We start from the raw sequence: 56,695 nt of genomic DNA, 5'->3' as shown, positions 1-56,695 counted from the left end.
GGGTCGAACGCGATCACGTTCATGTCGAAGGCGGCGAGGCGCTGGGCGACCAGCACGCCGATGCGGCCGAGGCCGAGCACGCCGACGGTCTTGCCCTGCAGCTCCACGCCGGTGTACTTGGACCGCTTCCACTCGCCCTGCTTGAGCGCGGTGTGGCCCTGCGGAACGTTCCGCGCGGTCGCGAGCAGCAGCGCGATGGCGTGCTCGGCGGCGGTGACGATGTTGGACGTCGGCGCGTTGACGACCATGACGCCGGCCTTGGTGGCGGCCTCGACGTCGACGTTGTCGAGGCCGACGCCGGCGCGGGCGACGACGCGCAGCGCCTTGGCGTGCTGGAACACCTCGGCGGTGACCTTGGTGGCGCTCCGCACGATCAGTGCGTCGACGTCGGCGACGGCGGGCAGCAGCTGTTCTTTGTCGCTGCCGTCGACGTGACGGACCTCGTAGTCGGCCTCCAGCACGGCGATCCCGGCCGGGGAGAGTTCTTCTGCGACGAGGACGACGGGCTTGCTCAAGGAAACAGTCCTTCGAAAGTGGATGTTCGTGTGGTGTGTGCAGGTGAAGTCGCGAGTCACCTCGTCGTGCCCTCGCCCCCACGCGAGTGTATCCCTCGCCGGCGAGCGCGATCGGCGGCAGGCGGACACCCACCGGTAACCCCGCTCCGCCCGGACCCGCCCTGCCCGCGTCCGTCCCGTCCTGCCCGCGTCCGTCCCGTCCGTGTGCGGTCAGGCCGCGTTGGGTTCGGGCATCGCGGCCAGGACGGACGCGACCCGCTCGGCGTCGGCGACGTGGACGTGCGGGACGTCCACGAACACCCGCAGCGGCCCCGCCGGCAGCCCCAGCTCGTCGGCGACCTGCACCTGCACCTCGCGGAGCGGGATGTAGGTGAGGTAGCCGCGGTGGACGTTCTGCGACCGGAACATCCCCGTCATGATCAGCCGGTAGCCGCGGATGCGGAACGACAGCGCCGTCAGGCACGGCAGCCCCTCCGCCGGCTCGCCCGGGATCGTCAGCGAGATCCACGCGCTCGTCGTCCACGGCCTGGCCCGCAGGAGATCCACCACCCAGCGGATCTGGTCGTTTCCCTGAAGGTCGTGCAGCCTCGGCCAGTACCGCCCGCGGATGTTGCGGCGCGTGCGCTCCTGCGCGCGCCGAATCAGGCGGGCCCGGTCGCCGTGCTCGAGGAGGATCGGGTCCTCCCAGCTCAGCGAGGCGACCTCGAACAGCACCGGCGGGCCCTCGATGATGGGCCCGGTGTCCTCCATGCCGGCCTCGCCGGCGGTCCAGACGTGCCGCAGGACGCCGATCCACGCCTGCCCGCAGGTCTCCCAGCGCCGGACGTCCTTGTCCTCTCCCGCCGGCATGTCACGACTCCCCGCCATAATCCGCTCCATGACGGACGACGCGGATCCGGGAATTACCTGCCGGCGGCATTGACACGCGGGAGATGAATTCCGCCTGCGCTCCAGCCCGTGGGCTTCGGTCGTTCTTGAACAGCATCACACCACTCATGCACTCCGCCCCAACACCACTCCGGCGGCGGTCACATGAGCGTTCGCGCAGGTTCCCCCGCGCCGGCCGCGGCCGTCACGGCTTTCCTCAAGTATCAGGCAAAGTGCGCCGAAAGGATAGGGTAATTTATCCGATCGGGACCTTCACCGTCATTCTGACGTGTGCCACGGCCGCCGGTCACTTTGGACTCTTGTCCAAAGGATCGTGATTATCCTTCACCTTGGGCGGGACGTCCCGGTGCAGCACGATGTACCCCTCTCGCCGGAAGACCGCGCGGTACCCCTCGGCCTCCAGTTCCGCCACCCGCCGCTTCTGGCCCGCCACGTCCGGGAACGGGAACTCCAGCCGCCCGACGTACGCGATGACCCAGGGCGCGCCGCGCGACCGCTCGTCCCACAGCAGGACGCGGGCGCGGGTCGTCAGTGCGGGGCCGACGCCGTTGGCCGCCTCGACGAGCGCCCCGTCGGGGATCCTCGCGGCCGCCGCGGCCGCCGCGCGGGCCCGGTCGTTCTGCCGCCACAGCGCGGGATCGGCCAGATGCCGGTACGCGAAGAACGGCACGCAGACGAGCACGGCGGCCAGGACCGCCGCCATCGGCAGGACGGGCGGGAGCCGTTCCGCCGCCCGGATCCTGCCGCGCAGCCGCGCCGCGCCGTCCACCGCCGCCAGGACGAGCACGGCGATGATGAAGGCGTTGTAGTGGTAGTCGGGTTCCCACCAGTTGGCGAAACGGCTGTTGAGCATCCGTTCGGCCAGCATCGGCAGCGCGATCAGCGTCAACGGCGACGCCAGCGGCAGCAGAAGCAGCGGCAGGACGAGCAGCGCCATCGTCGCGACCTTCTGCGGCGGGGTACCGAGAACGGCCACGACGTCCCACGGATGGGTCAGCGCGTGCACGGCCGCGTGCGGCAGATCGGGGCCGAGCGACCCGTACGCCCAGTAGTAGTCGTTGTCCCCGCCGAACGCCGCGATGACGACCTGGGAGGAGATCCACGTCGCGACCAGCCCGACCACGATGTGGGCGAGCCCCGCCCGGCGGTCACCGTGCTCGGCGCGGCGGGTGAGCAGGAACAGGCCGAATCCCGCGACCAGGAGGCCCATGTCCTCCTTGACCAGCAGCAGGACGAACGCCGCGACCGCCGCCTGCCCTCGCCGTCCCGCGTCGTGCCGCTCGATCATCAGCGCCGACAGCAGCGGCACGAACGCGACCTCGTGGAAGTCGAACGCGAGCGCCTCGGCGATCGGCCACGACAGCGCGTAGGCGCCCCCGGCGCAGTACGCGGCGCCGGCGCCGAACCGCCGCTCGGTGAACCGCCAGATCGGCAGGATGCCGAGCGCGAGCAGGACGGCCTGCGCGAGCAGCAGGGTCACCGGCCCGTCGTGAATCCAGTAGAGCGGCGCCAGCAGGACGAGGATCGGTGAGAAGTGGTCGCCGAGGACGGAGAAGTCCGGCCCGAAGCCGTTGTGGACGCCCTTCACCATGGCGACGGGCAACTCGAACCGGCTGTACGAGCGGATCGCCTGGTCGAAGATGACGAGGTCGTAGCTGCCCGTCCGGAACGCCCGCAGCCGCATCAGCGAGTACGCCGCGTACAGCACCGCACTCGCCGTGACCATCGCCGCGAGCGCCGCCCGCCGGCGTGCGGACGATCCCCGGCGGCCTGCCGGGACCTCGTCGACGGGGCCCTCGACCGCAACCGCCTCAGCCACTCGCCGGACGCTACCAGCCGCCCCCGGCGCGCAGAGCCCCGCATCGTGCGGGAGGCAGGTCGCCGTAGCCGGACGGCCACACCGAGCAGGCGCCGGAGGAGACACGCCATCGGAATTTCACTGTGAGCGACGACTCTGAGCCTTAACGTGACCGATGTCCCCGGCCGATCAGGAGAGAACGTGAGCTCGGACTGCACCATCAGCGTCCTGCGCGATGTCCTGCGCGTGTACGACCACCGCTATCTGAGCCTCGACCGGCTCCAGCGCGAGCGGCTCGTGGACGGCACCCGCCACGTCATAGGCGAGGAGGGGCTGAGCGAGGCGGCGCGCGCCGCCATGCCCGCCTCGGTCCGGCTCAGGGCGTTCTGCATCCAGCACGGCCTGAGCGAGGAACTGGAGCGGCTGATCCGCGACGAGATCGAGGGCGCCCCGGCGGGCGCCGTCGTCGTCGGCGGCCGGATCTACGCCATGTACCCCTACCTGCGCGGCGTCCCCCGGCAGGACGCCGACATCACCACCGAGGTCGGCGTCGACCACCGGCTGGACGCGGTCGCCTGGCAGGGCAAGAGGATCCGGATCCGCGGCGTCGCGGCGCTCCAGCGCGTCGAGACGAACCGGACGGTCGTGGACGTGATCCTGCGGGAGCGAACGTCCGGCAAGGAGCACGGTTTCCCCGCCGAGCCCCGGCCGGACCGGCCCGGCGGGTTCGAGGCCGTCGCCGACCCGGCCGTCGTGGAACCGGGACGCTGGGACGTGCACGTCGCGGCGACGGCGCTCGGGGTGACACGCGAGGCCCGCTTCGGCTCCGTGCGCGCCGAGGGGCTGAAGACCGCCCCCCAGGGCCGCACAACCCAAGGCCGCACCCCCCAGGGGCCCACGACGGGCACGAGGAACGCCACGGTCTACTTCACCAGGGGCGGCCACCTGGCGCTGACCGTGACCGACGACCCGGTGGAGACCTCATGGCGCACCAGGCTCCGCCACCGCCTCAAACGCTGACCTGCGGGCGTGCCGCCCTCAAGTCTCCCCGAGGGCGACACGCCCGCAGTCCGGCCGAGCGGCCGGTCGCGGCTAGTCGTTGAGCCAGCTCATCATCGGGCGCAGCTCCGCGCCCGTCTTCTCCACGGGGTGCTCGGCGAGCTCCTCGCGGTACCGGCCGAACTGCTTCTGGCCGCCCTCGAACTCGTCCACCAGCTCCTTGGCGTACTGGCCGGACTGGATCTCGCCGAGGATCTTCTTCATCGCGGCCTTGGTCTCCGGCGTGATCACGCGCGGGCCGCGGCTGTAGCCGCCGTACTCGGCGTTGTCGGACACCGACCAGTACATCTTCGAGATGCCGCCCTCGTAGATCAGGTCGATGATCAGCTTCAGCTCGTGCAGGACCTCGAAGTAGGCGACCTCCGGCTGGTAGCCGGCCTCGGTCAGCACCTCGAACCCGGTCTTGATCAGCTCGGAGACGCCGCCGCACAGCACCGTCTGCTCGCCGAACAGGTCGGTCTCGGTCTCCTCGGTGAACGTGGTCTTGATGCCGCCCGCGCGCAGGCCGCCGATCGCCTTGGCGTAGGACAGGACCAGCGGCCAGGCGTTGCCGGTCGGGTCCTTCTCCACCGCCACGATCACCGGGACGCCGCGGCCGGCGACGAACTGGCGGCGGACCAGGTGGCCCGGGCCCTTCGGCGCGACCATCGCCACGTCCACGCCCTCCGGCGGCTGGACGAGGTCGTAGCGGATGCTGAAGCCGTGCCCGAAGAACAGCGCGTCGCCTTCGACGAGCGCGGGCTTGATGTCCTTCTCGAAGATCTCCCGGTGGTGGTGGTCGGGGGCCAGCAGCATGATGAGGTCGGCCTCCTCGGCCGCCTCCGCCGGGGTGACGACGCGCAGGCCCTCGGCCTCCGCCTTCTCCCGGCTGGCCGACCCCTCGCGGAGCCCGACCCGCACGTCGACGCCGGAGTCGCGCAGGGAGAGCGCGTGCGCATGCCCCTGGCTGCCGTAACCGATGATCGCGACGTGCCGGCCCTGGATCACGCCCAGGTCGGCGGCGTCGTCGTAGAACATCTCAGCCACAGTGCTATTGCCTTTCGTTGATGTGGTTGTGTCACGTGCTCTGGCGTGTGCTTCAGGTGCCGCACGCGGGTCAGGCGCTGCGCTCGATCGCCCGCAGCGAGCGGTCGGTGATGGAGCGGGCGCCGCGGCCGATGGCCACCATGCCCGACTGCACCAGTTCCTTGATGCCGAAGGGCTCCAGGACCTTGATGAACGCGTCCAGCTTGTCGCGGTTCCCGGTGGCCTCGATGGTGACGGCGTCCGGCGCGACGTCCACCACCTTGGCACGGAACAGCTGGACGGTCTCCAGGACCTGCGAGCGCGTCTCGGCGTCGGCGCGCACCTTGACCAGCACGAGTTCACGCTGGACGGACGCCGAGGAGTCCAGCTCGACGATCTTCAGGACGTTGATCAGCTTGTTGAGCTGCTTGGTGACCTGTTCGAGGGGCAGGTCGGCGACGTTGACCACGATCGTCATCCGGGAGATCTCCGGGTGCTCGGTGACGCCGACCGCGAGGGACTCGATGTTGAAGCCGCGCCGGGAGAACAGCGCCGCGACCCGGGCCAGGATGCCGGGCTTGTTCTCCACCAGCACCGACAGGGTGTGCAGGCTCATCGGGGTCAGTCTCCGTTCTCCCACTCGGGAGCCATGTCCCGCGCGATCTTGATGTCGTCGTTGGTGGTGCCGGCCGCGACCATCGGCCAGACCATGGCGTCCTTGTGCACGATGAAGTCGATCACGACGGGGGCGTCGTTGATCTCCATGGCCTTGGCGATGACGTCGTCGACGTCCTCGGCCGTCTCGCAGCGCAGGCCGACACAACCGTACGCCTCGGCGAGCTTGACGAAGTCGGGGATGCGCTTGGCCGCGTGCAGATTCGTGTTGGAGTACCGCTCGTTGTAGAACAGGGTCTGCCACTGCCGGACCATGCCGAGGTTCCCGTTGTTGATCACGGCGATCTTGACGGGGATGCCTTCGATCGCGCAGGTCGCGAGCTCCTGGTTGGTCATCTGGAAGCAGCCGTCGCCGTCGATCGCCCAGACCGCCGTGTCGGGCGCGCCGACCTTGGCGCCCATCGCCGCCGGGACGGCGTAGCCCATCGTCCCGGCTCCGCCGGAGTTCAGGAAAGCGCCGGGCCGCTCGTACTTGATGAACTGCGCGGTCCACATCTGGTGCTGGCCGACGCCCGCGACGTAGTACGCCTCCGGCCCGGCGAGCTTCCCGATGCGCTCGATGACGTACTGCGGGGACAGCGACCCGTCGTCCGGGACGTCGTAGCCCAGCGGGTACGTGTCGCGCCACGCGTCGAGCTGCCGCCACCAGTCGGTGTAGTCGCCCTTGTGCCCCGCCTCGTGCTCGTTCTGCACCGCGACGATGAGGTCGGCGATGACCTCGCGGGCGTCCCCGACGATCGGGACGTCGGCGTGCCGGTTCTTGGAGATCTCCGCCGGGTCGATGTCGGCGTGCACGATCTTGGCGTCCGGCGCGAACCCGTCCAGCTTCCCGGTGACGCGGTCGTCGAACCGGGCGCCGAGGGTGATCAGCAGGTCGGACCGCTGCAGTGCGCCGACGGCGCCGACGCCGCCGTGCATGCCCGGCATGCCCATGTGCAGCGGGTGGCTGTCGGGCAGCGCGCCCTTGGCCATCAGCGTGGCGACGACGGGCGCGCCGGTCAGCTCGGCGAGCACCTTCAGCTCGGCGGACGCGTTCGCCTTGAGGACGCCGCCGCCGACGTACAGCACCGGGCGCTTGGCCTGGACGATCAGCCGTGCCGCCTCGCGGACCTGCTTGGAGTGCGGCCGGGTGACGGGCCGGTAGCCGGGCAGCTGCAGCGCGACGGGCCACTCGAAGTCGACGGTGGCCTGCAGGGCGTCCTTGGCGATGTCGACGAGGACCGGTCCAGGACGGCCGGTGCCGGCGATGTGGAACGCCTCGGCGATCGTCCGGCCGATGTCGGCGGCCTTGGTCACCAGGAAGTTGTGCTTGGTGATCGGCATCGTGATGCCGGCGATGTCGGCCTCCTGGAAGCCGTCCGTCCCGATGAGGGAGGACGCCACCTGGCCGGTGATGGCCACGATCGGCACCGAGTCCATGTAGGCGTCGGAGATCGCGGTGACGAGATTGGTCGCACCCGGCCCGCTGGTGGCCATGCACACGCCCACCTTGCCGGTCACCATCGCGTAGCCCTGGGCCGCGTGGCCGGCGCCCTGCTCGTGCCGGACGAGGATGTGGCGCAGCTTCGCGGAGTCGAAGAGCGGGTCGTAGGCCGGGAGGATCGCGCCGCCCGGGATGCCGAACACCGTGTCAACGCCGACGTTCTCCAAGGCGCGGACCAGCGCCTGGGCTCCCGTCATCTGTTCGGTCGTCATGATCTGCGTTTCCTTGGGGAGTGGGGTGAAGGGTCTCCGGGCAACAAAAAACCCCCGCCGCCGTGAGGCGATCGAGGGGAGGCGCGCAGGACGAGAAGCTTGGTCAGCCTGCGCGCCGACCAAGTACTACGAGAATGGTGATGGTGCTCTGCACAGGCCCACTTTCGCCGATGTCCGGCTCCCGGTCAAATCCGTGGACGCTTTGTCTCAAATGTCGAGACTGCCGTGTCGCAGGTGCGTGGCCCGCACCGCGCGGCCCGAGCGGGGCGGCTCAGCCCGGGAGGGGCAGCGGGACGTCCCCGGACTGGGCGTGCGCCTCCAGGTTCGTCCGCACCAGCGACTCGACCCGCCCGGCCGCCATCGGACGCGCCACCAGGAACCCCTGGCCGCGCGGGCAGCCCATCTCGCGCAGCAGTTCCAGCTGCTCGGGCCGCTCGATGCCCTCCGCCACCACGGTCAGCCCCAGGTCGCTGCCGAGCCGCACGATCGTCCGGGTGAGCAGCGTCAGCGTCTCGTCCGACCCGAGCCCCGCCACGAACGACGGATCGATCTTGATGATGTCGACCGGGAGCTGCCCGAGGTAGGCGAGCGAGGCGTACCCGGTGCCGAAGTCGTCGATCGCGAGCCGCACCCCGAGGTCGCGCAGCTCCGACAGGCGTTCCACGTTCTGGCCCGCGTCCTCGACGAGGACCTCCTCGCGCACCTCCAGCGTGAGGGCCTGCGGCGGCAGCCCGGTCTCCGCCAGCGCGGCCGCGACCGACTCCACGAACCGGGGCGCGGCGATCTGCCGGGCGGTGAAGTTCACCGACAGGCCCACGTCCCACGAGTCCCCGCGCCACCGGGCGACCTCGCGGCACGCCTCCCGCAGCACCCAGTCTCCGAGCGGGACCATCAGGCCCGACTCCTCCGCCGTGCCGATGAACTCCTCCGGCGGCACCGCCTCGCTGCCCCGCCACCAGCGCAGCAGCGCCTCCACGCCGGTCACCCGGGACGTCGCGAGGTCCACCACCGGCTGGAACTCGATCGCGAACTCCTCCTCGGCCAGCGCCTGCTGGAGGTCGCTGGCCAGTTCCAGCCGCCGGACGACGTCGGCGTGCATGTGCGGCGCGTACACCTCGACGCGCCCGCCGCCGAGCTCCTTCGCGCGGGCCATCGCCAGGTCGCCGTTGCGCAGCAGGTCCGCGGCGGTGCGGCGGAGCCGGCGTCCCGCCTCGGAGCCGTTGCCGGCGGGGGCCGCGGGCTGCTCCTCGTCCCCGGCGAACGCTATGCCGACACTCGCCGTCAACACGATGTGCTTGTTGCCGACCTGATAAGGGTCCGCCGAAAGAGCCCGCAGGAGCCGTCCGGCGAGCTCGACTGTGGCGCGCGTCTCACCGTCGTCCGGCGGAAGCTGGACCAGGACGGCGAACTCGTCGCCTCCCCAGCGGGCCACCGTGTCGTCCGACTGGACGTTGGCGCGCAGTCTCCGGGCGGCCTGCGCCAGCACCTGGTCGCCGGCCGCGTGCCCGTCGGAGTCGTTCACCGCGGTGAAACCGTCCAGGTCGACGAACACGACCGCGACCTCGCCGCCGGACGGCTGCCGCGACAGGACCTCCCGGGTCCGCTCCTCGAAGTAGGACCGGTTGGGCAGGCCCGTCAGGCCGTCGTGGAACGTCAGGTGCGCGACCTGCCGCTGCAGCGCCGCCTGCTCGCTGAGATCCCGCGTCGTGACCAGCAGCCGCGCGGGGGCGCCGTCGGAGCCGCTGTAGCGCGAGATCGTCGACTCGGTCGGCAGCCACGTCCCGTCCGCCGCCCGGATCCGGCACGACACGCGCAGCGCCTCGTCGACCGCCTCGTCGTCCAGGACCTCGAGGAACACCCCCTGGACGCGCGGCAGGTCCTCCGGGTGGACGATCTCGTGCAGCGGGCGCCCGAGCAGTTCCTCCGGCTCGTAGTGGTACGTCCGCAGGGCCCCGGCGCTGGCATACTGGACGATGGCGTCCAGGTCGCAGATGAGGACCGCGTCGTTGATGCTCTCCGACAGGGCCCGGAAGTGCTCCTCGCCGGTGTCCACGGCCCGGCGCAGCTCGTCGTTCTCCCGCAGCAGGCCCGCCAGCCGCGCGATCAGCACCAGCGCCGCCGAGCCCGCCGCGATCGAGATGCCGGGTTCGAGGCCGTTGCGCCCGGTGAGCGAGTGACCCGCGATGAACAGGGCGGCCGCGGCGGCGACCGCGGCGGGCGCGATGCCCGGCCCGATCATCCGGCCGCACTCCTCGCCGGACCGGCCGGTCCCGTCCGGCTCGTCCACGTCCTCGGGGATGTCGTCGACGGGCGGTTCCGGCTCGGCCGCGGGGCCCGTCCACGGAACCAGCAGCAGGAGCAGCAGCCCGGCGAGGCGCAGGATGTCGGACGGGTCGTCGGCCGGGCCGCCGCCGTCCAGCCGGACGAACGTCGTCACGATGTCGGCGACCGCGATGGCCGTCAGCGCGCCGTACCCCATCAGGGCGAGGCGGCGGTGCCCGCGCGCGGCGCCGAGGACGAACGGCAGCGCGCCGCAGACGAACACGACGTCGATCAGCGGGTACAGCAGCTCCAGCAGGAACTCCGGCGGCGACTCCCCCGACCTGTGGTAGAGCGTGCCGAACAGCGCGACCCAGCCGAGCACGAACAGCGCGCTGGCGCAGACATAGGTGTCGGCCGCGTACCGCAGCCACGTCCCCGCGTCGCGGGGCAGCCTGATCGGCGCGACCAGCCCCACCACCAGCGCGACCAGGGCGAAAAGGTAGAAGAGATCCGGTACCGACAGCGACAGGGCGCTGCGGCCCCGCCCGTCGGACAGGGCGCCGCCCAAGGCGCCGAGGAACCAGGACGCGGCGGCGATCCCGTACCACCGCCAGGACGCGCGCCAGATCCCGCCCGGGGCCGTGTCCGCCGGCACGCCGTCCGGCCGCCGGGCCAGCAGCAGCAGGGAGATCGCGGCGGCGCCCGCGGCGCCCGCCTCGGCCCAGGCGATGAAGGCGTTCCCGCCCCAGCCGAGCAGCGAGCCGATGGCGTACAGGACCCCGGCGACCGCGGCCATGGCGATCGGCAGCGCACGCGGCGGAACCCGCCTGGCGTATTCGCCGCTCATCGCGCCGTGTCCCTTCCTGCCCCGGTGGAGCGTTCGGTCCCTGCCGACGCCGCACCGCGCCAGGGGGAGAATTCGGGTTCACGACCTTCACCGCACGGATAACGGTCACAAGGTCCTGAATCGTGCCCCGCGCAGGGGTCGGCGCGGGCCGGTGGCGAACACGCCGGCTCGCCTGCCGGAGATCAGCGACGTCGCTGCACTACGGGATCACCGTGTCGCTCAATGTACGTTCGGTAGGTCACGGAGCGATTGAGGCTGAGCGTCCTCCCGGCGACAAACGACCTCGTCGAAGAACGGTTTGGGACGTCCGAAAGCCGATCGTCCCCGATGCGGTGGCATGCCCGGGAACACGTTGAGTGACCGCGTTCGAGTGCAGGTATCGCCCCGTGACGGGAATGATCCCGTCCCGGCTGGAACGGCGGGCCACTCGGATCCGTACTACCTACGGGAGGCGCTCATGCGAAGGCACACGATCGTCCTGGCCTCGGCCGCGGTGCTCTTGGCGGCCTGCTCGTCCTCGCCCTCCGGCGGGGACGGGGACGGCGGCGCGCACACGCCGCCGCCGCTGACGGCGAGCGGCCCGTCCGAGACGGGCGGCGGATCCCCAGGCGAACCACGCGCCGTGGCCACGGGCCTGCAGGTCCCCTGGGCGGTGGCGTTCCTTCCCGGCGGGGACGCACTCGTGACCGAACGCGACACAGCCGACCTGGTGCGCGTCACGTCGTCCGGCCAGTGGGAGCGGGTCGGCAAGGTGCCCGGCGTGGAACCCGGCGGGGAGGGCGGCCTGCTGGGCGTCGCGGTCTCCCCGGACTACTCCAGCGACAAGGCCATCTACCTGTACTACACGGCCGCGTCCGACAACCGCGTCGTCCGCGCCGCCTTCGACGGCCGTCTCGGCGCCACGGAACCCATCGTCACCGGGATCCCGAAGGGCGGCAATCACAACGGGGGCCGCATCGAGTTCGGCCCCGACAAGATGCTCTACGTCACCACCGGCGAGACCGGCGACACCGGCCTGTCCCAGGACAAGAACTCCCTCGGCGGCAAGATCCTCCGCGTCACCGCCGACGGGAAGCCCGCCCCCGGAAACCCGTTCGGCAACCGCGTCTGGACGTACGGGCACCGCAACGTCCAGGGACTCGCCTGGGACGACGAGGGCCGCCTCTACGCCACCGAGTTCGGGCAGAACCGCTTCGACGAGATCAACCGCATCGAGAAGGGCAAGAACTACGGCTGGCCCGAGGTCGAGGGCACGGGCGGCCGCGAAGGCTTCACCGACCCCCTCCTCACCTGGACGACCGAGGAGGCGTCCCCGTCCGGCCTCGCCTATGCGAACGGCTCCCTGTGGGCCGCCGCCCTGCGCGGCGAGCGCCTCTGGCAGGTCCCCCTCGACGACGGCGAGGCGGGACGGCCCACGGCCCACTTCGACTCCGGCTACGGCCGTCTCCGCGCCGTCGTCCAGGCACCCGGCGGCTCCCTCTGGCTCGCCACCAGCAACGAGGACGGCCGGGGCGACCCCGCCCCCGACGACGACCGGATCCTCAACGTCCCCCTCCGCTGAGGACCGGCACTCCGACTCCGCCCATCGGGGCGCGGAGTCGCGGCCGCTGTCGCCGCCGTCCCGTGGGTGCGCCACGGGACGGCGGGCGGATGTCAGGAGGCGGCGAGCTTCTCCAGGATCAGTTCGCGGGCGCGGCCCGCGTCGGCCTGACCCCGGGTGGCCTTCATGACGGCGCCGACGAGGGCGCCGGCGGCGGCGGCCTTCCCTGCGCGGATCTTGTCGGCCACGTCGGCGTTGTCGGCGATGACCTGGTCGATCACGGAGGACAGCTCGCCCTCGTCGCTGACGACCTTGAGGCCCCGGGCGGCGACGACCTCGTCCGGGGTGCCCTCGCCGGCGACGACGCCCTCGAACACCTTGCGGGCCAGCTTGTCGTTCAGCTCCCCCGCCGAGATCATCGCCTGGACGCGGGCGACCTGCTCGGGCGTGATGGGCAGGTCGGCCAGCTCGACGCCCTGCTCGGTGGCGCGCCGGGACAGCTCGTTCATCCACCACTTGCGGGCGGCCGCGGCGTCGGAGCCGTGCGCGATCGTGGCCTCGATGAGGTCGACGGCGCCGGCGTTGACGACGTCCCGCAGCTCCAGGTCGGACAGGCTCCACTCCCGCTGGATGCGGCGGCGCCGCGCGGCCGGAAGCTCGGGCAGCGACGCGCGCACCTCCTCGACCCATTCGCGGGACGGCGCCATCGGCACCAGGTCGGGCTCGGGGAAGTACCGGTAGTCCTGGGCCTCTTCCTTGCTGCGGCCGCTGGTGGTGCGGCCTGTGTCCTCGTGGAAGTGGCGGGTCTCCTGGACGACGCGCCCGCCGCCGGCCAGCACGCCCGCCTGCCGCTCGATCTCCGATCGGACGGCCCGCTCCACCGAACGCAGCGAGTTGACGTTCTTGGTCTCCGAGCGGGTGCCCCACTCGGACGCGCCGCGCGGCATGAGCGAGACGTTGACGTCGCAGCGCATCGATCCCTGCTCCATGCGCACGTCCGACACGTCCAGCGACCGGACCAGCTCGCGCAGCTCCGTCGCGTACGCGCGGGCCACGAGCGGCGCCTTGTCGCCGGTCGCGACGATCGGCCTGGTGACGATCTCGACCAGCGGGATCCCGGCCCGGTTGTAGTCGACCAGTGAGAACTCGGCGCCGTGGATCCGGCCGGTCGTGCCGCCGACGTGCAGGGACTTGCCGGTGTCCTCCTCCATGTGGACGCGCTCGATCTCGACCCGGTACGTCTCGCCCTCGACCTCGACGTCCAGGTACCCGTCGACGCACAGCGGCTCGTCGTACTGGGAGATCTGGAAGTTCTTCGGCATGTCCGGATAGAAGTAGTTCTTCCGGGCGAACCGGCACCATTCGACGATGTCGCAGTTCAGCGCCAAGCCGATCTTGATGATGCCCTCGATCGCGGCGCGGTTGGTGACCGGCAGCGAACCGGGCAGCCCCAGGCACACCGGGCACACCTGCGTGTTCGGCTCGGCGCCGAACCCGGTCGGGCAGCCGCAGAACATCTTGGACGCGGTGCCCAGCTCGATGTGGGTCTCGATGCCGAGCACCGGCTCGAACCTGGCGAGCGCCTCGTCGTAGTCCATCAGCGTCGCAGTGGTCACTTCGCCTCCACCAGTTCCGGGGCCTGGGCCAGGAGGGGGCCGCCCCAGCGGTCTTCGAGGGCCCGCTCGACGGCGGCGCCGACGCGGTAGACGCGGTCGTCGCCGAGGACGGGGGCCATGATCTGCAGGCCGACCGGCAGGCCGTCCGCCAGCCCGCACGGCACCGAGATCGCGGCGTTGCCGGTGAGGTTCGCCGGGATCGTGCACAGGTCGGCCAGGTACATCGCGACCGGGTCGTCGGCGCGCTCGCCGATCGGGAACGCGGTCGTCGGGGTGGTCGGCGACACCAGCACGTCCACCTGCTCGAACGCGGCCTCGAAGTCGCGCTTGATCAGCGTGCGGACCTGCTGCGCCTTGCCGTAGTAGGCGTCGTAGTAACCCGACGACAACGCGTAGGTGCCGAGCATGATGCGCCGCTTGACCTCCGGGCCGAAGCCCTCGGCGCGGGTCAGCGCCATGACCTCCTCGGCGCTGCGGCTGCCGTCGTCGCCGACCCGGAGCCCGTACCGCATCGCGTCGAAGCGGGCCAGGTTGGACGAGCACTCCGACGGCGCGATCAGGTAGTAGGCGGGCAGCGCGTAGGTGAAGTGCGGGCAGGAGACCTCGACGACCTTCGCGCCGAGCGACTCCAGCAGCTCGACCGTCTCGTTGAAGCGCGCCGAGACGCCCGGCTGGTAGCCCTCCCCCGCGAACTCCTTGACGACGCCGACGCGCAGCCCGTTGACGTCGGCGCGGCGTGCGGCCTCCACGACCGGCGGGACGGCCTCGGACACCGATGTCGAGTCCATCGGGTCATGTCCGCTGAACGCCTCGTGCAGCAGCGCCGCGTCGAGCACGTTGCGGGCGAACGGCCCCGGCGTGTCCAGCGACGACGCGAACGCGATCACGCCGTACCGGGAGGAACCCCCGTACGTGGGCTTCATGCCGACGATGCCGGTGACGGCCGCGGGCTGCCTGATCGACCCGCCCGTGTCGGTCCCCGTCGAGAGCGGCGCCTCGTACGCGGCCACCGCCGCGGACGAACCACCCGACGAACCGCCGGGGATCCGCTCCAGATCCCACGGGTTGCGCGAGGTGACGTAGGCGCTGTTCTCCGTGGACGAGCCCATCGCGAACTCGTCCATGTTCGTCTTGCCGAGGATCACCAGCCCGGCCTCACGCAGCCGCGCCGTCACCGTCGCGTCGTACGGCGGCCGCCACCCCTCAAGGATCTTGGACCCGGCCGTGGTGGGCATGTCCCTCGTGGTGAACACGTCCTTGTGCGCGATGGGGACACCGGCCAGCGGGCCGAGATCCTCCCCCGCCGCACGCCGCTCGTCCACCTTCCGGGCCTGCGCCAGCGTCGCCTCACGGTCGACGTGCAGGAACGCCTTCACCTGACCGTCCACGGCGGCGATGCGGTCCAGGTGCGCCTCGGCGACCTCGACCGCGGAGGCCTCACCGGCGGCGAGCAGCTCCCCGAGCTCCGCCGCCCCCTTCCCGACCAGCTCCATCACGCCTCCTCGTCCAGGATCCGGGGGACGCGGAAGCGCTGTTCCTCGGCGGCCGGCGCGCCGGCCAGGGCCTGTTCGGGCGTGAGGCACGGGCGTACCTCGTCGGCCCGGTAGACGTTGGTCAGCGGCAGCGCGTGCGAGGTGGGCGGGATGTCCTCCGCGGCGACCTCCTGCACCCGCGCGACCGCGGAGATGATCTGGTCGAGCTGGGCGGCGAGATGGTCGAGCTCGTCATCGCCGAGCGCCAGCCGGGACAGCCGGGCGAGATGCGAAACCTCGTCACGGGTGATGGCGGACATGTGAGAAACCGTTCCTGCGGATCGATGGGATTCGCCGCCCATCCTATGGGCCGCACCCCGACCGCCCGACCCCATCGCCACTACGGCAAGCCGCTATTGCTGCCCGGGGTGCGCCTGGCCCGGCTGGGGCTGGTAGCCGGGCTGCGGCTGACCCGCGTACGGCGCGTAGCCCGGGGCCCCCGGGGGAAGCGGCTGCGGCCGGTACGGCAGAGGCTGGGACGGCGCGGCCCCACTCAGCAGGCTCCCCGCGAAGTTTGCGAGCGCGAGCACGCCGAACCCTCCGAGGATGGCCACCTGGATCGCGTTCTGCCGGTTGCTGTCGGCGGTGACGGACACCATGGCGAGGATGAAGAGGCCGATCGCACCCGCCATCGACAGGATGGCGATCGCGGTACGGGAACCGTTGCTCATGGCGGAACCGTAGCGAAGGGGGCGGGACGGGGAGCAGTGGATCACCGATCTGCGGAGTGAAACTTCCCGAAATATGCATAGATTGTTTAGTTTCACCTGAAGGGGAACGCTCTCGTCGTCCACTCAGGGACGACGAGAGGAGACCGCCGTGACCATCGGCGGCAGCATCGCGCTGATCATCATCGGCGCGATCCTGGCCTACGCGGTCAGTTATGAGTTCAGCGGCATCGACATCCGGCTGGTCGGCGTGATCCTGATGATCGGCGGCCTGATCGGCCTGGTCATCGGCATCGTCCGGATCGTCTCGGCCCGCCGCAGCGTCGAGCGCCGGCCCCCGCCCGCGGTTCGCGAAGAGCACTACTACGAGGACGACTACCGCCGCCCGTACTGAGCGCCCTCATCTCCTGCCGCGGCCGCTGCCCGTACTGCCGCGGCAGGAACGTGCCGCAGCGGCGGGACGACCTCCTTCGAGTCTCAAGGCCCGGAGGTCGAAGGAACCGCCAGGAAGGCACTCCGGAGCCAGTCGGTGGCGGCTTCGGCGTCCATGGGGCGGCCGAAGTGCCAGCCTTGGGCGGCGTCGCAGCCCATTTCGCGAAGTGTCTGGGCGGTGGCGGGGTCCTCGACGCCTTCGGCGACCGAGCGCAGGCCGAGGGTGCGGACGAGGTCGACGATGGAGCGGACGATGACGGCGTCGTCGGTGGACTCGGAGAGGCGCCCCACGAACGAGGCGTCGATCTTGATCTCTTCGACCGGGAGGCGTTTGAGGCGGACGAGGGAGGAGTAGCCGGTGCCGAAGTCGTCGAGGCTGAGCGGGATCCCGAGGTCGGCGAGGGCGCTGACGGTGTCGGAGGCGTAGGCGGGCTCGTTCATCAGGATCCGCTCGGTGATCTCGAGCTGGAGCGCGGCGGCGGGCAGGCCGCGGGCGAGCAGCCCCTCCTCGATCGTCTCGGTGAGGCCCGTGTCGAGGAGGTCGCGTCCGGAGGCGTTGACGGCGACCTGGACGGTGAGGTCTTCGCGCCACCAGGCGGCGGCCTGCGTGAGCGCGGCGTCGACGACGTGGTGGGTGATGGAGCGCATGAGGTAGGTCTGCTCGGCGATCGACAGGAACGCGTCGGGTTCGAGGATGCCCTTGTCGGGATGGCGCCAGCGCAGGAGGGCCTCCATGCCGACGAGCTGGCCGTCCCGCAGGGAGACCTTCGGCTGGTAGAACAGCTCCAGTTCGGAGCGGTCGATGGCGCGGCGCAGCTCGCCGAGCATGCTGAGGCGTGCCGGTGAGTTGCGGTCCTTGGCGGGCGAGTAGATCTCGACGCCGGTGCGGGCCTCCTTGGCGTTGTACATGGCGACGTCGGCGCGCTGGAGGAGCAGTTCGAAGTCGGGCGCGTGGTCGGGGAACAGGGCGATGCCGACGCTGCCCTCAAGGTCGAAGGACATGCCGTCGAGGCGGACGGGTTCGCTGAGGGCGGCGCGGAGCCGGGCGGCGACCTCGCGGGCGGCGGCCTCGTCGCGGACGGACGGCAGCAGCACCGCGAACTCGTCGCCGCCGAGCCGCGCGACGAGGTCGCCGGGGCGGACGCTGTGCGTGAGGCGGTGCGCGACGAGCTGGAGGAGGCGGTCGCCGGTGGGGTGCCCGAGGGTGTCGTTGACCTCCTTGAAGCGGTCGAGGTCGAGCAGGAACAGCCCGGCGCGGTGGCTCGGCGGGTCGTTTCTGCGGCGGCGGGACCTGCCGCCGATCCCGGGGGCGCGGGCACCGCGCTTGCCGGCGCCGCGGGCTTCGGTGAGGGCCTCTTCGGTCCGGACGATGAGGAGTTTGCGGTTGGGGAGGCCGGTGAGCCCGTCGTGGAGGGCCTGGTGTTCGCGCCGGACGGAGACGGAGGCGTTCAGGTACACGGCGATGAACGGCAGGACGATGAGGGGCACGAACACCGCGGACCTGTCCATCGCGACGACCATCAGCGGGGCGAGGCCGAGCAGCGCCAGGTGGACGAGGATCTGGTAGCCGAGGTCGAAGCGGAGCGCCTTGACGAGCGAGACCCGTTCGTGGAGGGCGACGGCCGCCCCGACGAGCGTGTCGTTGCAGATGAAGTAGACGGTGCCGGCGAGCGCTATCGCGGGCAGGTCGCCTCCGTCGGGGACCCACAGGTCGGTGGGGGTGGCGAGGTCGCCGAACATGGCGAGGACGAGCTGGGCGGCGGCGAGGCTGAGGGTGTACTGCGCGGCGTTGAAGGCGATGCGGTGGGGGCTTCGGCCGCGGAAGATCCCGCAGGTGATGACGGCGATGGCCTGGAGGGCGGCGGCGATCGGGAGGCCGGCGTACAGCAGGGCGGCGAACGCGAACGTGGTGGAGGTGGTGGCGCCGTTGTTCTCGGTGGAGCCGGGGGTGATGATCGGCCGCAGTTCACCGAAGATGATGAAGCAGCCGAGGATCCAGAACACCGGCGCGCCGGCGAGCGCGTCCAGGTCGGCGCCGCTCAGACCGGAGAACGCGGTGACGCAGGCGGTGACGCCGAGCAGGATCACGACGACGAAGTAGATCCACAACGGGGACCCACGGCGCGGTGCCGTGTTCCGCGTGTTGTTCGGGTCCTTCATCACATCCTCGGGGGGGTTCGGGGGGCCGTCCCCCGGCACCGGACGTCCCCGACCTCGGGGGACGCCCCCCGGGTGTTACGTCCGGAGATTCAGGTGTAGGTCGTGATGAGAGGGAGGGTACGGCCTTCGCTCAACTTCGCGAAACCGATCGCGTACGTTGCGTTATGCCCGTATCGCACCCGGCCACTCACCGTTGGGTAGTTGAAGTGTACCCCTGAGTAACGCAAACCTGGTGAGAGCCCCGCGAATACACCGGGTTATTCTTCGGCGCTCACCGTCACGTTCGTGGCCGCATCCGGCCCTTCGGCCAGCAGGACGCGGAATCCTTCCTCCTGCAAGACCGGTACGCCCAGCTTGACGGCTTTGTCGTACTTGGACCCCGGACTGTCGCCCGCGACCACGAAGCCCGTCTTCTTCGACACCGAGCCGGACACCTTGCCGCCGAGCCGCTGCACCGCCTCGGTCGCCGAGTCGCGGCTGAACCCCTCCAGCGACCCGGTGATCACCACGGTGACCCCCTCCAGCGGACGCGGGCCCGCCGCGCCCTCGTCCTCCATCCGGACGCCCGCGGCACGCCACTTCTCGACGATCTCGCGGTGCCAATCGATCTCGAACCACTTCCTGATCGACACCGCGATCGTCGGGCCGACGCCGTCGACGGCCGCCAAGTCCTCCTCAGAGGCGTTCGCGATCGCGTCCATCGAGCGCATCTCGCGGGCCAGGTCGCGGGCCGCCGACGGTCCCACATGCCGGATCGACAGCGCCACCAGGACCCGCCACAGCGGCTGCTTCTTGGCCTTCTCCAGCTCGTCGAAGAGGATCTCGACGGTCTTCTTCGGCTCGCCCTCCTTGTTGGCGAAGAACGACACGACCTTGGGCTCACCGGTCTTCGGATCCGTCTTGGACGTGCCCGTCCGCTGGTCGAGCACGAGGCTCCGGATCGGAAGGAGCCGGTCGACGGTCAGGTGGAACAGGTCGCCCTCGTTCTTCACCGGCGGCTCGGACGGCTCCAGCGGCTGGGTGAGCGCCGTCGCCCCCACGTAGCCGAGCGCCTCGATGTCGAGCGCGTTGCGGCTCGCCACGAAGTACAGCCGCTCGCGCAGCTGACCGGGGCAGTACCGCGCGTTGGGACACCGGATGTCGGCGTCGCCCTCCTTCTCGTACGCCAGTTCGGTGCCGCACTCGGGGCAGTGCGCGGGCATCTGGAACTCGCGCTCCGACCCGTCCCGCAGGGCGGTGACCGGCGCGACGATCTCGGGGATCACGTCGCCGGCCTTGCGCAGGACGACCGTGTCGCCGATCAGCACGCCCTTGCGCTTCACCTCGCCCGCGTTGTGCAGCGTGGCCCGCTCGACCGTCGACCCGGCGACCTTGACCGGCTCCATCACGCCGTAGGGGGTGACGCGCCCCGTCCGGCCCACGCCGACCTTGATGTCGAGGAGCCGGGTGTTGACCTCCTCCGGCGGGTACTTCCACGCGATGGCCCAGCGAGGCGCCCGGCTCGTGGACCCGAGCCGCCGCTGCAGCGAGAACTGGTCGACCTTGACGACCACCCCGTCGATCTCGTACGCGGTGCCGTGCCGGTCCTCGCCGTACTCGGCGATGTACGCGCGGACGGCGTCCATCCCGCCGAGGACCTTGTAGCGGTCGCTGACCGGCAGCCCCCAGCCGCGCATCAGCTCGTAGGCCCCGGACTGGCTCTCCGGCTGCGTCCCGCCGCGCCACGCGCCGTACCCGTGGACGAGCATGCCGAGCGGGCGCTGCGCCGTGACCCGCGGGTCCTTCTGCCGCAGCGACCCGGCCGCCGCGTTGCGCGGGTTGGCGAACGGGTCCTTGCCGGCCTCCACCTGGGCGGCGTTGACCTGCTCGAAACCCTCGACGGGGAGGAAGACCTCGCCGCGGACCTCCAGCAGCTCCGGCCAGCCCTCGCCCTCCAGCCGGTGCGGGATGTCGGCGATGGTGCGGACGTTGTTGGTGACGTCCTCGCCGGTGCGCCCGTCGCCGCGGGTGACCCCGCGCACGAGCCGCCCGTCCTCGTAGGTCAGCGCGATGGCCAGCCCGTCGATCTTCAGTTCGCACAGGTATCCGGCGATCTTGCCGGCCTCCTTGACGACGCGCTCGTCCCACGCCACCAGTTCGTCGGCGCTCATCGCGTTGTCGAGGCTCTGCATCCGCTCCAGATGCTCGACGGTCGCGAAATCGGTGACGATCGGCGCACCGACCCGCTGCGTCGGCGAATCGGGCGTGACCAGCTCCGGATGCCGCTCCTCCAGCTCGTGCAGCTCCCGCATCCGCGCGTCGTACCCGGCGTCGGTGAGGGTCGGCTGGTCGAGGACGTAGTAGCGGTAGTTGGCTTCGTCGATCTCCCGGCTCAGCTCCAGATGCCGCTGCCGCGCCTCGCCGGGAACGCCGTCGCTCATGGTCATGCCCCCATTGTCGCCATCAGGTCCGACAATACGAGCCCCGCCGCGCCCGGGGTCAGTCCGCCGCCTCGTACAGCATGCGGGCCGTTGCCCGGCAGCGCTGGAGGGCCGCGCGGACGTGCCGCGGGGACGCGCCTGCCAGCCCGCACGCCGGAGTGATCACGACCTGCTCCGCCAGTCGCGCGGGCGGGAATCCGAGGCGCCGCCACAGGTCCCGCACCGGCCCGGCGGTCGCCCGGAGGGCGGGGAGGACGGTGTCGGTGGCGGGCACCGCGCCGAGGAACAGCCCCGTCCCGGCGTCGATCGTCTCGCCGACCGCGTCGTCGTCGCGTTTCGGCATGAGGTTCAGATCGACCGAGATCGCCTTCGCGCCCGCCCCTCGGAGCAGGGCATAGGGGACGTTGCGGGCGCAGCAGTGGACGACGGGGTAGGCCGCGTCCCCCGCGCAGGCGGTTTCGATCACCTTCCTGAGCGTGTCCTCGGCGACGGGCTCCTCGACGGCCCGCAGCCGCGAGAACCCGCTGGCGGTCGGGACCGTCCCGGCGAGCGCACCGGGCAGGGCCGGCTCGTCCAGCTGAAGCAGGATCTCCGCGGCGGGCAGGCGCCGCCGGACGTCCGCGACGTGCGCGGCGACGCCCTCGGCGAGCGAGGCGGCCAGGTCGCGGACGGCGCCCGGGTCCTTGAGCGCCCGGTCGCCGTGCCGCAGCTCGATCGTGGCGGCCAGCGTCCACGGCCCGCACACCTGGATCTTGAACGGGCCGTCGTGACCGCCCGCGACCTCCTCCAGCACGTCCAGGTCGCGGGCCAGGTGGTCGCGGGAGCGGAGGGTGTCGCGTCCCGGACGGTCGGAGAACCGCCAGCCGGACGGCTCCACGTGCACCGGCATCTCGACCAGCAGCCCGGCGGTCCGGCCGATCATGTCGGCGCCGGGACCGCGCGCGGGCAGCTCGGGCAGATGCGGCAGCTCGGGCAGCTCACCGAGGACGATCCGCAGCGCCTCCGCCGGGTCGCCCCCCGGATACGACCCGACCCCGGTCGCCGTCCCGGCCTGCCAGGGATAGCTCGTCGTCACACCCGGAACCCTATCGGCGCGTTGATCACAGGAGTTCCGCGAGCCGGTCCAGGTACCGGAGCGTGTCGTCCTCGGGCAGGGTCTTCAGGTTGAACAGGACCTCGTCCACGCCGGCGGCCTCCAGCCCGGCCACCGCCTCGGCGCTGCGCGGCACCCCGAACACCACCACGGGGAGGCGGCGTCCGGCCCGCTCACGCAGTTCGGCGATCTGCGCCGCGAGCTCGTCGGTGCCGCGCCCGTAGATCGGCATCCAGCCGTCGCCGAACTCCACGACCCGGTCGAACGTGGTCGGGCCGGAGCCGCCGATCATGATGGGCGGATGCGGGTCCTGGACGGGCTTCGGGTAGGAGAACACCGGGTCGAAGTCGACGAACTCGCCGTGGAACTCCGCCTCGTCCTTCGTCCACAGCTCCTTGACGGCCAGCACCCGCTCGCGCAGCAGCCGCACCCGGGTCTTCGGATCGGTGCCGTGGTTGCGCATCTCCTCGCGGTTCCAGCCCGCGCCGACGCCGAACACGGCCCGCCCGCCGGAGATCAGGTCGAGCGAGGCGACCTCCTTGGCCAGGACGATCGGGTCCCGCTGGATGACCAGCGCGATGCCCGTGCCGACGCGCAGCCGCTCGGTCGCGGTCGCCGCGGCGGTCAGCGCGACGAGCGGGTCGAGCGTCCGGTAGTACCAACGGGGCAGCTCGGCCCCGCCCGGCCACGGCGTCTCCCGCTTCACCGGGATGTGCGTGTGCTCGGCCAGGAACAGCGACGCGAAGCCGCGCTCCTCCAGCGCCCGCCCCAGCGCCGCAGGAGCGATCCCGTCATCGGTCACGAACGTCGAAACACCGAACTCCACAGCACGCCTCCAAAGCATCGCCTACGTGACCATAAGCCACCCAAGCTCAGCCTGATTCCCCGGGCCTGTGCGTCAGGCGGGAACGCGGGAGGTGTCGGAGATCGTGGAGGAGGCGAGCACGCGGTCGCCGTCGTACAGGACGGCGGCCTGGCCCGGTGCCACACCGCGTGCGGGGCCGGCCAGGCGGATGCGCAGTTCGCCGCCGTCCTGCTCGACCGTGCAGCCGTACACCTCACCGTGCGCGCGGAGCTGCACCTGGCAGTCGAACGGGCCGCTGCGGGGCTCGCTCAGCCACACCGGACGCTCGCCGGTGATCTCGTGGACGTCCAGCGACTCGCGCGGCCCCACCGTCACCGTGTTCGTCACCGGGGAGATGTCCAGGACGTAGCGGGGACGCCCGTCGGGCGCCGGCGTGCCGATGCGCAGGCCCTTGCGCTGCCCGATCGTGTAGGCGTAGGCGCCCTCGTGCTCGCCGACCTCGTTGCCGTCGGCGTCGACGATCGGGCCGGGCGCCGAGCCGAGCCGCTCGGCCAGGAAGCCCCGCGTGTCGCCGTCCGCGATGAAGCAGATGTCGTGGCTGTCGGGCTTGTCGGCCACCTGGAGGCCGCGCCGCTCCGCCTCCCGCCGGATGTCGGCCTTGGACGTGTCGCCCAGCGGGAACAGGGCGTGCGCGAGCTGCTCGGGCGTGCACACGGCCAGCACGTACGACTGGTCCTTGCCCTCGTCGACGCCTCGCCGCAGGACGCCGCCGTCGAGCCGCGCGTAGTGGCCGGTGCAGACGGCGTCGAAGCCGAGCGCCATCGCCCGGTCCAGCAGCGCCGCGAACTTGATCTTCTCGTTGCAGCGCAGGCACGGGTTCGGGGTGCGCCCGGCCGCGTACTCGCTGACGAAGTCCTCCACGACGTCCTTGTGGAAGCGTTCGGCGAGATCCCACACGTAGAACGGGATGCCGATCACATCGGCGGCGCGGCGGGCGTCCCTGGAGTCCTCCAGGGTGCAGCAGCCGCGTGCCCCCGTCCGGTACGACCGGGGGTTGCTGGACAGGGCCATGTGGACGCCGGTGACGTCGTGCCCGGCCTCTGCGGCGCGGGCGGCGGCCACGGCGGAGTCGACGCCGCCGGACATGGCGGCGAGTACGCGCAAAGTCATAGTCCCTCGAGGGTACGCGGCGTGGCCCGGTCCGCCATCGTCATTTCCGCGGACGACGCCGGGCCGCCGGGCTTCGTGCCTGCCGCGGGGCGTGCCTGCCGTACGGTAGGACGCGACAGGAACTTGAACGACCTGCGCATTCCACCTCCCGCACCGGTCGCCCTTCGTCATGAGACGCTACCGACCGCCACCGACAGCATGAGAGGAGAAGCAAGGGGACGCGCCGCACCCGCTGATCGCCGATGGCGTTCCTCTTGTATCTGCCCGATGGGAATCTTCCGTCGTCCGCGCGACGCGTCACCGGTGACGCCTCCCGCGATCAGCGAGTTCTGGGAGTGGTGGGCGCAGGCCCGCCCGACGATCGAGGCCTCGCTGGCCGCCGGGCCCGAGCAGCCCGAGCCCGACGCACCCGGCGAGGGCCTGTCGGCCGAGGCGATCGAGGAGCTGTCCCGCCGCGTCCACAAGATCCACGCGGGGCTCCAGTGGGAGATCGGCGGCGCCGACGACCGCTCCCCGTCCCTCACCGTGTCCGGCGGCGGCGACCCCGAGCTGCGGGGGCTGACCGAACGCTGGGCGCGTTCCGCGCCGTCCCGGTCGGCGGCCGGCGGATGGAGCTTTCATCCCGCGCGCCAGCCCGACCCGGAGATGCTCGCGCAGGATCTCATCCTCGGCGACCACGAGTTCGATCTGGAGTACGTCCGGCTCGGCATGCGCGCCGACGCCGACCGGGCCCGGGTGCACATCGCCGCCTACCACCCCGACTTCCTGTTCGTCGCCGAGGAGCAGCAGCTCCAGGTGGCGCTGAACGTCCTGCACTGGGCCCTCGGCGAGGACGACGTCGCCCGCTGGATCGGCGAGGTCACCATCGCCACGGAGGCGCCGATCGACTCGCTGCCGCCGTCGATGCTGTCCGCGGTCGTCGAGCAGATCGCCGAGCCGTTCTCCGAGCCCGCCTGGCTGACCGGCGAGGGCCGGACTCCCCGCGGCCACCCCGCCCGCCTCGGCGCCAGGTTCCCGCTGCACCGGCAGGACTACCCCCTCTGCGACCTGCACGTGGCGATCACCGTCCCGTACGCCAACAGCAACCCCGACCGCCTCCCCGTCGAACCGTCGTCGGGCGCGCTGCGCGCCTTCGAGAAGAAGCTCACCAAGCTCGGCGACCGCGCCGTCCTCGCCGTCCGCGAGACCGGTGACGGCCTCCGCGTCTTCCACCTGTACGCCGACCCCGACTCCGGGGTCATCTCCGAACTCGACCAGCTCGCCGCCGGCTGGCCGGAGGGCAAGGCCAAGGTCGCCTCCACCAACGACCCCGGCTGGCGGGCCCTGGCGCCCTACCAGCCCTGACGTCCTGCGTGCCCTGACGTCCTTCCTGCGGGCCCTGACGCCCTACAGGCCCGGACGGGACGCGTCGACCTTGCGCCACCGCGCCTCGCAGAAGGAGTAGAGGCCGAAGGTCACGACGCCCGCGGCGACGGCGACGAGGCCCCAGGCTCCGGCGGGGGTGCCGGCGAACTCGCGGAGGGTGCCGTCCAGCCCCTTGGCCTTCTCCGGCTGGAAGGTGATGGCGGCGTAGGCGAGGAACGCACCGGCTCCGGTGCCGATGAGGCCGCGGGCGGCGTTGCCGGCGATCCCGAAGGGCTGGACGAAGCGGCGCGCCGCCCGGCCCATCCGGCCGGTGTCCAGTTCTTCCATGAACTCCCGGCGGACGGCGTTGACGACCGTCACCGCGCCCCACACCAGGAAGCCCGCCGCGACGGCCAGGATGAGCCAGCGTCCGCCGGGCTCGGCCATGGCCCGCGCGGTGAAGGCCTTGGACTGCTGGTCGCTCGACGTGCCCTGGTGTCCGAGCAGGAACCCCAGGGTCGCCGCGGTGCCGCTCGCGTAGACGAGGCTGCGGGCGGCCGACCCCAGCCGCTCGGTGGGCTTGTCACCGTCCGGCACGGGGCGTCCGTACAGGGCTTCTCCGAACTGCCAGGCGGCGAGCGCGGCGAAACCGGCCGCCATCAGCCACAGGACGACGGTGCCGCCGGGGTTGTCCGCGACGATCTGGAGGGCGCCCTTCCGCTCGGCCTCCTGGCCGCCGCCACCGAACCCGATCTGGAGCGCGAGCCAGCCGACCAGCAGGTAGATGAGGCCGCGGGCGACCAGGCCGACGCGCGACATGTGGTGGAACCACGGGTGTCCCGCGGCTCTCCGGCCCGCCTGTTTCACCGCGCCGCCCGTCGTCATCGCACCGCCTTCCTTGGGAACGGCAATGCTGTCCCCGTTCAAGGGACGTTCAAACTCCGGTCAGCTGAGGCCGGCGCGGCGGGCGCGTTCCACGATGGGGCCGATGGCGTCGGCGAGGGCCTTCACGTCGGCCTCGGTGGAGGTGTGGCCGAGGGTGAAGCGCAGGGAGCCGCGGGCGCGTTCCGCGCCGGTGCCCATCGCCAGCAGGACGTGGCTGGGCTGGGAGACGCCGGCGGAGCACGCCGAACCGGTGGAGCAGGCGATGCCGCGCGCGTCCAGCAGCATGAGCAGGGCGTCGCCCTCACAACCGGGGAAGGTGAAGTGCGCGTTGCCGGGGAGGCGGTCGTCCGGATCGCCGTTGAGGATCGCGTCGGGCACGGCGGCGCGGACGGCGTCGATCAGCCGGTCGCGCAGTTCGGTGAGGCGCCGCGCCTCGGCGTCGCGGTGCGCGACGGTGGCGCGGACGGCGGCGGCGAACCCGGCGATGGCGGGCGTGTCGAGCGTCCCCGACCGGACGTCGCGTTCCTGGCCGCCGCCGTGCAGCAGCGGGACCGGGTCGAGGAAGACGGGCTCTTTGGGCTTGGCGAGCAGCAGCGCGCCCACGCCGAGAGGGCCGCCGAGCTTGTGGCCGGTGAGGGTGAGCGCCTGCGCGCCGCTCGTACCGAACGCCACGGGCAGCGTCGCGGCGGCCTGGACGGCGTCGGTGTGCAGCGGGACGCCTTTTTCGCGGGCCGCGGCGGCGAGTTCCGCGACGGGCTGGACGGTGCCGACCTCGTTGTTGGCCCACATCACGGTCGCCAGCGCGACATCGTCACCGGAGCCGAGCGCCTCGCGCAGCGTCTCCGGGCGGACGCGGCCGCGCTCGTCCACGGGGATCCAGTCGACGCGGGCACCCTCGTGGTCGGCGAGCCACTGCACGGCGTCCATGACGGCGTGGTGCTCGACGGCGCCGGCCAGGACGCGGGTGCGGGCGGGGTCGGCGGCGCGGCGTGCCCAGTACAGGCCCTTGACGGCGAGGTTGTCGGCCTCGGTGCCGCCGGAGGTGAACACGACCTCGCTCGGCCGGGCGTCGAACGCCTCGGCGATGATCTCGCGGGACTCCTCGACGACCCGGCGGGAGCGCCGCCCCACCGCGTGCAGCGAGGACGGGTTCCCGAGTTCGCGCAGCTCCGCCGTCATCGCCTCGATGGCCTCGGGCAGCATCGGGGTCGTCGCTGCATGGTCGAGGTAGGTCACCACGGGGTCAACAGTATCCACGCCGCCCCTGTTCCCCTCCGGTGCCCGTGCGGTTGCGGGAATGGCGGGGGCGGACCTCCGGTTACGATCTATACCGTCCAGCCGGTACAGTAAAATCATCATGACGAAGGAAGCCCTCTTGAACGCCGCCGAAGCCGTCCTCTCCGAGCAGGGGACCCAGGCGCTGACGCTCACCGCGGTCGCGGACCGCGCCGGCGTCAGCAAGGGAGGGCTGCTCTACCACTTCCCCACCAAGGACGTGCTCGTCAGGGCGATGGTGGCGCGGGTCATCGAGGAGTTCGACGACCTGATCGCCTCCTACGACGACGGCGCGCCGGGCTCCTACACCCGGGCCTACGTCGAGGCCACGTTCGAGATCCTGACCGGCGAGGCCCGCGCCTACCGGCGATGGTCGGCCATCACGGCCGCCGCGGCGGACCCGGAGCAGGCCGAGCCGCTGAACGAGGCGATGCGGCGCTGGCACGGCCGCGCCCCCGCGGACGACCCCGACCCCGGCACCGCGACGGTCGTCCGGCTGGCGGCCGAGGGCCTCTGGGAAGTGGTGAGCCATGATCCCGGGCTGTACGACGCGGACCAGCTCGAAGCGCTGAGGCAGCGGCTCCTGGACCTGCTGGAGCGATGACCCCCGGGCGCCCCGCGCCCCGCCGAACAACCTGAGCGATCCGGGCCCGAGGGTCTGGAGCGTTCCATGACGTCCCCACCACGACGTCCCCACCACGGCGTCCGCCACATGACGGCCGCCGCCACGACGTTTGCCACCACGGGCCGCACACCGCGCCCCGCCGAGCCGAGAAAGAGGTGAACCATGTTGCTGCGCGCCCGTTCGGGGACGTTCCTGACCTTCGCACTGGCAGGTCTGCTGACCGGAGTGTGGGTGGCGCGAATGCCCGCGCTCGCCGCCAGATTCGGGACGACCGAGGGCGAGATCGGCATCGTCGTCCTCGTCTGGGGGCTCGGCGCGATCGTGGCGATGCAGGCGCTGCGCGGCGTGATGTCCCGCGCCGGCAGCCGGGCCGTCCTGCGGGCCGCGCTGCCGCTGACCTCGCTGTCCTTCGCGGCGATCGCGCTCGCCCCTTCCTACGGCGTGCTGCTCGCCGCCGTCGTGCTGTTCGGGATGACGTTCGGGATCACCGACATCGCGATGAACGCGCAGGGCAGCGTCGTCGAGCGGGCGTACCGCCGGCCCGTCATGAGCGGCATGCACGCCGGCTGGTGCGTCGGCGCGATGAGCGGCGGCGTGTTCGGCGTCGTCACGGCCGCGGCCGGGTTCGGGTTCACCACGACCGTGCTGACCGCCGCGCTGCTGTCGATGCCCGCCGGCCTCGCGCTCGGCCGCACCTACCTGCCCGACCCCGCCCGCCCGGAGGCCGGCGCCGCGTCCGGGACGGGACGCAGGGCGCGCCGCCTCCCGCCCGCCGTGTACCTGATCGGCGTCCTCGCGTTCATCGCGTTCATGACGGAGGGCTCGATCGCCGACTGGAGCGGCCTGCTCCTGCACGACGAGATGGGCGCCACCGAGGCGGTGGCGGCGGCCGGCTACCCCGTGTTCGAGCTGGCGATGCTGCTCGGCCGGCTCGTCGGCGACCGGGTCCGGATGCGCGTCGGCACCCGGCGGCTGCTGACCGGCGCCGGGCTCGGCACCGCGCTCGGCATGAGCGTCGTCGTGCTGGCTCCCGGACCGGGCGTCGCGATCGCCGGGTTCTTCGTGACCGGGCTGGTGGTGTGCACGGTCGTCCCGACGACGATCTCGCTGGCCGGGACCGCCGCCCCGGACCGGCCCGCCGCGGCCGTCGCCCAGGTCGGCGCGATGGGCTACGGAGGTCTCCTCCTCGGCCCGGTCGTGGTCGGTTTCCTGTCGGAGGCCACGTCCCTGCGGGTGGGGGTGGGCACGGTCGTCGTGCTGGCCCTGCTCATCGCCGCCGGTGCCCGTTTCGTCCCGCTCCGCACCGGCACGGACGCCGCCGCACCGGCCGTCACCGCCGCGGTGCCCGCGCGGGCGGACGATCCGAACGACACCCGGCCCGAACCCATCGCGGCCTGAACGGCCGACCCGCCACCCGATCCGGTATAACCCATCAGGACCATTCCTGGCGATGGGGGCTGATGGATGGGCGAGTGGCGGGTTGCCGGGTACAGCGAGCTGCGGCCTCTCGGTGAGGGCGCGCAGGGACGCGTGGTGCTGGCGCGGCACGACGCCACCGGCCGCCCCGCCGCGATCAAGTACCTCGCGGGCTCCCTGGCCGGAGACGAGGAGTTCCGCGGCCGGTTCCGCGCCGAGGCCGGCCTGCTGAGCCGGCTGCGCAACCCGTACATCGCCGGCCTTTACGGGCTGGTCGAGACGCCGGACGGCGCCGCCATCGTCATGGAGGCCGTGGACGGCGCGTCCCTCAAGGCCGTCCTGGCCGAGTCCGGGCCGCTGGCGCCCGAGGCGGCCCTGGCGTTGCTCAAGGGGTCGCTGCGGGGCCTCGCCGCCGCTCACGGCCTCGGCATCGTGCACCGCGACTACAAGCCCGCGAACGTGATCGTGCGCGGCGACGGGCTGAGCAAGCTCATCGACTTCGGAATCGCCGTCGACGCGGGCGCGACGGGACGGGCGGGGACCCCCGTCTACATGGCGCCGGAGCAGTGGCGGGACGAACCCGCGTCGCCCGCGACCGACGTGTACGCGGCGGCGTGCGTGTTCTTCGAGTGCGTGACGGGCCGCCGCCCCTACTCCGCCGAGGACCAGGCCGGGCTGATGGGCCGGCATCTGACCGCGCCGATCCCGGCCGGGGACGTCCCCGAGCCGCTCCGGCCGCTGATCGTGCGCGGCCTGGCCAAGAACCCGTGGGACCGTCCGCCGGGCGCCGCCGCGTTCGTCTCGGAACTGGAGTCGGCCGCCTCCGCCGCGTACGGGCCCGACTGGGAGGGACGCGGCATCCGCACCCTCGCGGGGGCCGCCGCCGCGCTGGCGATGCTGTTCCCGCTCACCGCGCTCGGCCTCGGCGCGGGCGGTGCGTCTGCGGGCGCCGCGGGAGCCGCCGGCGGGGCGGCGGGCGCGGGCGGAGCCGCCGGGACGGGGGGTGCCGGGGCGGCGGGAGCGGCGGGCAAGGGCGTCCTGGGGACGCTCGGCGCGAAGGGCACGGCCGCCGTCGCGGGCGGGGCGGCGGCGGTGACCGTGGGCGGCGGCGCGGCGGTCTACGTGGCCGTCGCGGACGAGGCGCCCGGGCCGAAGCCGGTCGTGGCCCGGCTGGCCGCGCTCAGCGAGCCGCAGCGGGACATCGGCAACGGGGCGACGTTCCGGGCGCAGGGCCGGATCGTGCGCGTCACCGGCGGCGGCGCCGCGCTCAACCGTAAGATCAACCAGGCGCTGCGGGCACCACTCGAACAGCGCTGGGACAAGACGCGGACCGGCCTGGGGCGCACCGGCAGGGGCGCCTACACCGATGTCGTGAAGCCGGCGATACTCCTGCGCAACGACAGGCTGCTGTCGGTCTGGTACAGCGTCTCGCTGCGCGGTGACCGCGGGTCGGGCTGGGACCAGCCGCAGGCCGTGACCGTGGATCTGCGGACCGGCGCGTCCTACCGGCCGCTCGACCTGTTCCGCGATTCGGCCGAGCGGGGCCTCGCGCCGGTGGACGAGAAGATCAAGGCGAACCTGCCCGGTGGCGTCTACTGCGGACCGCGCACCGCGGCGCCCGGAACCGTGCTTCCCAGGGGCACCGACAACCCGTCCGCGTTCATCAGGTCCGGCGACGTCACCATGGCCCTCACGCCGACGGGCGTACGGGTGGCCTTCTACGGCCAGTTGCTCGGATACGAGTCGGCGTGCGGGCTGCAGGACACGGTCGTCCCCTACGCCGACATCGGCGGGATGCTCAAGCCGGCGCTGCAGGCGGCCGTCCCGTACCCGTCCCCGAAGCGCTCGTGAAACGCGGAAGGCCCCGGCGACGGCCTTGGGGTCCGGTGGTCGTCGCCGGGGCTTTCGCGCGAGGTCACTTGCGCTTGGTGATCTCCTCGGTGAGCTGCGGCGCGACCTGGAAGAGGTCGCCCACGATCCCGTAGTCGACGAGCTCGAAGATCGGCGCCTCGGGGTCCTTGTTGATGGCGATGATGGTCTTCGAGGTCTGCATTCCGGCCCGGTGCTGGATGGCACCGGAGATGCCGACCGCGATGTACAGCTGCGGCGACACGGTCTTGCCGGTCTGGCCGACCTGGAACGAGTGCGGGTACCAGCCCGCGTCGGTCGCGGCGCGGGACGCGCCGACGGCCGCGCCGAGCGAGTCGGCCAGGCCCTCGATGATCGAGAAGTTCTCGGCGCCGCCGACGCCGCGGCCGCCGGACACGACGATCGCGGCCTCGGTCAGGTCCGGGCGCTCGCCCTTCTCCTGGACGACCTTCTCGACGATCTTGGCGCCCTTGTCGGCGTCCGACAGCGTGACCGAAACCTGCTCCTCCGCCGGAGTGGCGGGGGACGCCTCGGGGGCGACCGAGTTCGGCCGGACGGCGATGATCGGCGTGCCGGTCTTCACCTTGGCGTGCGCGATGATCCCGCCGCCGAAGATGGAGTGCTCTGCGACGAAGCCGTCGGTGACGTCCACGACGTCGGTGAGCACACCGGAGCCGGTCTTGACCGCGAGGCGGCCCGCGATCTCCTTGCCCTCGGCGGTCGCGGCGACCAGCACCGCGGCCGGGGACCCGGCGCCGACGAGCTGGGCGAGCAGCGCGGCCTTCGGGGCGACGACGTAGGAGGTCAGCTCCTCGTCGGCGGCCACGTAGACCTTGCCGGCGCCGTACTCGCCGAGCTTGTCCTTGGCGTTCTCATAGCCCGGGCCGACCCATACCGCGGCGGCCTCGCCGAGCCGGTTCGCCAGCGTCAGCAGTTCGAGCGTGACCTTCTTGACCTCACCGTCGACGTGGTCGACGAGGACGAGAATCTCTGCCATTTTTCGCTAATCCCCTTCCCCGGTCAGACGAACTTCTTCGACGCGAGGAACTCGGCGATCTTCGCGCCGCCGTCGCCCTCGTCGGTGACGATCTCACCCTTGGCGCGCGGCGGCGCCTCGGCGAAGTCGACCACTTCGGTGGCGGCGTTCGCCAGGCCCACCTGGGACGCGTCGATGCCGGCGTCGCCCAGGCCGAGCGTCTCGACCGGCTTCTTCTTGGCCGCCATGATCCCCTTGAACGAGGGGTAGCGCGGCTCGTTGATCTTCTCGACGACGCTGACGACCGCGGGCAGGCTCGCCTCGACCCGGTCGAAACCGTAGTCGGTCTGGCGCTGTGCCTTGATGGACGTCCCGTCGATCTCGACCTTGTTGGCGAGCGACACCTGCGCGGCGCCCAGCCGCTCGGCGAGCATCGCGGCGAGGACGCCGGTGCGCGCGTCGGTGGACTCCGAGCCGAGCACCACCAGGTCGAACCCGGTGCGGCCGAGGGCCTGCTGGATGGCGTACGAGGTCTGCAGCGCGTCGGAGCCCGCGAGACCGTCGTCGACGAGGTGGACGGCCTTGTCGGCGCCCATGGCCAGGGACTTGCGGATCGAGTCGGTGGCCTTGTCGGGACCCATGGTCAGGACGGTCACCTCGCCGCCGTGGGCCTCCTTGATGCGCAGCGCCTCTTCGATCGCGTACTCATCGAGTTCGTTGATGACACCGTCCGCCGCAGCGCGGTCGAGCGTGCTGTCATCGGACTTCAGCTTGCGCGGGCTCTCCGTATCGGGAACCTGCTTCACCAGGACGACGATGTTCATGGCCGGTGGCCGACCTCCCTGCACTCAGTTGGCCGCCGAGTTGAGCGGCGGAGGGGCGCCGCCCATGGCGGGTCGACGCGGACATGCTTTTCGAAGTCACAGCCTGCCAAACACCCGAACGTGCTTCGGAGCCGGGTCCCTGATAGGGCCGTGCACCACAGATGTTACTTGCGAGTAGCCTATCGGCAAATCCCAGTTCGTGAGACCTTACCCACGTGGCCGCCGGATTCGCGGCGACCACCGCGTCCCGAACCCGGCGTGACGCACTTCACGTCTCAGAACCGGTTGACGGCGGTCTGCAGGCGGTCCATGGTGCCCTCCACCGAACTCTGCAGCCCGTACATCGGCGAGAAGCTCGGCGTCAGCGTCAGGGCCCCGACCACCGCGAGCAGGGCCAGGACGCCGAGAACGGCGCCCGCCGCCGCGATGTGCCGCGGCCGCCGCGCGGCCGACACGAACATCCTCTCCAGCTGACGCCGCGGGCCGTTGACGCCCGGCGCCGTCCACAGCACCGCCGCGCCCGCCCCGGCGCCGAACGCGGCGGCGCTGAGCGAGTCGATCTCCCCGCCCACCGCCGACACCGCGACGAGCCCGAGCGGAACGGCGACCGTGAACGCCGCCGCGTACGGGACGGTCAGCAGCGTCCGCCCGCACGCCCACGCCCAGCCCCCCGCCGTCGTTCCCGCCACCCGCAGCAGCGTCACGGCGCCCAGCGACAGCACGAGCCCCGCGACCGGCGCGATGACCACCAGGGCGACCGCGATCACCACGACCATCGCCGCCAGCAGCCGCGCCCAGCCCCGCGCCACGGCCAGCCGCTGCGCCCCGCCGGCCGTCTCCGGGGCCCCGGCCGCATCCGGTGACGCGGCTACGGGCGTCGCCGCGGGTGCGGGCGCGGGCGTGGCCGCCGCGGAAAGAGCGGGGCCGGAACGGGTGGACGGCGCGGACGGCAACTCCAGCCGGGACGTCGCCTCCACCAGCTCAGCCGCATCCGGGCGTACACCGGCATCGAGGTCCGCGGCCGCCTCCGCCAGCGGGCGCAGGTCCGCGGGCAGCGCGTCCAGGGGCGGCGGGCCGGGTGCGGCCCGGGCGGCCGCGCCGGCGGCGGCGAAGGCCACGGCCGCGGCCCACGCCCGGACGTCGTCCGCCGCCGTGGGACCGGCCGTCAGCCCGAAGTCGATGACGACGGGCGCGTCGTCCACGACCAGGATCGTCCCGGGGCCGAGTTCACCGTGCACGAGACCGGCCCCATGGATGGCGGCGAGGGCCTTGGCCAGCCCGAACGCCAGCCTGCGCAGCGCGTCACCCGGCATCGGGCCCCGCTCGGCGACCGTCTCCTCGAGCGGCCGCCCCGGAACGAACCGGGACACGACGTACGGGGTGGGCGCGGCGGCGTCCCCGTCCAGGACGTCCACCACGTAGGGGCAGAGCACCTCGCGCATCCGCGCGATGTCGGGCGCCGCGCCCGGCGGGAGAAGCCTGATCGCCACGTCGCGCCCGTCGGGCCCGGCGGCACGATGGACGGCGCCGTCCCCGGCGCCCAGCCGGGACAGCAGCCGGTAGGGGCCGATGTGCTCTTGGTGGCTCGTTTCGCCGCTCATAATGGGTCGCCACCCTACCGACCGGGGATGTCCCGCCGGGCCGATCCGGACGAAGGGGTCGCTACATGCCGGGAATGCCGGAGACGAGTTCGCGGACGTCGGCGCGCAGGCCCTCCAGGTCCTGGCTCATCCCGTCCAGCGGGGTGGTGTCGGGCGGCCCCTCCTGGGACATCACGACCAGCACCGCCGCGAAGACGCCCAGGATGAGGGCACCGGCGAGCGCGGCCTCGGCGCGCGGCAGCAGCGCGCCCCAGATCCGGGCCAGCTGCCGCCGCGGCGCGCCGCTGCCCGGCGCGAGGCACAGCAGCCCGATCACCGCCATGGCGGAGTAGGCGATGGCCTTCGATGCGGTCATGTCGGACTTGGCGAAGATCAGCACGCCGAGCAGGATCATCCCCGCCATGACGCTGAGCGACGTCCACAGGACCGTGGACATCACCGCGCCCGGCAGGTGCAGTGGCGTCCGGAACGCCGCCGCGACCGCGTCGCCCGTGCGTGGGCCCCGCCGCGTCTGGCGTCCCTCCATGCCCTTGGCGGCCTTGTCCGCCATCCGCAGGACGAGCACGCCGCCGATGGTGACGAAGAGCGCGAGCAGCGGCACGATGTTGGCGAACCCGAGCAGCGCCACCAGGACGATGAAGCTGAGCACCCGGTACCAGCCGTAGGGCTTGCGGCGGTCCTTGTCCCCGCGTGTCTCCGGTCCGCGCGCCGCGTCCGCGCGCCGCTGCGCGTCCTGTGCCCGCTGGTCGTACGGCCCGGGCTGGGCCGGCCCCGGCCCGCGCTGAAGCGCCCCCTGGTTCGGCGGCGGCTGGTTCGGCGGCGGCCCGTACTGCGGCGGGTATCCGCCCTGGGCGTAGGGGGCCGGCGGCGCGTAGCCGCGTCCTTGGAACTGCTCCCCCGCCTTGTAGGGCGCGGGGCCCGGCGGCGGGACGGGCGGGGGCGCCGCCGGCGGCAGCTGCCCCACGAAGTCGCTGGGCTGCGCCGGGGCCGGGGCGGGCGTCGGCGCCGGGATCGCGCTCCCGCCCGGGGTGGTGGGAAGCGCCGGGGTGTCCTGGGGCGGCGGTGCGGCCACCGGCATGGAGAACATCCGGGAGTGGTCGGGCGCGGGCTCCTCCACCGGCTGCGACATGCCGGGCGAGTAGTGCTGGTCGACCCGGGTCTGGTCGGTGATGGTGGCTTCGATGTGGATGCGCCGGGTGAGCTGCACCAGATTGACCGCGGTGGGACGCTCGGCCGGGTTCCGCGCCATCGCCGACCGCAGCACGGGCAGCATCGCGTCGGGCACGCCGCCCAGGTCAGGCGTGCCCTGCATGATCTTGTAGAAGATCGACTCGAAGGTGCCGGAGCCGAACGGCGGGCGTCCCGTCGCGGCGTAGGCGACCGTGCCGGCCCAGGCGTGCACGTCCGACGGCGGGCCCGCGTCCTCACCCTCGATGATCTCCGGGGCCAGATAGCCGGGGGTACCGATCACCATGCCGGTCGCGGTCAGCCGCGTCGCGTCCGCGCCCTGCGCGATACCGAAGTCGATCACGACGGGCTCGCTGTCCACGAGCATCACGTTGCCGGGCTTCATGTCCCGGTGCACGATCCCGGCGCCGTGGATCGCCGACAGCGCCGACGCCAGCCCCACCCCGAGCCGCTGCAGAGCGGGCCCGTAGATCGGCCCGGACTCCTCGACGATCTCTTCCAGTGTCTGGCCGGGCACGTACTGGGTCACGATGTAGGGCTGCTCGGCCGTCACGTCGGCGTCGAGGATCTCGGCGACGTGCGGGCTGTGCACCCGGCGCATCGAGTCGACCTCGCGGGCCAGCCGGCGACGCGCGGTGGCGTCCCCCGCGACCGCGGGCCGCAGCACCTTGATGGCGACGTTGCGCCCTTCGGAGTCGGCGCCGAGGTAGACGACGCCCATACCCCCTTCGCCGAGGGTCTGAAGCACGCTGTAGTGGCCGATTCGGTCCCCGGACGTGACGGCTCCCTTCATCGTTTCCGAAACCCTACCCTCGCCGATCCGGCCGGGAAGATCCAATCGCGCATCAGGCGGCCACCACGCCGTCGCCCTTGACGGCCGCGCCGCCGTCCGCGAGCGCCCCGGCGAACCAGCGCGCGGGCGGGCGCCTTGACGGGTCGCGCCGGAACGCCGCCCGCAGCAGCCCGGCCAGCCGCTCCGGGGCGCCGTCGAGGTCGGCCTGGCCGCGCAGGATCCGGAAGCACACGCCGTGCAGCGAGCCCCGCCCGAACGGCGGCCGGCCCGTCGCCGCGTACGCGACCGTCGCCGCCCACGAGAACACGTCCGACGCCGCGGTGGCGCGCTCCCCCTCGATCAGCTCCGGCGCCAGGTAGGCGGGCGTCCCCACGACCATCCCGCGCTTGGTGATCTGCTCGGCGCCGGACTCGTGCGCGATCCCGAAGTCGATCAGCGTCGGCCGGTCGCCCATCACGATCACGTTGCCGGGCGCGACGTCGCGATGCAGCACGCCCGCGTCGTGGACGTCCCCCAGCGCGAGCGCCAGCCGCCGCGCGAACCGGACGAGCCGGTCGTGCCGCAGCGGCCCGTACGCCCCGACCAGATCGCCCAGCGGGCAGCCGGGCACGTACTCCATGGCCACGTGCGGCCGTTCCGCCGCGACCTGGCCGCCGAGGAGCCGCGCCACGTACGCGCTGCGGACCCGCGCCTGCGCCGACATCTCCCGTGCCAGCCGGCTGACCGCCTCCGGCTCCCCCACCAGCTCCGGGCTCAGCTCCTTCACCGCGACCTCCCGGCCGCGGTGATCCATCGCCAGGTACACCACCGCGGTGCTGCCCCGGCCGATCTCGTCCAGCAACCGATACCCGCCCAGTCGCCGATATGTCCCCATATCTCCTTTGACGCCAGGAAACGGGCTCCCGTTCCCGGGAGTCAGCCGTTGCGGGCGGCCTGGCGGGCGCGGCGCTCCTCGCGGCGGGTCTCGAACTTGGTGGCGGACGCGTCGAGCTGCTCCAGGAACTCGCCGAGCTCCTCGCGGGCCTTCTCCCCGTCGCCGGACAGGTCGGTGCGGTCGAACACGTTCCACTTGCGCAGCACCGGGATGAGCACGTCGTCGTGGTGGAGCCGCATGTCGTAGATGCCGGCGTTGGCGATGACGACGGACTTGCGGAGGAAGCCGTCGATGCTGTGCCCGGGCATGTGGAACGTCGTCACGACGTCGGTGATCGCCCGCATCGTCTCGTTCGGGGCGGCCTCCATCGCGGCGCCCATCAGGTTCCGGTAGAAGATCATGTGGAGATTCTCGTCGGCGGCGATGCGGGTCATCATCTGCTCGCAGACGGGGTCGCCGGACGCCTTGCCGGTGTTGCGGTGCGAGACGCGGGTCGCGAGCTCCTGGAACGACACGTACGCCGTCCCGTGCAGGAACGAGTCGCCGTGGTCGGCCTCGTAGCCGGCCTCCATGTGGTGCATGCGGGCGCGCTCCAGCGCGACCGGGTCGACCGCGCGAGTCACGGTGAGGTAGTCGCGCAGGGCGATGCCGTGCCGGTTCTCCTCGGCCGTCCACCGGTTGACCCAGGTGCCCCAGGCGCCCTCGCGGCCGTACACGGTGGCGATGGCGCGGTGGTAGCCGGGCAGGTTGTCCTCGGTGAGCAGGTTGACGATGAGCGACTCGCGCGCCTCCACGCTCAGCTTCGACTGCTCCAGCGACCACGGCTCGCCGTCCAGCGGGCCGTCGAAGTCGCGGCCCTCGCTCCAGGGGACGTACTGGTGCGGGAACCATTCCTTGGCCATCGACAGGTGCCGGTTGAGCTCCGTCTCGACCACCGGCTCGAGGTCGATCAGCATGCCGGTCTGGAACTTTTCTTCGGGGGTCACGGACATGTGGTTCCTTCGCTGGACGAGTGGTCTTGCCGGACGGTGCCGCCGCGCCCGCGGCGATCAGAGGGCCGCCCAGCAGGCCGTACACAACCTACTCAAGCGTAGGTTCGATCGTCGCCACTCGGCACGAGGTGCGTCAAGTCAGCGCCGTGACAATCAACCCGCGGCGAGTTTTGTAGATCCCGAGCAAAAGCAGCGTGACAACGCTCACCCGGTGCCGGCGTCACCGTGTGTCGGCGGCCTGCTGCCACATGCGGTTGACGGCGGCCCTGAGCAGCGGTCTCGGGACCAGCTTCAACGCGGGGAACGCCGCCTTGTACTGCATCCCGGGGATGCACAGCGCACGTCCGGCCGACACCGCGTCCAGCCCGGCGCCCGCCACGTCGTCGCGCCGCAGCCACAGCAGGTTGGACGGGCCGTGCGCGCCGGACTGCTCGTCGGTGCGGGTGAACCCGGGGCACAACGCCGTCACGTGGACGCCCTTGCCGGCGACCTCCGCGTGCAGGCTCTCGGAGAACGCCGCCACGTACGCCTTGGTCGCCCCGTACGTCGCGCTGCCGGGCGAGGGGGCGAAGCCCGCCATCGACGCGACGTTCAGCACCCCGCCCCGGCCGCGTTCGACCATCCCCGGCACGGCGGCGTGGGTCAGCCGCACGAGCGCGGTCACATTGAGCTCGATCTGCGCGAGATGGTCGTCCAGCGGCAGTTCGGCGAACGCTCCGAAAGCGCCGTACCCGGCGTTGTTGACCAGCAACTCGACCGGGTCGGCGCGCAGCCGCCCCTCGACCTCGGCGCGCTGCCCCGGGTCGGTGAGGTCGGCCGCCACCACCTCCACGGCGACCCGGTACCGCTCGACGAGCTCGCGGGCCAGCCCGTCCAGCAGCTCGGCCCGGCGCGCCACGATCACCAGATCGGTGCCGCGGCCGGCCAGGAGGCGGGCGAAGCTCTCGCCGATGCCGCTGGACGCGCCCGTCACGAGCGCGGTTCGGTACGCGTGTCGCATGGCGGGAGATGCTATCGGCCGATCCCCACAACCCCGGGCAGCACACCCAAAAACACACGTAACGTTTCAGCCCCCAAGTTTCCGGCATCCCGCGGACGTCATCCCGTGACGCGCGGGAGCGGGCCGTCAGCGGCCCGTGAACTTCGCCTTGCCGGGGCCTTCCTCCATGAAGCTCTTCATGCCGGCGGCCTGGTCCTCGGTGGCGAACAGCGCGGCGAACTGGGTGCGCTCGATCTCCAGGCCCGTGTCGAGGTCGACCTCCAGGCCCGCGTTGATGGCCTGCTTGGCGGCGCGCAGCGCGATCGCGGGGCCGCCGACGAAGCTCGCCGCCCATTCCCTCGCGGCCGTGTAGACGTCGGCGTCCGGGACGACCCGGTCGACGAGCCCCAGGGCGAGGGCCTCGGCGGCCGCGACGTGCCGTCCGGAGAAGATCAGGTCCTTGGCCTTGGACGGGCCGACCAGCCGCGACAGCCGCTGCGTGCCGCCCGCGCCGGGGATGATGCCGAGCTGGATCTCCGGCTGCCCCACCTTCGCGCCCTCGCCCGCGACCCGGAAGTCGGCGGTCAGCGCCACTTCGAGGCCGCCGCCGAGGGCGTACCCGGTGATCGCGGCGATGACCGGCTTCGGGATCCCGGCGAGCGCCTTCGCGAAGTCCTGCAGCAGCCGCGAGTGGCCCGCCGACATCTGCGCGTACGACATCGGGGCCATCTCCTTGATGTCCGCGCCGGCCGCGAACACCTTCTCCCCGCCGTACAGGACGACGGCGCCGACCGCCTCGTCCTGCGTGACCTCCCGGGCCGCGTCGATCAGCTCCCGCTGCATCTGGGCGTTCAGGGCGTTCATCTTCGGACGGTCCAGCCTGATCGTCGCGATCCCGTCCTCGACCTCGACCCGTACGAACTCGCCCACGGCGACCCTCCATGAAACTCGGCGGCGGAACGTTTCGAGCCTAGCCAGGGGCCGGGCCGGTGTGACGGGCGGCGTCCCGAGTCACGGCTGTCATACGCCGGGACGTCGGAGGCGGCTGGTAGCTTCGTTGACCATGCTCGTCGCCCACGCCACCTGGCATGGCGGTGCGCTCTGCCTCTGGGCCGAACGCACCGGCCCGCACGAGCCTTCACCGGACGTCCACCCCTTCGCGACCTGCGACTTCACCGGCACGTCCTACGAGCCGCTCGTCCGCACCGCGTTCCGCGTCGAGCTGGCGCTGTCGCTGCCGACGCTCGGCGACCATCCGCTGCCGTCGGCGGAACTGGGCCCCGAGCCGGTGCGGGACGAGCCCGAACTGCGTCCGTGGCGGGTCCCGGCGCTCGTCCTGGAGCCGTTCCCCGCGATGGCGCTGCTCCAGGCCGCCGAGCACAGCGCCGACGTGATCCCCGGCACCGACCTGCGCTTCCTGTGCGTGATCGCCGACGAGGCCGTCCATCTCACCGGGCGCGGCCAGGTGCTGCCCGCCCTGCTGCGCGAGGACGGCGAGCTCGTGGCCCGCTGGCGTCCGGTGATCGACGACCCGGCCCGGTTCCGCGCGCTGGCCCGCGCCATGCCCGCCGCGTGCCGGGCCGCCGATGGCGGGCGTCCCGCCGGCGCGGTGCTGCGCGAGGCGCTGTCCGGCCTGGTCGACACCGCCGTCCGCGGCGTGGTGCCGCATCCGCTGCTGGTGTCCCGCCGCAAGGTCCCGGACCGGCTGCCGCTGGCCGAACGCTGGGTGGCGGCGCTGACGGGGCCGTCGCCGCAGGTCGCCCGCGAGCCGCGCGACGACCCCGCCGACCTGATCGCCGAGCTGGACGCGTGGGCCGCCGCCGCGCGCCGCCCGTCCGGCCCGCTGCGCGTCTGCTTCCGCCTCGCCGAGCCGGGCGCGGAGCAGTGGGACGTGGAGGACGAGGAACTCGCCGGGGAACCCGAAAACGACGACTCCTGGCGGGTCGAGTTCGCCCTCCAGGGCACCGACGACCCGAGCCTCTACGTGCCCGCCGCGATGGTGTGGGCGGGTGAGGCGACGTCGATCCCGGACGCCGAGGAGACGCTCCTCGCCGGCCTCGGCCGCGCGCTGCGCCTGTTCCCCGACATCGCGCCGGCCCTGGACGGCCCGGCACCCGGCGAGCTGATCCTCGACACCGCCGGTGCGTTCCGTTTCCTCCGCCAGGCGGCCCCGATGCTGGCCGCCGCGGGCTTCGGCGTCCTGCTCCCCCAGTGGGCGGGCAAGGCCAAGCTCGGCATGAAGCTGACGACCCGCAGCGAAGACCCCGAGGCGTCGTCCGGTTCGGCCATGGCCTCGGGCTTCGACATGAAGGCCATGGTCGACTTCCGCTGGGACCTCGCCATCGGCGACGACAGCATCGACGAGGCCGAGCTGGAGGAGCTGGCCCGCCTGAAGACGCCGCTCGTCCGGCTGCGCGGCCAGTGGGTCGAGCTGGACGAACGGCAGCTCGAAGCGGCCCTCGACTTCCTCCGCCACCCCCGCCGCGGCCGGATGAGCGCCGCAGAGGCGATCCGCGCGGTCATCCACGCCGACGAGGACGCCCTTCCCCTCACCGGGGTGGACGCGGGCGGCGCCCTCGGCGACCTCCTCTCCGGCGAGGCCGACCGCCGCCTCACCCCGATGCACACGCCCGACGAACTGGACGCCGAACTGCGGCCCTACCAGGAACGCGGCCTCGCCTGGCTGACCTTCATGAACGATTTGGGGCTAGGTGCCCTACTTGCGGACGATATGGGATTGGGGAAAACGATCTCCGTTTTGTCCCTACTTGTCCATGAAAGAGAGAAAGGCCCCCACCCTGACCCGACGCTGGCGATCCTGCCGATGTCGCTGGTGGGGAACTGGCAGCGGGAGGCGGCGCGGTTCACCCCCAAGCTGCGCGTCTACGTCCATCATGGGACGGGACGGCACCGCGGCGACGACCTCGCCCAGGCGGTCGCGGGCGCCGATCTGGTGCTGACGACCTACGGGACGGCGGCACGGGACGCGGAGACGCTCACGGAGTTCGAGTGGGGACGGATCGTCTGCGACGAGGCGCAGGCGCTCAAGAACAGCGGGACGCGGCAGGCCAGGGCGGTGCGGAGCATCCCGGCGCGGACCCGGATCGCGCTCACCGGCACCCCGGTGGAGAACCACCTCACCGAACTTTGGTCGATCATGGAGTTCGCCAACCCGGGCCTGCTCGGGCCGCGCAGCGCGTTCCGGCAGCGCTTTGCCATCCCGATCGAGCGCGAGGGCGACGAGCAGGCGGCCATCGCGTTGAAGCGGGCGACGCAGCCGTTCATCCTCCGCCGCCTCAAGACCGACAAGTCGATCATCTCGGATCTGCCGGAGAAGCAGGAGATCAAGGTCTACTGCAACCTCACCACCGAGCAGGCGTCGCTCTACCAGGCGACCGTGGACGACATGCTCCAGCAGATCGCCGAGGCGGAGGAGGCGAAGCGGCGCGGGCTCGTCCTGGCGACGATGGCCAAGCTGAAGCAGGTCTGCAACCATCCGGCGCAGCTGCTCAAGGACGGCTCCCGGCTCCCCGGCCGCTCCGGCAAGCTCGAACGCCTCGAAGAGATCTGCGCCGAAGTCCTGGAACAGGGTGAGAAGGCCCTCGTCTTCACCCAGTACGCCGCGTTCGGCTCCATGCTCCAGCCCTACCTGGCCGCACGCCTGGAGCGGCCCGTGCTGTGGCTGCACGGCGGGACGTCCAAGCAGGGCCGGGACGACCTCGTCCAGCGGTTCCAGGAGGACGACGAGCCCGCGATCTTCCTGCTGTCCCTCAAGGCGGCCGGGACGGGACTGACGCTGACCGCCGCCAACCACGTCGTGCACGTCGACCGCTGGTGGAACCCGGCCGTCGAGGACCAGGCCACCGACCGCGCGTTCCGCATCGGGCAGACCCGCAACGTCCAGGTCCGCAAGTTCATCTGCGTCGGGACGATGGAGGAGCGCGTCGACGAGATGATCGAGCGCAAGAAGGCCCTCGCCGAGTCGATCGTCGGCACCGGCGAAGACTGGCTCACCGAGCTGTCGGTCGCCGAACTGCGCGACGTCCTGCGCCTGTCCCCCGAGGCGGTGAGCGACTGATGAGCGACGGCATCAAGGCCCGCACCAAACGAGGTTCGATCGGCGCCCAGTGGTGGTCGCGCCGCTTCATCGACCTCCTCGAATCGTTCGCCGACAAGGGCCGCCTGTCACGCGGCCGCACGTACGCGCGCAAGGGCATGGTGTTCGACCTGAAGGTCGCGCCGCACGAGGTGACCGCGAAAGTGCACGGTTCGGCACCGGACCCGTACGAGGTGGCGCTCGGCATCGACGCGATCGACGTGGGCGACTGGCGGGCGGTGGAGAAGGAGCTGGCGTCCCGCGCGGTGTTCCGCGCCCGCCTGCTCGCCGGTGAGATGCCGCCGGAGATCGAGTGGGTGTTCGCCGAGCTGGGCTTGTCGCTGTTCCCGGCGTCGGCGTCCGACCTCCACCTGATGTGCGACTGCCCCGACTGGGGCGACCCGTGCAAGCACGCCGCGGCCGTCCTGTACCTGCTGGCCGAAGCGTTCGACGACGACCCGTTCCTCATCCTCCAGTGGAACGGACGCGGCAAAGACCAACTCCTGGCGGCCCTGCGGCGCGGCACCGAGACCGAGCCCGACCCCCTGGCCATGGAGGATGAGCCGCTGACGGCCTCCGGGTTCTGGACGCCCCCCTCGGGCATGGCCCATCTCCGCGACCGCCCGTCCACACCCCCCGTCCCACCCGGCTTCGTCCTCCAGATGGCCACTCCCCCACCCATCAAGATCCGCCGCCGCCCCCTCACCGACGTGCTGACCCCCGCCTACGAGGCCCTCAGCACCCAGGACACTAACGACCCATCCGGCTGACGGCCTGCGCGGCAAGGTAGGCGGAGTGCAGAGCAAGATGCGTCGTAAACCTGCTGGCCGGGCCAGCTACTTGATAAGTTCAATTAGCTTCTTGGGCGGGTTATCAACTTGTCAAGGCCGTCCCTGTCCGGTGGACGTCCATTGAGATGCGGAGGTGTCCCGTGAGCCGGGGACGACCGAGCAGGGCAGTCGTGTATCAGCGGCTGGACAAGGCTCTGGCCGAGCTGAACCAGAGATACGGCGGTCTGCCCGATCCCCGCGAGGCACGGGCGATCTGGGATGACATCTGGCATCTGGAGGCACACCACTCGACCGCCCTGGAAGGGAACACGCTGGTGCTGCGCGAGGTCCAACTACTGTTGGATCAAGGCCGGGCCGTCGGCGCAAAATCTTTGAAGGAGTACAACGAGGTTCGTGGATATGCCGATGCCGCACGGTGGGTCTACCGGCAGGCGCTCGAACCCGGAGACTGGCACGACGGACGGCTCCTGACGGTCGGGGAAGTGCGTCAGATCCATCACATGGCCATGACGCCCGTTTGGGACGTCGCACCGCATCCAGATGCCACCCAGCGTGAGTCGCCAGGGAACTTTCGAGAGCACGACATACAGCCGTTCTCCGCCGGAATGGTGCCGCCGGCTTGGCCTCTCGTCCCGGCTCGCTTGGAGGAGTGGATCGGGCAAGTCTGCCTGCTGGGCAAGGGTGCCGGTGAAGACGGCGATGGCCAGCCGCTTCCGGAGTTCCTCGCACGGTTGCACAACACCTTCGAGCAGGTGCACCCGTTCATTGACGGCAACGGCCGAACCGGCCGACTGGTCCTCAACCTGATCTTGGTACGCCTGGGATACCCGCCCGTGATCATCTTTAAGAAGCAGCGAGATGCCTACCTGATGGCCATGCAGCGGGCGGACGCCGGTGACCCTGGGTCGTTGGGTGAGCTGATCGCACGGGCGATGCATGACAACTTGAACCGGTTCATCGTGCCGAACGTGGCAGGACCGGCCCGAATGGTTCCCCTTGCAGCGCTCGTCGATGAGGAGTTCTCGCTCCCTGCCCTCCGGCAGGCGGCACAGCGCGGGCGGTTGGAGGCGTTTCAGGGATCCGATGGGATATGGCGCAGTTCCCGCAAAGCGGTGGACGCGTACCGGGAATCAAGACACCAGCGGAGGCCCAGGCAGGAGTGAACGACGAGGATCGTCGGCGGCGGCGCGTTTCGGATGACACGAGGTGATCGGCGAGTACGACGCTTCGCTGGCGGTCGGGCTCAAGGTTCCCCGGTGCAAGCTCGTCGTCAAGCACCACCAGGAGGAGGGTGCCTACACGGTCTGGCTGATCGACCCGTGGTCAGGTTCATGGGCCGGCAGCCTCGCGCACGAGCCGGACGCCGAGGCGTTCGAGATCCGCCAGCACGGGGGGCCGGAGCCTGTGGGACGAGGTGGAGGCCGCCGCCTACCACTGGTGGGATGGTCTCGGCCAACCCGCCGCCGACCGCTGGGGCATCACCGTGGCACCCGATGGCCAGCAACTCTGGCTCGACGGCGGAGAGGACGGGTAATGAACACGAGGCCCGGGGTCGCCTGCGTGTTCAGCGTGGTCGGTTTTGTTCTCATTGCGGTGGCCGACTACCCGTCGTGCCGTCCGGCGCGTACCTGGGCCACGAAGGTGGCCCATGCCTGTGGGCTGAACGCGAGGTGACCGGCGTCCGGGGCCTTGCTGTCGCGCACCCTGATGTTCGTCACTAGGTCGGCGACCTCGACGCAGGCACCGCCCGCACTTTGCTGTGGCTGCTCTTCCGCCACTCCACGCTGTCGGCGACCCGGGCGATCTCCACGCAGTTACCGTTTTGGCCACTTCGCAAACTCTTGCGCCACGTGGTGAGAGTCACGACCAAGCTGTGCACCCCGCACCTCCTTGTTGTGATCAGTGGGCCTGGAGGTCGTATACCCCCGCCTTGACCTTCAGCGCGAAAGCCGCCCACTCGTCCAGACGAAAGGACAGTGCCAGGCCTTCCGGATCCTTGGAATCCCGGATGGCGGTGGTCACGAGTCGGCGACCAGGGGCGACGTAAGCTGTAGAGCGAAAACGAGCCGACCATGGCCGGGTGTTCTCCTGCAGAGAAGGGAAGGACCTGGACGACCACATTGAGTCTGTCCCGTTCCTCGGTCAGATGCCGCAACTGGGCCGCCATGATCGCCGAACTGCCGACCACCTGCCGGACCGCTCCTTCGTTGATCACGACCCAGAGTTGCGGGGAGTCCTTCTCCTCAAAGAGCGCCTGGCGAGCAAGCCGTACCTCCACGCGCTGGTCGATGATCTCTTGGGAGTCGCTCGGACGTGCGGCGCGAATCACCGCGCGTGCGTAGTCCGGCGTCTGCAGCAGTCCGGGAACGAGCGCCTGATGGTAGGTCTGGATCAGCGAGGCTTCGGTTTCGATGCCGATCATGGTCCGCGTCTCGGTGGGCAGAGTGGGGCCGTAGGACTCCCACCACCCTCGTTCCCTCGCCCTGCGAGCGATGTCGAGCAGGCGGTTCACCTGTCGGAGATCGTCCACGCCGTAGAGATCGGGCGGTGCTGCAATCACCGAGCCCGGGGCCTGAGCCCGGCTGGAAGGAGTCGGACCTGTGGGCAATCTACCGAAGCCCCCGCCGCCTGGCGGGACGGGACGTGACGCGGGAGCGGCTCCGGCTGCTCGTTCAGCTGATGTGGGCCTTGCATGAGATGGGGCGCGGCTCGGTGCTGTACATGGACGCGAAAGCCGAGCCGGTGTTGTCGGTTCCGGTGGTGGCGCGGCGGCGGGCGATGGCGGTGCTCGTCGTCCAGGAGCGGGGCGGCGGGTGGTCCTACCTATGGGACGCGGCCCACACGATGCCGGTCGGTTCGGTGCTCGTCGCGGCGCGCCAGATCGCGGGGGTCGCGCGATGATCGTCTGGGGCGAGGTGCACACCGAGCGGATGACCTCGCGCGGGGTGCTGGACGTGCGGGAGGTCCGGGCGCGGGTGCGGCGGACGCTGGTGGGCGCATTGGCCGGGGACCTGGACGGGTTCGACCTGGAAGACGTCGACCTGATGGTCTGCGAGATCGTCACCAACGCGATCCGGCACAGCGGCAGCGGCAGGCCGGGCGGCGGGGTGTGGGTGACCGTTCTCGTCTCGCGGGAGCGGCTTCGGGTGGAGGTCCAGGACGACGGAGGCTCGGGTGGGCGGCCGGTGATCCCGGCGCAGGGCGCAGGCTGGAGCGAGTCGGGTCGGGGCCTGATGGTGGTGAACGGGCTGGCGGAGCGGTGGGGCACGCTGCCGGGGCCGGACGGCCGGTTCACGGTCTGGTTCGAGGCGACCCGGTGAAGAGGCGGCGCGCTTGGGCGGCGGGGCGGCGGGGCGTGGTTCTGGCGGTGTTGCGGAGGCTGGGGCCTGGTGGGGCGCGTACGGCCGGGGAAGGGGCCGTCCCGGAGGTCGTGTTCCTGTTCGCGGCCCTGGGGCCGGAGGCACGGCAGGCGTTGGAGACGCTGCCGGAGGAGGCGCGGGTGTGGCGGACGCTGGCGCGGATGGAGGAGGCGCGGGTACGGGTCCGGTCCCGGGAAGGGCACATCTGGGACTCGGGGGTGTGCGCCGGGCGGGCCCAGGCATACTGGACGGCGGCGGCCCAGTTGGAAGATCTCCTGATGGAATCGCTTGGGCTGTGGGAACAGTATGAGCGGCAGGCCGGCGACGGCATCAGGTGACCGGCCCACCCACCGATCGGAATCCGCCGCCGCTTCGTCCCGGACGTCCTGGCCCCGGCCCGCGACGCCCTCAGCGCGCGACACCGGCGACCGCCCGGACTGATGGCCGCTGTTCGCCCGAGTCGGTGGCTTGAGGCCGGAAAGGTGGGCTGAGCCGGCCGGCGGTCAGGCGGCGCCGTCAAGGACTTCGCGTAGTTTGCGGGCGAAGGCGGCGGGCTGTCCGGCCTGGCCGAACTCGCCTCCCAGGAAGCCGCCGTGGTGGCTCGGGAACACCGTCGCCCGCTGGCCGAGCAGTTCGGCCGTTGCCGCCGCGGTGCGGGCGGTGAACGTGCCCTGGGACTCCTCGCCCACTGCGATCACGATCCGCGTGGGCGCCGCGGTGAGCGCGTCGGTGTCGGGCCGGAGACTGCTGACCGCCCAGGACCGGTCGGAGAGCAGCGGGTCGTCGCGGGAGCCGTCGTCCTCGGCCGGCATCCCGAACGTGGCGGGGTCCGGTGCGGGCTGGGCGAAGTAGTCGTCGGTGAACTCGCCCTGCCACGACGTCATCGCGATGAACGCCGCCATGCCGGCGCCCCAGCCCTTCTTCTCGTACACGTCCCGGACACCGGCCCGGGCGCGCTCGGCGGCCTCGGCGTCGGGGAGCACCGGAATGAGCGGGGGCTCGTGCGCCACCAGGGTGGTGACGTCGCCGGGGTACGCCGCCACGAGGGCGAGCGCGGTCACCGCGCCGCCGCTGCTCGCGAACATCTCGACCGGGCCCGCGCCGAGCGCCTCGATGACGGCGTGCACGTCGGCGGCCTGGGGGCCGGGTGCGTGGTCGTCCCGGCCGTCCTTGCGGGTGCTGCGGCCGAGGCCGCGCGGGTCGTAGGTGATCACGGTGCGGTCCGCGAAGTGCGACACCAGCGTGCGGAAGCCGGTGGCGTCCATGGGCTGGCCGATCATGACCAGTGGCGGGCGCCCGCCGGCGGCCGGCAGCGGGCCGTCCACGTCGTAGGCGATGTCGGCATCGGGCGTCTGGAGCGTCTGCGCAGTCGTCATGGTGATGTCGACCACGTTCGCGTCGAGAACTCATCGGTCCCCGCGTTTCGTTTCCGAGCGGTGGCCGGGCGGGATCAGAGCGGGAGGCGGGCGTGGACGGTGAAGCCGCCGTCCGGGCCGGGGCCGGCCTCCAGGGTGCCGCCGAGGGATCGGGCGCGGTCGCGCATTCCGCGGATGCCGCTGCCGTCCTCGGACAGTGTGCCCGGCCTCGGCTTTCCGTCATCCTCCACGCCGACCGTCACGTGGGCGCCGGCGTAGCCGATGCGGACCACGGCGGCGGACGCGTTGGAGTGGCGGGTCACGTTGGTGAGGGCCTCTTGGACGATGCGGTACGCGGCGAGGTCGGTCTCGGCGGGCAGGGGGCGCGGCTCGCCCTCGATCTCCGTCCGGACGGTGAGGCCGGCGGCGGCGATGCCGGCGGTCAGCTCGTCCAGCCGGGCCAGGCCGGGGGGCGGCGTGACGGGGGCGGCCTCGTCGACCTGCCGCAGGACGCCGAGGGTGGCGCGCATCTCGCGGAGGGTGTCCTTGCTGGCCTGCTTGATGGCGGTGAGGGCGTCCTCGGCGCGTTCCGGCTCGCGGCGCAGGCCGTGCAGCGCCGCCGTGGCCTGCACGTTGATCAGCGAGATGTTGTGGCCGAGGACGTCGTGCAGTTCGCGGGCGATGCGGAGCCGCTCCTCGATGGCGCGGCGCCGCGCCTCCAGGTCGCGGCCGCGTTCGGCGACGCGGGCGCGTTCCTCGGCCTCCCGCAGGTAGGCGCGCCGGTTGCGGACGACGCCGCCGATCGCGATGACCGCGACGAACCACCCGACGAGCAGGAAACCGGCCGCGTCCTCGATGTGGCTGGCGTCGCCGCGGTTGCCGTACGCGGTCGCCGCCAGCGCGAGGCCCGCCAGGACGGAGGCCGCCACCAGGTACCCTTCCGCCGCCGCCGTGTACAGGGCGATGGCGAACGTGACGATGAGCAGGCCGTCGGGCTCGGTCAGCGGGTAGTAGAGGCCGGTCGCGACGAGCGTGACGGCCGCCACGGCGACGGGGTGGCGGCGGCGGAAGTACAGCGCCGAGCACGCGATGACCAGCATCGCCCAGCCCGCCGCGGGCATGAGGGCGCGGTCGTCCTTCTCCTCCGCCAGGACGCTGAGGGTCGACAGGAGCATGCACCCCAGGACCATGAGCACGTCGGCGTAGCGGCCGCGCGGCGGCCACCGGAGGGCCCGCGCGACACCGCCGTCCCGCAGACCCGGTGTTGGCACCCGTCCATCCTGCCAGGGCGGGGACGGGGTCAGGCGCGGCACCGGCCGGCTTGCGAGTCTGCGATGAAATGTAGTACTACTGCTATCAATAGGTGTAGGAATATAGCAGGTGAGCGAAGTCTCCATATCGGAGGTAGCAGGGGGTGTATGCATGGGTGAGCCGGTGATCCGGACGCGGGATCTGCGGATGCGCTACGGCCGCGCCGAGGCGCTGCGCGGCGTCGATCTCGACGTCGGGGCGGGCGAGGTGGTGGCGCTGCTCGGCCCGAACGGCGCGGGCAAGACGACCACGATCGAGATCCTCGAAGGATTCCGGCGCCGCTCCGCCGGGGAGGTCACGGTGTTCGGCACCGACCCCGGCAAGGGCGGCGACGCCTGGCGGGCCCGTCTCGGCATCGTCCTGCAGAACTGGCAGGACCATCCGCGCTGGGGCGTCCGGCAGCTGCTCACTCACATCGCCGGCTTCTACGGCCGGCCGCGCGACCCGGACGACCTGCTGGAGGTCATGGGGCTCACCGGGCAGGCCGGGCAGGCGGTGTCGCGGCTGTCGGGCGGCCAGCGCCGCAGGCTGGACGTCGCGCTCGGCATCGTGGGCCGCCCCGAGCTGCTGTTCCTGGACGAGCCGACCAGCGGCTTCGACCCGCAGGCCCGCCGGGAGTTCCACGAGCTGGTCGAACGCCTGGCGCGGGACGAGGGCATGACGGTGCTGCTGACGACGCACGATCTGGCCGAGGCCGAACGGCTGGCCGACCGCATCGCGATCCTGGTGGGCGGCGCCGTGACCGTCTGCGGGACCCCGTCCGGGCTGGCATCGGTCGTGCGGGCCGCGTCGGAGGTGAGCTGGGTCGAGGGCGGCGCGCCGCGTACCGAGCGCACGTCCGACCCGTCCCGGTTGGCCTTCGAGCTGCACCGGCGGTTCGGCGGGCCGGTCCCGGGCCTGGAGGTCCGGCGGCCGTCACTGGAGCAGAGCTACCTCGACCTGGTCGCGGGCGCGGCCGGGCCGATCACCGATTCCGCCCAGGACTTCGAGGACAGGGGGGCGGCATGAACACGCACACGTTGAAGATCGGAATCCGCAGGGGATGGGCGGAGCACGTGCACTTCCTGCGCAGCCGCAAAGAGCTGGTCTCCGGACTGATCGGCACCGTGGGGATCTACGTGCTGCTGGTCCGCTGGCAGGGCGACACGCCCGTGGAGGGCACGGGGCAGTCCCAGGCGGTCCTGATGACGGCCGGATTCGTCGCGTTCTCCTTGTTCTCGGCGGCGCTGATGAATTTGCCGATGGGGATCTCGGCGGACCGGGAGGAGGGCACGCTGCTGCGGCTGCGGACGGTGCCCGGCGGTCCCTCCGCCTACCTGGCCGGGCGCGCGGTCTCGGTGCTGCTGCAGATCGCCGTTCACGTGCTGCTCATGCTGGTCGCGGGCGCGGCGTTCGCCGGGCTCGGCCTGCCGTCGTCGCCCGGCGACTGGCTGACCCTGGGCTGGGTGCTGGCGCTCGGCACGCTGTCGGTCGTCCCGATCGGCGCGGCGATCGGGGCCCTGCTGCCCGGGCCGCGCAACGCCGCGAGCATCCTGTCGCTGCCGCTGATGGCGCTCATGCTCATCTCCGGAGTGATGTACCCGGTGACGCGGCTACCGGAGGGCGTCCAGTGGGTCGCGCAGGTGTTCCCGCTGTACTGGCAGGGCCTCGGCCTCCGGTCGGTGTTCCTGCCCGACTCGATGGCGGTCGCCGAGATCGGCGGGAGCTGGCGCCTGCCGGAGACCGCCGCCGTGCTCGGCGCCTGGGCCGTGGCGGGGGTACTGACCGCGCCGTGGCTGCTGCTGCGGGCGACCCGGCGCGAGTCCGGCGCGCGGCTGGCCGAACGCCAGGAGCGCCGGGCCGCCCAGGGCGCGTTCTGACCGCCGGCTGCGGGAGACTGGGCCGGTGGCGGCGGAACGCAGGGCGGACGGCAAGTCGGACGGCAGGGCCGACAAGGAGAACGTCCACAACCGGATCGCGGTGCTGAGGGCCGAGCGCGGCGTCTCGCGCCGCGAGCTGGCGACGGCGCTGGGTGTCCACTACCAGACGATCGGGTACCTGGAACGCGGCGAGTACAGCCCGAGCCTGCATCTCGCGCTGCGCATCGCCGGGTTCTTCGAGGTGCCGGTCGAGGTCGTGTTCTCGCTGACGCCGTTCCCCCGGCTGGGGAGCACATGATGAGGAAGCCAAAACGGGAGGCGCGCCGATGAGAACGCCCTGGACGCGTGCCCAGAAGGACGCCATCGAGAGGGACCCGCTGCCCTCCTGGCACGCGACGCGGCGCCGCCGGCGCGTGCTCGTCGGAGCGGGCGCGGCGGCCACCGCCATGGTGTGGGCCGGGACGGTCGTCTCGTGGAACCTCGCCCCGAGCGACACCGCGATGTACTGGACGATCGGCCTGCTCATCCTGGCGGTGCTGATCGCGGTGCCGGTGATCAGCGTGCTGAACATCGCCACCCGGGGGACGGTGTCGCTGTCGGAGCGGCAGCTCGACGAGCGCCAGGTGGCCGAGCGGCTCCGCGCCTACACGGTCGCGCACCAGGTCATGCTGGTGCTGCTGGTCGTGGTCGTCGCGGTGGTCTTCAGCGTCCCCGGCGACCGCGGCACGTTCATCCCGATGGCGGCGATCGTCACGGGGATCATCTCGCTGTTCCTCACGCACCTGCTGATGCCGGTGCTCGTCGCCGGGTGGCGGCAGCCCGACCCGCCGCCCGACGACGACGAAGACGAAGAGGACACCGGTGAGGAGGACGCCGGCGAGGAAGGCGAGACGGCTTAGCGCAGGTCGCCGTTCGTCATGCCCTGCGGGGCGGGCGGCAGCGCCACCAGGCCCATCTCCGCCCGTCCCGACAGCAGCGGATGCCTCGGCACCACCCGGACGCTGTACCCGAACGCGCCGCTGCGTCCCAGCGGGACCTCCCCGGCGTACCGGAGCCGTCCGTCCTCCGCCGGGCCGCTCCGGTCCAGTTCCAGATGGGACGGGTCGATCAGCGCGTCGGAGTCGTCCACCCGGCCGTAGACGGCCTCGACGGCGACGTCGCCGGGGTCGAGGCCGCCGAGGTCGACGACGACCCGCACCGACAGCCGCGCGCCGACCTGCGGGCTCTCCTCCCCGTTGGACTCGACGTGCTCGACGGCGACGCGCGGCCACGCGTCCCGGACCCGCCTCTTCCACGCCGCCAGCGTCCGCGCCCCCGCGAACTTGTCGGCGACCATGAAGCGTTCGGACACGGCGGCGGGGACGTAGAGCTCCTCGACGTAGTCGCGCAGCATCCGGGAGGCGAGGACCTTCGGGCCGAGGGTGACGATGGTGTGCTTCACCATCTCCAGCCAGCGGCGCGGCAGCCCGGCCGAGTCCCGGTCGTAGAAGGTGACCGAGACGTGGTCCTCGATCAGCTCGTACAGCGCGGCGGCCTCCAGCTCGTCGCGCCGGTCGGGCGCGGCGAGGCCGTCGGCGGACGGGACCGCCCAGCCGTTCTGGCCGTCGTACCACTCGTCCCACCAGCCGTCGCGGATCGACAGGTTCAGCGCGCCGTTCAGCGCCGCCTTCATCCCGGACGTGCCGCACGCCTCCAGCGGACGCAGCGGGTTGTTCATCCACACGTCGCAGCCCTGCACCATGAGCTGCCCGAGCGCCATGTCGTAGTCGGGCAGGAACACGATCCGGTGCCGGACGTCCTCCTCCCCGGTGAACCGCACGATGTCCTGGATCAGCCGCTTGCCGCCCTCGTCGGCCGGATGCGCCTTCCCCGCGATGACGATCTGCACGGGACGGTCCGGGTCCAGGAGGATCGAGCGGAGCCTGTCCGGGTCGCTCATCATCAGCGTCAGCCGCTTGTAGGACGGGACGCGCCGCGCGAACCCGATCGTCAGGACGTCCGGGTCGAGGGCGTCGTCGATCCAGGAGATCTCGGCCTCGCTCGCCCCGCGCTGCCGCCACGACTCGCGGAGCCTGCGCCGCGCGTCCAGGACGAGCCGCCGCCGCAGCAGGCTCCGCATCCGCCAGATCTCGGCCTCGGAGACACCGCGCACGCCCTCCCAGCCGCGCCCGGACTCCATCAGCGAAGGCAGCTCACGGGCGGCCAGCTCCAGCACCTCGCGGGCCACCCAGGTGCCCGCGTGCACGCCGTTGGTGATCGACCCGACGGGGACCTCGGCGGTGTCGAACCCGCCCCACAGCCCGCCGAACATCTCGCGGCTGACCTGCCCGTGCAGCTCGCTGACGCCGTTGACGCGCTGCGCCAGCCGCATCCCCATCACGGCCATGTTGAACACGGTGCGGTCGCCGCCGGGATAGTCCTCCGCGCCGAGCGCCAGGACCCGGTCGGCGGGGACCTGCTGCGTCTCGTTCACGCCGCCGAAGTACCGGCTGATCAGCTCGCGGGGGAACCGGTCGATGCCGGCCGGGACGGGCGTGTGCGTGGTGAACACCGTGCCCGCCCGGGTCGCCTCCAGCGCCTCGTCGAACGTCAGGCCGGCCTCCGACACCAGCTCGCGGATGCGTTCCAGGCCGAGGAAGCCCGCGTGCCCCTCGTTGGTGTGGAACACCTCGGGCGCCGGATGCCCGGTGATGCGGCAGTACGCGCGGATCGCCCGGACGCCGCCGATGCCGAGCAGCATCTCCTGCAGCAGCCGGTGATCGCCGCCGCCCCCGTACAGCCGGTCGGTGACGTCCCGCGCGGACTGGTCGTTCTCTTCGACGTCGGAGTCGAGGAGCAGCTGCGGGACGCGTCCGACCTGCGCGATCCACACCTGTGCCTGCAGTCCCCGGGACTGTGTCTCACCCCCGTGGCCGCGCCCCGCCGCCCCCGCGGGGAGCCCGATGGCGACGCGGACCGGCGTCCCGTCCCGCTCGCGGAGCAGCGTCAGCGGCAGGCCGTTGGGGTCGATCGCCGGGTAGTGCTCCAGCTGCCAGCCGTCCGGCGACAGCGACTGGGAGAAGTAGCCGTGCCGGTACAGCAGCCCGACCCCGAGGATCGGGACGCCGAGGTCGCTCGCGGTCTTCAGGTGGTCGCCGGCCAGGATGCCGAGGCCGCCGGAGTACTGCGGCAGCGCGGCGGTGATCCCGTACTCGGGTGAGAAGTAGGCGATGCAGTCGGGGGTGTCGGCGTCCGAGCGCGACTGGTACCAGCGCGGCGCCGTCAGGTACTCGCGCAGGTCCTCGGCGGTGTCCTGCAGGCGGCGCAGGAAGGGCCGGTCCTCCGCCAGCCGCTCCAGCCGCTCCGGTGCGACCTCGCCGAGCAGCCTGACCGGGTCGTGGTGGACGGCCTGCCACAGGGCGGGGTCCACGGCGCGGAACAGGTCGAGCGTCTCGTGGTGCCAGGACCAGCGCAGGTTGAGGACGAGCTCCTCAAGCTGCCGGAGCGGCCCGGGAAGGACGGTGCGTACCGTGAAACGTCGGATTGCCTTCACACAACGTCACGCTATGCGCTGTTCGCCGATGGTGCGACAGCCGGGGCGGGGAGCGGCGCGGCCCCGACCGTTCCGAGGGGCGCCCTTGAACTCCGCGATTCGCCAGGTCACAGGGTTTTCCGCGGCGCACGCGCCCGCGATTCGGATCGATGAGCTGCACTCACCCACCGTCGCCGGGACGGCGCGCAAAGTTATCGGAAACTACCGGACGGTAGCCGCCGGATCGCGGGCATGGGACGTTTCGGAAGTCTCGCAGGGGTAGGGGATGGCTCATGCACGTCGAGTTCGGAACGTCCAGCACGACCGGCATTCCGAGGCTCGGCCGCATTCCGATTCTGGACGTGGCGCCGGTGGTGGGGTGCGGCCGGTGGCCGGCCAAGGCGGTGGTGGGTGAGACGGTCGAGGTGTCGGCGACGGTGTTCCGTGAGGGGCACGAGATGCTGGGCGCGGCGGTGGTGCTGCGCACGCCCGGCGGCGAGGAGCTGCCGGGCCGGCGGATGAGCCGGGCCGGTGAGGGGCTGGACCGGTGGTCGGCTCAGGTGACGCCGACCGAGACGGGATCGTGGTCGTT

General features: G+C 71.9%; 50 protein-coding genes and 1 pseudogene (1 of these 51 cut by a window edge). 18 read left to right on the top strand and 33 right to left on the bottom strand.

What is annotated here, in order from left to right:
* The 3 genes from serA to ACGFIS_RS09240 form a co-directional block, all read right to left on the bottom strand.
* Positions 1-515: the beginning of a phosphoglycerate dehydrogenase gene (gene serA / locus ACGFIS_RS09250; RefSeq protein ID WP_392901567.1), read on the bottom strand. 1,075 nt of this gene lie to the left of the window's left edge; only the first 515 of its 1,590 coding nucleotides appear in the window; it begins with the start codon at positions 513-515; its stop codon lies beyond the left edge, outside the window.
* A 210-nt stretch (positions 516-725) separates the two neighbouring features.
* Positions 726-1,364, bottom strand: coding sequence for a hypothetical protein (locus ACGFIS_RS09245; protein ID WP_392970167.1), 639 nt, complete (start codon positions 1,362-1,364; stop codon positions 726-728).
* A 325-nt stretch (positions 1,365-1,689) separates the two neighbouring features.
* On the bottom strand, positions 1,690-3,222 hold the full coding sequence (locus ACGFIS_RS09240) for a DUF2079 domain-containing protein (protein ID WP_392970164.1): 1,533 nt from the start codon (positions 3,220-3,222) through the stop codon (positions 1,690-1,692).
* A 180-nt stretch (positions 3,223-3,402) separates the two neighbouring features.
* Here ACGFIS_RS09240 and ACGFIS_RS09235 point away from each other — a divergent pair, with 180 nt between their 5' ends.
* Positions 3,403-4,221, top strand: a complete 819-nt coding sequence (locus ACGFIS_RS09235) for a hypothetical protein (RefSeq protein ID WP_392970161.1) — start codon at positions 3,403-3,405, stop codon at positions 4,219-4,221.
* 72 nt (positions 4,222-4,293) lie between these two features.
* On the opposite strand, the gene ilvC is transcribed toward ACGFIS_RS09235, so the two are convergent.
* The 4 genes from ilvC to ACGFIS_RS09215 all read right to left on the bottom strand — a co-directional run bounded on the left by ilvC (position 4,294) and on the right by ACGFIS_RS09215 (position 10,744).
* Positions 4,294-5,277: a ketol-acid reductoisomerase gene (ilvC, locus tag ACGFIS_RS09230; protein WP_392970158.1), complete on the bottom strand. Its 984-nt coding sequence runs from the start codon at positions 5,275-5,277 to the stop codon at positions 4,294-4,296.
* 79 nt (positions 5,278-5,356) lie between these two features.
* Complete coding sequence (ilvN, locus tag ACGFIS_RS09225) at positions 5,357-5,881, bottom strand: acetolactate synthase small subunit (protein WP_358463753.1); 525 nt, start codon at positions 5,879-5,881, stop codon at positions 5,357-5,359.
* A gap of 5 nt (positions 5,882-5,886) precedes the next feature.
* A complete protein-coding gene (locus ACGFIS_RS09220; protein ID WP_392901556.1) occupies positions 5,887-7,758 on the bottom strand; it encodes an acetolactate synthase large subunit in 1,872 nt (623 codons plus the stop codon).
* Between the two features lie 148 nt (positions 7,759-7,906).
* Positions 7,907-10,744, bottom strand: coding sequence for a putative bifunctional diguanylate cyclase/phosphodiesterase (locus tag ACGFIS_RS09215; RefSeq protein WP_392970156.1), 2,838 nt, complete (start codon positions 10,742-10,744; stop codon positions 7,907-7,909).
* 457 nt (positions 10,745-11,201) lie between these two features.
* Here ACGFIS_RS09215 and ACGFIS_RS09210 point away from each other — a divergent pair, with 457 nt between their 5' ends.
* Positions 11,202-12,305, top strand: a complete 1,104-nt coding sequence (locus tag ACGFIS_RS09210; RefSeq protein ID WP_392970153.1) for a PQQ-dependent sugar dehydrogenase — start codon at positions 11,202-11,204, stop codon at positions 12,303-12,305.
* Between the two features lie 92 nt (positions 12,306-12,397).
* Here ACGFIS_RS09210 and gatB read toward each other — a convergent pair whose 3' ends face one another.
* The 4 genes from gatB to ACGFIS_RS09190 all read right to left on the bottom strand — a co-directional run bounded on the left by gatB (position 12,398) and on the right by ACGFIS_RS09190 (position 16,103).
* On the bottom strand, positions 12,398-13,900 hold the full coding sequence (gatB, locus tag ACGFIS_RS09205; RefSeq protein ID WP_392970150.1) for an Asp-tRNA(Asn)/Glu-tRNA(Gln) amidotransferase subunit GatB: 1,503 nt from the start codon (positions 13,898-13,900) through the stop codon (positions 12,398-12,400).
* On the bottom strand, positions 13,897-15,393 hold the full coding sequence (gene gatA / locus ACGFIS_RS09200) for an Asp-tRNA(Asn)/Glu-tRNA(Gln) amidotransferase subunit GatA (protein ID WP_392970147.1): 1,497 nt from the start codon (positions 15,391-15,393) through the stop codon (positions 13,897-13,899). The genes gatB and gatA overlap by 4 nt, the downstream gene beginning before the upstream one ends.
* On the bottom strand, positions 15,393-15,692 hold the full coding sequence (gene gatC, locus ACGFIS_RS09195; RefSeq protein ID WP_392901546.1) for an Asp-tRNA(Asn)/Glu-tRNA(Gln) amidotransferase subunit GatC: 300 nt from the start codon (positions 15,690-15,692) through the stop codon (positions 15,393-15,395). Before gatC ends, gatA begins: the two co-directional genes overlap by 1 nt.
* A 93-nt stretch (positions 15,693-15,785) precedes the next feature.
* On the bottom strand, positions 15,786-16,103 hold the full coding sequence (locus tag ACGFIS_RS09190) for a hypothetical protein (RefSeq protein ID WP_392901544.1): 318 nt from the start codon (positions 16,101-16,103) through the stop codon (positions 15,786-15,788).
* A gap of 148 nt (positions 16,104-16,251) precedes the next feature.
* Here ACGFIS_RS09190 and ACGFIS_RS09185 point away from each other — a divergent pair, with 148 nt between their 5' ends.
* Entirely contained in the window at positions 16,252-16,494 is a 243-nt protein-coding gene (locus ACGFIS_RS09185; protein WP_392970145.1) for a DUF6458 family protein, read from the top strand.
* Positions 16,495-16,577: 83 nt separating this feature from the next.
* Here ACGFIS_RS09185 and ACGFIS_RS09180 read toward each other — a convergent pair whose 3' ends face one another.
* The 5 genes from ACGFIS_RS09180 to mnmA form a co-directional block, all read right to left on the bottom strand.
* Entirely contained in the window at positions 16,578-18,692 is a 2,115-nt protein-coding gene (locus ACGFIS_RS09180) for a putative bifunctional diguanylate cyclase/phosphodiesterase (RefSeq protein ID WP_392901540.1), read from the bottom strand.
* Positions 18,693-18,949: 257 nt separating this feature from the next.
* Positions 18,950-21,118, bottom strand: coding sequence for an NAD-dependent DNA ligase LigA (ligA, locus tag ACGFIS_RS09175; RefSeq protein WP_392901538.1), 2,169 nt, complete (start codon positions 21,116-21,118; stop codon positions 18,950-18,952).
* A gap of 52 nt (positions 21,119-21,170) precedes the next feature.
* Positions 21,171-22,187 (bottom strand): methionine synthase, encoded by a 1,017-nt coding sequence (locus ACGFIS_RS09170; RefSeq protein WP_392901536.1) that lies wholly within the window; start codon positions 22,185-22,187, stop codon positions 21,171-21,173.
* A gap of 25 nt (positions 22,188-22,212) precedes the next feature.
* The gene (locus ACGFIS_RS09165; RefSeq protein WP_392901534.1) at positions 22,213-23,031 is read right to left on the bottom strand and encodes an LLM class F420-dependent oxidoreductase; all 819 of its coding nucleotides are present in this window, start codon (positions 23,029-23,031) and stop codon (positions 22,213-22,215) included.
* 72 nt (positions 23,032-23,103) lie between these two features.
* A complete protein-coding gene (mnmA, locus tag ACGFIS_RS09160; protein ID WP_392901532.1) occupies positions 23,104-24,180 on the bottom strand; it encodes a tRNA 2-thiouridine(34) synthase MnmA in 1,077 nt (358 codons plus the stop codon).
* A 267-nt stretch (positions 24,181-24,447) separates the two neighbouring features.
* Between mnmA and ACGFIS_RS09155 the strand changes: the two genes are divergently transcribed.
* Complete coding sequence (locus tag ACGFIS_RS09155; protein WP_392901530.1) at positions 24,448-25,524, top strand: DUF695 domain-containing protein; 1,077 nt, start codon at positions 24,448-24,450, stop codon at positions 25,522-25,524.
* A 42-nt stretch (positions 25,525-25,566) separates the two neighbouring features.
* Here ACGFIS_RS09155 and ACGFIS_RS09150 read toward each other — a convergent pair whose 3' ends face one another.
* Positions 25,567-26,409, bottom strand: a complete 843-nt coding sequence (locus ACGFIS_RS09150; protein WP_392901528.1) for a DUF1206 domain-containing protein — start codon at positions 26,407-26,409, stop codon at positions 25,567-25,569.
* Between the two features lie 60 nt (positions 26,410-26,469).
* Positions 26,470-27,645 carry a cysteine desulfurase family protein gene (locus tag ACGFIS_RS09145; protein WP_392970367.1) on the bottom strand — a complete coding sequence of 392 codons (1,176 nt, stop codon included), beginning with the start codon at positions 27,643-27,645 and terminating at the stop codon, positions 26,470-26,472.
* A gap of 121 nt (positions 27,646-27,766) precedes the next feature.
* On the opposite strand from ACGFIS_RS09145, the gene ACGFIS_RS09140 reads away from it, so the two are divergent.
* The 3 genes from ACGFIS_RS09140 to ACGFIS_RS09130 all read left to right on the top strand — a co-directional run bounded on the left by ACGFIS_RS09140 (position 27,767) and on the right by ACGFIS_RS09130 (position 31,576).
* On the top strand, positions 27,767-28,288 hold the full coding sequence (locus ACGFIS_RS09140; RefSeq protein ID WP_392901526.1) for a TetR/AcrR family transcriptional regulator: 522 nt from the start codon (positions 27,767-27,769) through the stop codon (positions 28,286-28,288).
* 183 nt (positions 28,289-28,471) lie between these two features.
* Positions 28,472-29,707 carry an MFS transporter gene (locus ACGFIS_RS09135; RefSeq protein WP_392901524.1) on the top strand — a complete coding sequence of 412 codons (1,236 nt, stop codon included), beginning with the start codon at positions 28,472-28,474 and terminating at the stop codon, positions 29,705-29,707.
* Positions 29,708-29,773: 66 nt separating this feature from the next.
* Entirely contained in the window at positions 29,774-31,576 is a 1,803-nt protein-coding gene (locus tag ACGFIS_RS09130) for a serine/threonine-protein kinase (protein ID WP_392901522.1), read from the top strand.
* 64 nt (positions 31,577-31,640) lie between these two features.
* Here the strand turns inward: ACGFIS_RS09130 and ACGFIS_RS09125 are convergent, their stop codons facing one another.
* The 8 genes from ACGFIS_RS09125 to ACGFIS_RS09090 all read right to left on the bottom strand — a co-directional run bounded on the left by ACGFIS_RS09125 (position 31,641) and on the right by ACGFIS_RS09090 (position 40,751).
* Positions 31,641-32,591 carry an electron transfer flavoprotein subunit alpha/FixB family protein gene (locus tag ACGFIS_RS09125; protein WP_392901520.1) on the bottom strand — a complete coding sequence of 317 codons (951 nt, stop codon included), beginning with the start codon at positions 32,589-32,591 and terminating at the stop codon, positions 31,641-31,643.
* A gap of 23 nt (positions 32,592-32,614) precedes the next feature.
* On the bottom strand, positions 32,615-33,394 hold the full coding sequence (locus ACGFIS_RS09120) for an electron transfer flavoprotein subunit beta/FixA family protein (protein WP_392901518.1): 780 nt from the start codon (positions 33,392-33,394) through the stop codon (positions 32,615-32,617).
* A 275-nt stretch (positions 33,395-33,669) separates the two neighbouring features.
* Positions 33,670-34,995, bottom strand: coding sequence for a hypothetical protein (locus ACGFIS_RS09115; protein WP_392901516.1), 1,326 nt, complete (start codon positions 34,993-34,995; stop codon positions 33,670-33,672).
* Positions 34,996-35,056: 61 nt separating this feature from the next.
* The gene (locus ACGFIS_RS09110) at positions 35,057-36,976 is read right to left on the bottom strand and encodes a serine/threonine-protein kinase (protein ID WP_392901514.1); all 1,920 of its coding nucleotides are present in this window, start codon (positions 36,974-36,976) and stop codon (positions 35,057-35,059) included.
* 52 nt (positions 36,977-37,028) lie between these two features.
* Positions 37,029-37,850 (bottom strand): serine/threonine-protein kinase, encoded by an 822-nt coding sequence (locus tag ACGFIS_RS09105; protein ID WP_392901512.1) that lies wholly within the window; start codon positions 37,848-37,850, stop codon positions 37,029-37,031.
* Between the two features lie 41 nt (positions 37,851-37,891).
* The gene (locus tag ACGFIS_RS09100; RefSeq protein ID WP_392901510.1) at positions 37,892-38,842 is read right to left on the bottom strand and encodes an acyl-ACP desaturase; all 951 of its coding nucleotides are present in this window, start codon (positions 38,840-38,842) and stop codon (positions 37,892-37,894) included.
* Positions 38,843-39,062: 220 nt separating this feature from the next.
* Positions 39,063-39,842: an SDR family NAD(P)-dependent oxidoreductase gene (locus tag ACGFIS_RS09095; protein WP_392901508.1), complete on the bottom strand. Its 780-nt coding sequence runs from the start codon at positions 39,840-39,842 to the stop codon at positions 39,063-39,065.
* A gap of 126 nt (positions 39,843-39,968) precedes the next feature.
* Positions 39,969-40,751 (bottom strand): enoyl-CoA hydratase/isomerase family protein, encoded by a 783-nt coding sequence (locus ACGFIS_RS09090; RefSeq protein ID WP_392901506.1) that lies wholly within the window; start codon positions 40,749-40,751, stop codon positions 39,969-39,971.
* A gap of 133 nt (positions 40,752-40,884) precedes the next feature.
* Here ACGFIS_RS09090 and ACGFIS_RS09085 point away from each other — a divergent pair, with 133 nt between their 5' ends.
* The 3 genes from ACGFIS_RS09085 (at position 40,885) to ACGFIS_RS09075 (ending at position 45,871) form a co-directional block, all read left to right on the top strand.
* Positions 40,885-43,899, top strand: coding sequence for a DEAD/DEAH box helicase (locus tag ACGFIS_RS09085; RefSeq protein ID WP_392901504.1), 3,015 nt, complete (start codon positions 40,885-40,887; stop codon positions 43,897-43,899).
* Positions 43,899-44,687, top strand: a complete 789-nt coding sequence (locus ACGFIS_RS09080; RefSeq protein ID WP_392901502.1) for an SWIM zinc finger family protein — start codon at positions 43,899-43,901, stop codon at positions 44,685-44,687. The genes ACGFIS_RS09085 and ACGFIS_RS09080 overlap by 1 nt, the downstream gene beginning before the upstream one ends.
* A 191-nt stretch (positions 44,688-44,878) precedes the next feature.
* Positions 44,879-45,871, top strand: coding sequence for a Fic family protein (locus tag ACGFIS_RS09075; protein WP_392901501.1), 993 nt, complete (start codon positions 44,879-44,881; stop codon positions 45,869-45,871).
* Positions 45,872-46,309: 438 nt separating this feature from the next.
* Here the strand turns inward: ACGFIS_RS09075 and ACGFIS_RS09070 are convergent, their stop codons facing one another.
* From ACGFIS_RS09070 to ACGFIS_RS09055, 4 genes and pseudogenes are all read right to left on the bottom strand, one after another.
* Positions 46,310-46,411: a DUF397 domain-containing protein gene (locus ACGFIS_RS09070; protein WP_392901499.1), complete on the bottom strand. Its 102-nt coding sequence runs from the start codon at positions 46,409-46,411 to the stop codon at positions 46,310-46,312.
* A 14-nt stretch (positions 46,412-46,425) separates the two neighbouring features.
* Positions 46,426-46,572, bottom strand: coding sequence for a DUF397 domain-containing protein (locus ACGFIS_RS09065; RefSeq protein WP_392902832.1), 147 nt, complete (start codon positions 46,570-46,572; stop codon positions 46,426-46,428).
* Positions 46,573-46,607: 35 nt separating this feature from the next.
* Positions 46,608-46,829 (bottom strand): DUF397 domain-containing protein, encoded by a 222-nt coding sequence (locus ACGFIS_RS09060; RefSeq protein ID WP_392902829.1) that lies wholly within the window; start codon positions 46,827-46,829, stop codon positions 46,608-46,610.
* A pseudogene (locus tag ACGFIS_RS09055) lies at positions 46,759-47,130 on the bottom strand (DUF5753 domain-containing protein); the annotation flags it as partial. The gene ACGFIS_RS09060 and the pseudogene ACGFIS_RS09055, both read right to left, overlap by 71 nt.
* Before the next feature lie 125 nt (positions 47,131-47,255).
* On the opposite strand from ACGFIS_RS09055, the gene ACGFIS_RS09050 reads away from it, so the two are divergent.
* Genes ACGFIS_RS09050 through ACGFIS_RS09040 form a run of 3 tightly spaced genes read left to right on the top strand, consistent with a single transcriptional unit; the run spans position 47,256 to position 48,405 of the window.
* A complete protein-coding gene (locus tag ACGFIS_RS09050; protein ID WP_392901497.1) occupies positions 47,256-47,609 on the top strand; it encodes a hypothetical protein in 354 nt (117 codons plus the stop codon).
* Complete coding sequence (locus ACGFIS_RS09045; RefSeq protein ID WP_392970142.1) at positions 47,606-48,028, top strand: ATP-binding protein; 423 nt, start codon at positions 47,606-47,608, stop codon at positions 48,026-48,028. Before ACGFIS_RS09050 ends, ACGFIS_RS09045 begins: the two co-directional genes overlap by 4 nt.
* A 47-nt stretch (positions 48,029-48,075) precedes the next feature.
* The gene (locus ACGFIS_RS09040; RefSeq protein ID WP_392970139.1) at positions 48,076-48,405 is read left to right on the top strand and encodes a hypothetical protein; all 330 of its coding nucleotides are present in this window, start codon (positions 48,076-48,078) and stop codon (positions 48,403-48,405) included.
* A gap of 165 nt (positions 48,406-48,570) precedes the next feature.
* On the opposite strand, the gene ACGFIS_RS09035 is transcribed toward ACGFIS_RS09040, so the two are convergent.
* Positions 48,571-49,443 (bottom strand): alpha/beta fold hydrolase, encoded by an 873-nt coding sequence (locus ACGFIS_RS09035; protein WP_392970136.1) that lies wholly within the window; start codon positions 49,441-49,443, stop codon positions 48,571-48,573.
* Positions 49,444-49,517: 74 nt separating this feature from the next.
* Complete coding sequence (locus ACGFIS_RS09030; protein WP_392970133.1) at positions 49,518-50,693, bottom strand: sensor histidine kinase; 1,176 nt, start codon at positions 50,691-50,693, stop codon at positions 49,518-49,520.
* Positions 50,694-50,844: 151 nt separating this feature from the next.
* On the opposite strand from ACGFIS_RS09030, the gene ACGFIS_RS09025 reads away from it, so the two are divergent.
* Genes ACGFIS_RS09025 through ACGFIS_RS09010 form a run of 4 tightly spaced genes read left to right on the top strand, consistent with a single transcriptional unit; the run spans position 50,845 to position 53,491 of the window.
* Positions 50,845-51,741 (top strand): ABC transporter ATP-binding protein, encoded by an 897-nt coding sequence (locus ACGFIS_RS09025; RefSeq protein ID WP_392970130.1) that lies wholly within the window; start codon positions 50,845-50,847, stop codon positions 51,739-51,741.
* Entirely contained in the window at positions 51,738-52,592 is an 855-nt protein-coding gene (locus ACGFIS_RS09020; RefSeq protein ID WP_392901483.1) for an ABC transporter permease, read from the top strand. Before ACGFIS_RS09025 ends, ACGFIS_RS09020 begins: the two co-directional genes overlap by 4 nt.
* A gap of 25 nt (positions 52,593-52,617) precedes the next feature.
* Positions 52,618-52,890, top strand: coding sequence for a helix-turn-helix transcriptional regulator (locus ACGFIS_RS09015; protein WP_392901481.1), 273 nt, complete (start codon positions 52,618-52,620; stop codon positions 52,888-52,890).
* Between the two features lie 28 nt (positions 52,891-52,918).
* Positions 52,919-53,491: a hypothetical protein gene (locus ACGFIS_RS09010; RefSeq protein ID WP_392901479.1), complete on the top strand. Its 573-nt coding sequence runs from the start codon at positions 52,919-52,921 to the stop codon at positions 53,489-53,491.
* On the opposite strand, the gene glgP is transcribed toward ACGFIS_RS09010, so the two are convergent.
* Complete coding sequence (gene glgP, locus ACGFIS_RS09005; RefSeq protein WP_392901477.1) at positions 53,488-56,124, bottom strand: alpha-glucan family phosphorylase; 2,637 nt, start codon at positions 56,122-56,124, stop codon at positions 53,488-53,490. The genes ACGFIS_RS09010 and glgP overlap by 4 nt on opposite strands.
* Positions 56,125-56,396: 272 nt before the next feature.
* Between glgP and ACGFIS_RS09000 the strand changes: the two genes are divergently transcribed.
* On the top strand, positions 56,397-56,695 hold a 299-nt coding region (locus ACGFIS_RS09000), incomplete at its 3' end, for a maltotransferase domain-containing protein (protein ID WP_392970127.1).

The sequence above is a fragment of the Spirillospora sp. NPDC048824 genome, assembly GCF_043198455.1.
In the GTDB taxonomy this organism is placed as follows: domain Bacteria; phylum Actinomycetota; class Actinomycetes; order Streptosporangiales; family Streptosporangiaceae; genus Spirillospora.
This window is presented reverse-complemented; position numbering and strand designations above follow the sequence as displayed.

Coding starts and splice junctions, on each gene's coding strand:
- ACGFIS_RS09215 (WP_392970156.1), bottom strand. CDS start 10,744: ATGAGCGGCGAATACGCCAGGCGGGTTCCGCCGCGTGCGCTGCCGATC.
- ACGFIS_RS09115 (WP_392901516.1), bottom strand. CDS start 34,995: ATGAGCGGCGAAACGAGCCACCAAGAGCACATCGGCCCCTACCGGCTG.
- ACGFIS_RS09060 (WP_392902829.1), bottom strand. CDS start 46,829: ATGTGGTCGTCCAGGTCCTTCCCTTCTCTGCAGGAGAACACCCGGCCA.
- ACGFIS_RS09085 (WP_392901504.1), top strand. CDS start 40,885: ATGCTCGTCGCCCACGCCACCTGGCATGGCGGTGCGCTCTGCCTCTGG.
- gatC (WP_392901546.1), bottom strand. CDS start 15,692: ATGTCCGCCATCACCCGTGACGAGGTTTCGCATCTCGCCCGGCTGTCC.
- ACGFIS_RS09105 (WP_392901512.1), bottom strand. CDS start 37,850: ATGGGGACATATCGGCGACTGGGCGGGTATCGGTTGCTGGACGAGATC.
- ACGFIS_RS09125 (WP_392901520.1), bottom strand. CDS start 32,591: ATGGCAGAGATTCTCGTCCTCGTCGACCACGTCGACGGTGAGGTCAAG.
- ACGFIS_RS09035 (WP_392970136.1), bottom strand. CDS start 49,443: ATGACGACTGCGCAGACGCTCCAGACGCCCGATGCCGACATCGCCTAC.
- ACGFIS_RS09080 (WP_392901502.1), top strand. CDS start 43,899: ATGAGCGACGGCATCAAGGCCCGCACCAAACGAGGTTCGATCGGCGCC.
- ACGFIS_RS09150 (WP_392901528.1), bottom strand. CDS start 26,409: ATGACGACGGGCGGCGCGGTGAAACAGGCGGGCCGGAGAGCCGCGGGA.
- mnmA (WP_392901532.1), bottom strand. CDS start 24,180: ATGACTTTGCGCGTACTCGCCGCCATGTCCGGCGGCGTCGACTCCGCC.
- ACGFIS_RS09045 (WP_392970142.1), top strand. CDS start 47,606: ATGATCGTCTGGGGCGAGGTGCACACCGAGCGGATGACCTCGCGCGGG.
- ilvN (WP_358463753.1), bottom strand. CDS start 5,881: ATGAGCCTGCACACCCTGTCGGTGCTGGTGGAGAACAAGCCCGGCATC.
- ACGFIS_RS09210 (WP_392970153.1), top strand. CDS start 11,202: ATGCGAAGGCACACGATCGTCCTGGCCTCGGCCGCGGTGCTCTTGGCG.
- ligA (WP_392901538.1), bottom strand. CDS start 21,118: ATGACCATGAGCGACGGCGTTCCCGGCGAGGCGCGGCAGCGGCATCTG.
- ACGFIS_RS09120 (WP_392901518.1), bottom strand. CDS start 33,394: ATGAACATCGTCGTCCTGGTGAAGCAGGTTCCCGATACGGAGAGCCCG.
- ACGFIS_RS09245 (WP_392970167.1), bottom strand. CDS start 1,364: ATGCCGGCGGGAGAGGACAAGGACGTCCGGCGCTGGGAGACCTGCGGG.
- ACGFIS_RS09110 (WP_392901514.1), bottom strand. CDS start 36,976: ATGAAGGGAGCCGTCACGTCCGGGGACCGAATCGGCCACTACAGCGTG.
- ACGFIS_RS09130 (WP_392901522.1), top strand. CDS start 29,774: ATGGGCGAGTGGCGGGTTGCCGGGTACAGCGAGCTGCGGCCTCTCGGT.
- ACGFIS_RS09180 (WP_392901540.1), bottom strand. CDS start 18,692: ATGAAGGACCCGAACAACACGCGGAACACGGCACCGCGCCGTGGGTCC.
- ACGFIS_RS09140 (WP_392901526.1), top strand. CDS start 27,767: ATGACGAAGGAAGCCCTCTTGAACGCCGCCGAAGCCGTCCTCTCCGAG.
- gatA (WP_392970147.1), bottom strand. CDS start 15,393: ATGGAGCTGGTCGGGAAGGGGGCGGCGGAGCTCGGGGAGCTGCTCGCC.
- ACGFIS_RS09025 (WP_392970130.1), top strand. CDS start 50,845: ATGGGTGAGCCGGTGATCCGGACGCGGGATCTGCGGATGCGCTACGGC.
- ACGFIS_RS09020 (WP_392901483.1), top strand. CDS start 51,738: ATGAACACGCACACGTTGAAGATCGGAATCCGCAGGGGATGGGCGGAG.
- ACGFIS_RS09095 (WP_392901508.1), bottom strand. CDS start 39,842: ATGCGACACGCGTACCGAACCGCGCTCGTGACGGGCGCGTCCAGCGGC.
- ACGFIS_RS09135 (WP_392901524.1), top strand. CDS start 28,472: ATGTTGCTGCGCGCCCGTTCGGGGACGTTCCTGACCTTCGCACTGGCA.
- ACGFIS_RS09100 (WP_392901510.1), bottom strand. CDS start 38,842: ATGTCCGTGACCCCCGAAGAAAAGTTCCAGACCGGCATGCTGATCGAC.
- ACGFIS_RS09190 (WP_392901544.1), bottom strand. CDS start 16,103: ATGAGCAACGGTTCCCGTACCGCGATCGCCATCCTGTCGATGGCGGGT.
- ACGFIS_RS09155 (WP_392901530.1), top strand. CDS start 24,448: ATGGGAATCTTCCGTCGTCCGCGCGACGCGTCACCGGTGACGCCTCCC.
- ACGFIS_RS09010 (WP_392901479.1), top strand. CDS start 52,919: ATGAGAACGCCCTGGACGCGTGCCCAGAAGGACGCCATCGAGAGGGAC.
- ilvC (WP_392970158.1), bottom strand. CDS start 5,277: ATGTTCTACGACGACGCCGCCGACCTGGGCGTGATCCAGGGCCGGCAC.